Annotated in this window: 42 protein-coding genes (2 of these 42 only partly in view); 15 read left to right on the top strand and 27 right to left on the bottom strand. The window is 36.6% G+C overall.

Going from position 1 to position 57,671, the window contains the following annotated elements; genetic code table 11:
• Both B0X80_RS13785 and B0X80_RS13780 read right to left on the bottom strand, forming a co-directional pair.
• Positions 1–1,353: the 5' portion of a tetratricopeptide repeat-containing sulfotransferase family protein gene (locus B0X80_RS13785; protein ID WP_077341195.1), read on the bottom strand. 642 nt of this gene lie to the left of the window's left edge; 1,353 of the gene's 1,995 nt are visible here — the first part of the coding sequence; its start codon is at positions 1,351–1,353; its stop codon lies beyond the left edge, outside the window.
• A 135-nt stretch (positions 1,354–1,488) separates the two neighbouring features.
• Positions 1,489–4,176, bottom strand: a complete 2,688-nt coding sequence (locus tag B0X80_RS13780; protein WP_077341193.1) for a TonB-dependent receptor — start codon at positions 4,174–4,176, stop codon at positions 1,489–1,491.
• A 239-nt stretch (positions 4,177–4,415) separates the two neighbouring features.
• Here B0X80_RS13780 and B0X80_RS13775 point away from each other — a divergent pair, with 239 nt between their 5' ends.
• Entirely contained in the window at positions 4,416–6,365 is a 1,950-nt protein-coding gene (locus tag B0X80_RS13775) for a BCCT family transporter (protein ID WP_077341191.1), read from the top strand.
• An 86-nt stretch (positions 6,366–6,451) separates the two neighbouring features.
• Here the strand turns inward: B0X80_RS13775 and B0X80_RS13770 are convergent, their stop codons facing one another.
• From B0X80_RS13770 to B0X80_RS13760, 3 genes are read right to left on the bottom strand one after another with little or no spacing between them, the layout of a single operon-like run.
• Complete coding sequence (locus tag B0X80_RS13770) at positions 6,452–8,119, bottom strand: diguanylate cyclase (protein WP_077341189.1); 1,668 nt, start codon at positions 8,117–8,119, stop codon at positions 6,452–6,454.
• Entirely contained in the window at positions 8,109–8,507 is a 399-nt protein-coding gene (locus tag B0X80_RS13765; protein WP_077341187.1) for a response regulator, read from the bottom strand. Before B0X80_RS13765 ends, B0X80_RS13770 begins: the two co-directional genes overlap by 11 nt.
• 11 nt (positions 8,508–8,518) lie before the next feature.
• On the bottom strand, positions 8,519–11,599 hold the full coding sequence (locus B0X80_RS13760; RefSeq protein ID WP_077341185.1) for a response regulator: 3,081 nt from the start codon (positions 11,597–11,599) through the stop codon (positions 8,519–8,521).
• A gap of 396 nt (positions 11,600–11,995) precedes the next feature.
• Here B0X80_RS13760 and B0X80_RS13755 point away from each other — a divergent pair, with 396 nt between their 5' ends.
• Positions 11,996–12,268 carry a TMEM165/GDT1 family protein gene (locus B0X80_RS13755; protein ID WP_077341183.1) on the top strand — a complete coding sequence of 91 codons (273 nt, stop codon included), beginning with the start codon at positions 11,996–11,998 and terminating at the stop codon, positions 12,266–12,268.
• Positions 12,269–12,620: 352 nt separating this feature from the next.
• Here the strand turns inward: B0X80_RS13755 and B0X80_RS13750 are convergent, their stop codons facing one another.
• Together B0X80_RS13750 and B0X80_RS13745 are read right to left on the bottom strand one after the other, a co-directional pair.
• Positions 12,621–12,827, bottom strand: coding sequence for a cold-shock protein (locus B0X80_RS13750; protein WP_077341181.1), 207 nt, complete (start codon positions 12,825–12,827; stop codon positions 12,621–12,623).
• Positions 12,828–13,355: 528 nt separating this feature from the next.
• Complete coding sequence (locus tag B0X80_RS13745; protein ID WP_077341179.1) at positions 13,356–14,132, bottom strand: IclR family transcriptional regulator; 777 nt, start codon at positions 14,130–14,132, stop codon at positions 13,356–13,358.
• Positions 14,133–14,632: 500 nt separating this feature from the next.
• Here B0X80_RS13745 and B0X80_RS13740 point away from each other — a divergent pair, with 500 nt between their 5' ends.
• Positions 14,633–16,225 carry a sodium:solute symporter family protein gene (locus B0X80_RS13740; protein WP_245825465.1) on the top strand — a complete coding sequence of 531 codons (1,593 nt, stop codon included), beginning with the start codon at positions 14,633–14,635 and terminating at the stop codon, positions 16,223–16,225.
• Positions 16,226–16,244: 19 nt separating this feature from the next.
• Complete coding sequence (locus B0X80_RS13735; protein WP_077341177.1) at positions 16,245–18,524, top strand: FAD-dependent oxidoreductase; 2,280 nt, start codon at positions 16,245–16,247, stop codon at positions 18,522–18,524.
• Between the two features lie 429 nt (positions 18,525–18,953).
• Here the strand turns inward: B0X80_RS13735 and B0X80_RS20455 are convergent, their stop codons facing one another.
• Entirely contained in the window at positions 18,954–19,121 is a 168-nt protein-coding gene (locus tag B0X80_RS20455) for a hypothetical protein (RefSeq protein WP_089024884.1), read from the bottom strand.
• A 500-nt stretch (positions 19,122–19,621) separates the two neighbouring features.
• Here B0X80_RS20455 and B0X80_RS13730 point away from each other — a divergent pair, with 500 nt between their 5' ends.
• Positions 19,622–20,272 carry a class I SAM-dependent methyltransferase gene (locus B0X80_RS13730; protein WP_077341175.1) on the top strand — a complete coding sequence of 217 codons (651 nt, stop codon included), beginning with the start codon at positions 19,622–19,624 and terminating at the stop codon, positions 20,270–20,272.
• Between the two features lie 86 nt (positions 20,273–20,358).
• On the top strand, positions 20,359–20,811 hold the full coding sequence (locus B0X80_RS13725; RefSeq protein WP_077341173.1) for a hypothetical protein: 453 nt from the start codon (positions 20,359–20,361) through the stop codon (positions 20,809–20,811).
• Positions 20,812–20,845: 34 nt separating this feature from the next.
• On the opposite strand, the gene B0X80_RS13720 is transcribed toward B0X80_RS13725, so the two are convergent.
• The 15 genes from B0X80_RS13720 to B0X80_RS13650 all read right to left on the bottom strand — a co-directional run bounded on the left by B0X80_RS13720 (position 20,846) and on the right by B0X80_RS13650 (position 39,364).
• Positions 20,846–21,271: a response regulator gene (locus B0X80_RS13720; protein ID WP_077341171.1), complete on the bottom strand. Its 426-nt coding sequence runs from the start codon at positions 21,269–21,271 to the stop codon at positions 20,846–20,848.
• Positions 21,272–21,315: 44 nt separating this feature from the next.
• Positions 21,316–23,064, bottom strand: coding sequence for a CHASE domain-containing protein (locus tag B0X80_RS13715; RefSeq protein ID WP_077341169.1), 1,749 nt, complete (start codon positions 23,062–23,064; stop codon positions 21,316–21,318).
• A 147-nt stretch (positions 23,065–23,211) separates the two neighbouring features.
• Entirely contained in the window at positions 23,212–24,060 is an 849-nt protein-coding gene (gene mtnP / locus B0X80_RS13710) for an S-methyl-5'-thioadenosine phosphorylase (RefSeq protein ID WP_077341167.1), read from the bottom strand.
• 27 nt (positions 24,061–24,087) lie between these two features.
• The gene (locus tag B0X80_RS13705) at positions 24,088–24,528 is read right to left on the bottom strand and encodes an arsenate reductase ArsC (protein WP_077341165.1); all 441 of its coding nucleotides are present in this window, start codon (positions 24,526–24,528) and stop codon (positions 24,088–24,090) included.
• Positions 24,529–24,537: 9 nt separating this feature from the next.
• The gene (locus tag B0X80_RS13700; protein WP_077341163.1) at positions 24,538–25,452 is read right to left on the bottom strand and encodes a radical SAM protein; all 915 of its coding nucleotides are present in this window, start codon (positions 25,450–25,452) and stop codon (positions 24,538–24,540) included.
• Positions 25,452–26,540 carry a methyltransferase domain-containing protein gene (locus B0X80_RS13695; protein ID WP_077341161.1) on the bottom strand — a complete coding sequence of 363 codons (1,089 nt, stop codon included), beginning with the start codon at positions 26,538–26,540 and terminating at the stop codon, positions 25,452–25,454. The genes B0X80_RS13700 and B0X80_RS13695 overlap by 1 nt, the downstream gene beginning before the upstream one ends.
• A complete protein-coding gene (locus B0X80_RS13690) occupies positions 26,533–27,243 on the bottom strand; it encodes a TIGR04282 family arsenosugar biosynthesis glycosyltransferase (protein ID WP_077341159.1) in 711 nt (236 codons plus the stop codon). Before B0X80_RS13690 ends, B0X80_RS13695 begins: the two co-directional genes overlap by 8 nt.
• A 13-nt stretch (positions 27,244–27,256) precedes the next feature.
• Positions 27,257–28,126 (bottom strand): DUF547 domain-containing protein, encoded by an 870-nt coding sequence (locus B0X80_RS13685; protein WP_077341157.1) that lies wholly within the window; start codon positions 28,124–28,126, stop codon positions 27,257–27,259.
• Between the two features lies 1 nt (position 28,127).
• Positions 28,128–28,871 carry a glycosyltransferase family 2 protein gene (locus B0X80_RS13680; protein WP_077341155.1) on the bottom strand — a complete coding sequence of 248 codons (744 nt, stop codon included), beginning with the start codon at positions 28,869–28,871 and terminating at the stop codon, positions 28,128–28,130.
• Positions 28,864–31,218 carry an NAD(P)-binding domain-containing protein gene (locus B0X80_RS13675; RefSeq protein WP_077341153.1) on the bottom strand — a complete coding sequence of 785 codons (2,355 nt, stop codon included), beginning with the start codon at positions 31,216–31,218 and terminating at the stop codon, positions 28,864–28,866. The genes B0X80_RS13680 and B0X80_RS13675 overlap by 8 nt, the downstream gene beginning before the upstream one ends.
• A 16-nt stretch (positions 31,219–31,234) precedes the next feature.
• Positions 31,235–32,692, bottom strand: coding sequence for a glycosyltransferase family 87 protein (locus B0X80_RS13670; protein ID WP_077341151.1), 1,458 nt, complete (start codon positions 32,690–32,692; stop codon positions 31,235–31,237).
• 5 nt (positions 32,693–32,697) lie between these two features.
• Positions 32,698–34,200, bottom strand: coding sequence for a glycosyltransferase (locus tag B0X80_RS13665; RefSeq protein WP_077341149.1), 1,503 nt, complete (start codon positions 34,198–34,200; stop codon positions 32,698–32,700).
• A 3-nt stretch (positions 34,201–34,203) separates the two neighbouring features.
• Positions 34,204–35,067 (bottom strand): hypothetical protein, encoded by an 864-nt coding sequence (locus B0X80_RS13660; protein ID WP_077341147.1) that lies wholly within the window; start codon positions 35,065–35,067, stop codon positions 34,204–34,206.
• A gap of 674 nt (positions 35,068–35,741) precedes the next feature.
• Positions 35,742–38,303 (bottom strand): phosphoenolpyruvate carboxylase, encoded by a 2,562-nt coding sequence (ppc, locus tag B0X80_RS13655; protein WP_077341145.1) that lies wholly within the window; start codon positions 38,301–38,303, stop codon positions 35,742–35,744.
• Between the two features lie 128 nt (positions 38,304–38,431).
• Positions 38,432–39,364 carry a sodium-dependent bicarbonate transport family permease gene (locus B0X80_RS13650; RefSeq protein WP_077341143.1) on the bottom strand — a complete coding sequence of 311 codons (933 nt, stop codon included), beginning with the start codon at positions 39,362–39,364 and terminating at the stop codon, positions 38,432–38,434.
• Between the two features lie 191 nt (positions 39,365–39,555).
• Here B0X80_RS13650 and B0X80_RS13645 point away from each other — a divergent pair, with 191 nt between their 5' ends.
• Positions 39,556–40,515, top strand: coding sequence for a LysR family transcriptional regulator (locus B0X80_RS13645; RefSeq protein ID WP_077341141.1), 960 nt, complete (start codon positions 39,556–39,558; stop codon positions 40,513–40,515).
• 28 nt (positions 40,516–40,543) lie between these two features.
• On the opposite strand, the gene B0X80_RS13640 is transcribed toward B0X80_RS13645, so the two are convergent.
• Positions 40,544–41,119, bottom strand: a complete 576-nt coding sequence (locus B0X80_RS13640; protein WP_077341139.1) for a YdeI/OmpD-associated family protein — start codon at positions 41,117–41,119, stop codon at positions 40,544–40,546.
• Between the two features lie 356 nt (positions 41,120–41,475).
• Between B0X80_RS13640 and B0X80_RS13635 the strand changes: the two genes are divergently transcribed.
• On the top strand, positions 41,476–43,824 hold the full coding sequence (locus B0X80_RS13635) for a TonB-dependent receptor (protein WP_077341137.1): 2,349 nt from the start codon (positions 41,476–41,478) through the stop codon (positions 43,822–43,824).
• Between the two features lie 14 nt (positions 43,825–43,838).
• Positions 43,839–44,519, top strand: coding sequence for a Fe2+-dependent dioxygenase (locus B0X80_RS13630; RefSeq protein ID WP_077341135.1), 681 nt, complete (start codon positions 43,839–43,841; stop codon positions 44,517–44,519).
• 290 nt (positions 44,520–44,809) lie between these two features.
• Here the strand turns inward: B0X80_RS13630 and pulA are convergent, their stop codons facing one another.
• The gene (pulA, locus tag B0X80_RS13625) at positions 44,810–47,587 is read right to left on the bottom strand and encodes a pullulanase-type alpha-1,6-glucosidase (RefSeq protein WP_077341134.1); all 2,778 of its coding nucleotides are present in this window, start codon (positions 47,585–47,587) and stop codon (positions 44,810–44,812) included.
• Between the two features lie 481 nt (positions 47,588–48,068).
• On the opposite strand from pulA, the gene B0X80_RS13620 reads away from it, so the two are divergent.
• The 3 genes from B0X80_RS13620 (at position 48,069) to B0X80_RS13610 (ending at position 54,138) form a co-directional block, all read left to right on the top strand.
• Complete coding sequence (locus tag B0X80_RS13620) at positions 48,069–50,978, top strand: TonB-dependent receptor (protein ID WP_077341132.1); 2,910 nt, start codon at positions 48,069–48,071, stop codon at positions 50,976–50,978.
• A 124-nt stretch (positions 50,979–51,102) separates the two neighbouring features.
• Positions 51,103–52,593: a tryptophan halogenase family protein gene (locus B0X80_RS13615; RefSeq protein ID WP_077341130.1), complete on the top strand. Its 1,491-nt coding sequence runs from the start codon at positions 51,103–51,105 to the stop codon at positions 52,591–52,593.
• A gap of 42 nt (positions 52,594–52,635) precedes the next feature.
• Positions 52,636–54,138 carry a tryptophan halogenase family protein gene (locus B0X80_RS13610; protein ID WP_077341128.1) on the top strand — a complete coding sequence of 501 codons (1,503 nt, stop codon included), beginning with the start codon at positions 52,636–52,638 and terminating at the stop codon, positions 54,136–54,138.
• A gap of 277 nt (positions 54,139–54,415) precedes the next feature.
• Here the strand turns inward: B0X80_RS13610 and B0X80_RS13605 are convergent, their stop codons facing one another.
• On the bottom strand, positions 54,416–55,060 hold the full coding sequence (locus B0X80_RS13605) for a peroxiredoxin-like family protein (protein WP_077341126.1): 645 nt from the start codon (positions 55,058–55,060) through the stop codon (positions 54,416–54,418).
• A gap of 136 nt (positions 55,061–55,196) precedes the next feature.
• Here B0X80_RS13605 and B0X80_RS13600 point away from each other — a divergent pair, with 136 nt between their 5' ends.
• Both B0X80_RS13600 and B0X80_RS13595 read left to right on the top strand, forming a co-directional pair.
• On the top strand, positions 55,197–55,769 hold the full coding sequence (locus B0X80_RS13600) for a TetR/AcrR family transcriptional regulator (protein WP_077341124.1): 573 nt from the start codon (positions 55,197–55,199) through the stop codon (positions 55,767–55,769).
• Positions 55,770–55,843: 74 nt separating this feature from the next.
• Positions 55,844–56,167: a ribonuclease E inhibitor RraB gene (locus B0X80_RS13595; RefSeq protein ID WP_076417220.1), complete on the top strand. Its 324-nt coding sequence runs from the start codon at positions 55,844–55,846 to the stop codon at positions 56,165–56,167.
• A 7-nt stretch (positions 56,168–56,174) separates the two neighbouring features.
• On the opposite strand, the gene B0X80_RS13590 is transcribed toward B0X80_RS13595, so the two are convergent.
• On the bottom strand, positions 56,175–57,071 hold the full coding sequence (locus B0X80_RS13590; RefSeq protein WP_077341122.1) for a LysR family transcriptional regulator: 897 nt from the start codon (positions 57,069–57,071) through the stop codon (positions 56,175–56,177).
• A 127-nt stretch (positions 57,072–57,198) separates the two neighbouring features.
• Here B0X80_RS13590 and B0X80_RS13585 point away from each other — a divergent pair, with 127 nt between their 5' ends.
• A protein-coding gene (locus tag B0X80_RS13585) for a nitroreductase family protein (protein WP_077341120.1) crosses the window boundary here: on the top strand, positions 57,199–57,671 show its 5' portion. 133 nt of this gene lie beyond the right edge of the window; 473 of the gene's 606 nt are visible here — the first part of the coding sequence; it begins with the start codon at positions 57,199–57,201; the stop codon falls past the right edge of the window.

The raw sequence follows: 57,671 nt of genomic DNA, 5'->3' as shown, positions 1-57,671 counted from the left end.
CATGGTACCGTCTACTTGGCTATGCGATGCTAATATTTGTTCAAGTAAGGTAGAGCCTGCACGAGGTAAACCTACAATAAAAATAGGGTCGGGTGCTTCGAACCCTATATGAGCATATTTTTCAAAAAGCTCAGCAGTGCAATATTTAATTTGTTCATCTACTTGTTGTTCAATTTTATTGATGTCGAAGCCGTTGTTGGCTCGTTGTAATTGGTTGCCTTGCAGGTAAGCTTGAAATGCCTGTGGGAATTCTTTTTTGTCTTCAAAGGCTTTAGCTGTGGCAAAATGCAATTGTACTTTATCGATTATTGCTAAACTTTCATCTTCCCGTTTAGCCTGCATTTTCGCAATTTCTTCATCACTAAAACGATAGGTTTTAGTATTGGCTAAACTCCAATAAGCATCGCCGTAATCGGGGTTAATTTGATAAGCTTTTTGGTAAGATTGCACTGCTTTTTTAATATCGCCTTTGGCTTTAAGTGCATGGCCTAGTTGTAAATGTAAGCCAGCAATTTTATCGTCTTTATTTATAATTTTTTCAAATAAGGCGATGGCTTCTTCTATTTCCCCTAAACCCGTTAAAACACTTGCTTTAGCAATGTTATAACTTAAGTTATCTGGCTGCTCTGCAAGTAAGGTATTCGCTTGCTGTTCCGCCAATTTGTATTTACCTAAACGAATAAGTAAATTGAGGTATTGAGATCTAGCGTTAATATGAGTCGGCGCTAATTCAATCGCACTAGCGAGGAGGAACTCGGCATCGTCGTATATTTTAAGTTCAATGCCTATTTCAGCCAGCATACACATACCATCTACATGATGTTTGTTATTTTGTAAAAAATGTCGGCAAACTTGTTCTGCTTTTAGGAGTTTACCTTCATGCATAAACTCGGTTACTGCTAGTAGCGCTGGCGGCAAGCTTTTTAACTTAGCTAAATGATTAGCTGCTTTTTGTATATTTTGTGGCTGATTTATATCCCGATAAATTTCAATTAATTCTTGCCAACTAGCGACTAAGCTCGGGTTAAGTTCTACGGCTTTTTCAAATGAATTTTTTGCTTGTTCAGAATGATTTAATGCGAGCTGATTATAGCCTTGCTCTTGGTGCGCTCTGCTGTGTGTGTTGTTGCACTTTAGTAATTCAGTAATACTGATTAAGGCGTTGGAATAATCTTTACTATAACGTTGAGCTACAGCGAGTAAATACCACAGTTCAGCTTGTTCTTCCTGATTAGAGGTTTGTTCAAGCAATTGTTTACTTTGTTTGATGGCATCATTAAATTTTGCGGTTTGAATTAACTGTTGAATTGATTTTAACTGCGCTTCAAATGAGAGAGGTGATGTGTTGTTCAACGATTTAACTCCACGAAATATAATGAATAATGAAATACTTTGTTTATTTTACTTGTTATAACTTATTTTAGTAATAAAAAGCCGCTTGATAAGTAGATCAAGCGGCAATTTTTAACTTAACAAACTTTCTAAGATTTAATAAAAATCGTAAGAAAATCTAAAGCCGATGGTACGAGGTCTATTTGATAGCACTTTTGGCGTAAACTGCTGTGTATCAATATATAACGTAGCATGTTCATCTGTTACGTTATCGATAAAGAGCTCTGCTTTCCATTCGTCGTTGGTTACACCAAAGCTTAAGTTGGCTAATACGTAGCTTTCTTGTATGTAACGACCACCAGCAAAAGTGTTACCATTGCTGTCTTTGTAATTAACACCAGCATAAACATCGGCTTCTTTTTCAATCTTTAAGCCAGAACCTGTGCCGTAAATTTCTCGCGTGGCGTCCTCGTTTACATAGGCGTCCATTGTCATGCTGGCTAAGCGTTCGCCGGTATAATTAATTGAACCGTTAACATAACCTGTTAAGTCGCCTTTTAGTGGGTAAAAGTACTGTGCTTGTAAGTTACCTGAAAACTCAGCGGAGTAAGGTAATCTGCTACCTACTGCTGGCGCAATACCTGCAAGTTCATCATTTACTGAAGTTAACTCGGTATCAATAACACTAAATGCACCCGATATAATTAAGTTATCACTTGCTACCCAGCTAAAGTCACCGTCAATCCCTTTAATTTCAGCATCGCCTACGTTATCAGTAAATACCAAAAAGCTGATATTGGTTGGGTCGTATCGTGATGTTTGTAAATCAGATATTTTTGAATAATAGGCCGTTGCGTTAAATCGTAAGGCTTGGTCGAATAAGGTTGATTTAAAACCTAACTCATAATTATCTAAACTATCTGTTGTTGAATAAACCGGAATGTGAAATTTTTCAAAAGCTCCTTCTGGATTTTTAGCTTTGCCGCCACCTACACGGTTGGTAACTGGAGGTCTAAAGCCTTCAGAGTATGATGCAAAAATCATTACATCGTTTGATACTTTCCAATCAATTGAGGCTTTAATAATGATATCGTCTACCGTTAACGTACCATCAGCATCAAGTAGGTCAGTTTCTAATTGACCATTAGCAACCGCTGCTTTAATGGCTGCTACTTCGCTTGCTGATGTTGTGGTGGTTGCAAAGTATTCTGTTAATGCCGCGTCGCTACCATCACCAAAGGCTTTTAATCGACTGCTTACATCAACCGTTGAGGTTGCCCCTTTAAATGAATCTTCAATTTGGTACCATCGTGCACCTAAACCGGCTGTAACCGTGTCTGTTATATCAAACTCTAACTGACCAAATACTGCTACTTGGTCTATTGTATGAGTAACATCATTTACAAAGCTAATTTCAGATGAGAAAGGTGTATTAAAACCGTCACTGTTTATACCGTCATTACCTTTAAGCTTTGTTTGTAAATTAGTAAAATCGTAAGCACCGTCTAGGCTGGTATTGGCAATATTAAATTGGCCAACGGTTGATAATTCTTGTGAGTCGTAAAAAACACCCGCAGTAAGTCTCCAGCGGTTTTCAGCTGAAGTATTTAAACGCAGCTCATGAGTCGTTCGCGATGTGCTTGTTTGTTCTTTATAGAATTTAGTTGGATCAGCACATGATTGTTCGCCTGCAGGTACGCCAGCATAATTACACACATAATATGCCGAAAATGAACCACCGTTAGTGTAGCCGGTGTAATCGATAGTTGAGTTGATGTCTCTATCTAAATAGCCGCCAGTGTAAACAATATCAAGATGGTCAAGACGACCTTCTAATGTCCAGGTAGTTAAACCAAAATCATCATTGTTATTTTCTGGAATAAAGCGATTGGTTGACGTTTCACCTTCAAGGTTTGGATCGTAAGCAAACACACCTTCAGTATCTAAAGATTGTTGAGTATGCTGAACAAGTAGTTCCCATTCATTATTAATTAAATACGATAAACCAAAGCGTGCGCCTGCATAATTTGCTGTATTGAAGTTATCTTCAACTAAAGCGTCATTTTTTGGGGCTGTTACGGGGGTGTTTTCTGGATCAGCTAAAGCGCCGCCTGAAATTCTACTGATAACAACAGCACTGCCTTCATATCCACCTTGGCCAGGTACATTTAAAATGTTGTCGATCCAACCACCTTGGTGATCATTATAAGCGGCAACACGTACTGCAACGGAGTCGCTTAAAGACATATTAAAATATGCTTCAACCGAGTTGCTCATATCGCCACCTTTAGTAGAGCTAACGCCTGTATCAAAACCCGCAGCAAAACCGTCATGAGTAGGTTTGTTGGTAATTAAACGTACTGTGCCTGATTGAGAACTTGCACCAAAAAGTGTGCCTTGTGGCCCCGGTAAAACTTCTACTCGCTGAACATCGGTGGCGTAAACATCTAAGTTACGCCCTTGCATTGAAACGGGTTGCTCATCTAAATAAAAAGCGACAGAAGGCTGTAAGGCTTGAACCGAAGAAACGGCAATATTGGTTTGCGATGTTGCTGCACCACGAATGTATATTTCGTTTTGTCCAGGGCCTGTGCCCTGAAAAATTACATTAGGTAAAAACTCTACGTATTCGTCAAAGTTAGCCACACCTAATTTTTCTAAGCTATCTCCCGTTAATGCGGTCACGGTAACAGGAACGGCTTGAATAGATTCAGAGCGTTTTGTGGCAGTAACTTCAATTGTCTCTATTTGTGCTTTGGGTTGTTTTTTTGCTTCTTCTGCATAGATATTACCTGATGCTGCTAAAGCAGTTAAGACAGCGCAATGCAGCTTAGTAAGTTTCATATTGATTATCCCTTAATGTTTTTATGATGTTTTGAGCTGATATGATTAGAGTACTAATTATATTTGTGCTCTATTATAGCTTAACATGTAATAATTTATTTTTGATAAGTATATATTATTGACATTTTTACCTTGTTTTTATGGTTTTCTGTATTTTTAGGGCTTGCTATATGTGCTATTATTTACAGCTTAGTATTAATCAATATGATATCAATGCAAATTAAATTTAGGGGTAAGTATTGTCAACATCTGTTAAGAGCCAACTAAATAAAAAGGTATTTTTTAGTGCCTCATTCATTATTATTGCACTTTTGCTTTATACCGTTGCATTACCTAAAGAAGCACAAAACTTATTTGCCCTTATGCAAACGAGTATTGTTGATAATGGCAGCTGGTTTTATGTTTTTACTGTGGCCTTTATTTTCTTTTTTGTGATTTTTTTAGGTTTTTCTCGTTATGGTGATATCCGGTTAGGGCCAGATCATTCATTACCTGATTATTCACTAGTTACTTGGCTTTCTATGCTGTTTGCAGCAGGTATGGGAATAGGTTTAATGTTTTTTGGGGTCGCTGAACCCTTGATGCACTTTTTGTCTCCACCTACGGCTGAAGCGGGTACGGTTGAAGCTGTTCAAGAAGCTATGAAAATGACCTTTTTCCATTGGGGCCTTCATGCTTGGGCTATATATACCATTGTTGCTCTTGTATTAGCCTACTTTAGTTATCGCCATAATTTACCTTTAACTTTACGCTCAGCGTTATACCCATTAATAGGTGAACGAATTTATCAGTGGCCAGGTCATTTAGTGGATGTTTTTGCTGTAGTAAGTACGGTATTTGGTGTTGCAACTTCGCTTGGTTTAGGTGCGTCACAAGTGAATGCGGGTTTTAGTTATTTGTTTGATATTGATGTTTCAGTAACTAATCAAATTATTATTATGTGTGTCATCACTACACTTGCGGTGGCCTCGGTTGCTACAGGGTTAGATAAAGGTATTAAAATACTCTCTGAAACTAACATGGCTTTAGCTGTAGGTTTGTTAGTACTTATTTTTGTATTAGGTCCTACGGTATTTTTATTACAAGCTTATTTACAAAATGTGGGCGATTATTTATCGGATATTGTACATAACACTTTCAACCTTTTTGCTTACAAGAAAACCAATTGGATAGGTGGCTGGACAATATTTTATTGGGGCTGGTGGCTTGCATGGGCGCCTTTTGTAGGATTATTTATTGCCAGAATATCTCGCGGCCGTACGATTCGAGAATTTATTTTAGGGGTTATGTTTATACCCACATTGTTTACCTTATTATGGATGACTATTTTTGGAAATAGCGCTATTGATCTAGTGTATAACCAAGGCGTTGTCGCTTTAGGTGATATGGTCAGTAAAGACTCTTCGGTTGCGTTATTTGTTTTTCTTGAAAACTTCCCTTTTACCTCAGTATTGTCTTTTCTTAGTGTGTTAATGATCGTGATATTTTTTGTCACGTCATGTGATTCTGGCGCTATGGTTGTTGATATGCTGTGTTCATACGGTAAAAACGATACGCCATTATGGCAACGTGTTTATTGGGCGGTGGGGATTGGAGTGGTTGCGGCTATATTATTATTAGTAGGTGGCCTGAATGCACTGCAAACCATGACAATCGCGAGCGCTTTACCTTTTGCTATTGTATTAATACTTGCCATTATAGGTTTGATTAAAGCGTTGAGGGTGGAAGCTTTTAAGCAAGACAGCCAACTGGTAACAACGCTGCCTCACTCTAGTGGCGGAGGTGATGATAATTGGCGAATGCGATTAAAAAATATTGTTGATTTTCCAAATAAAGCTAATGCCAATAAGTTTATTAACCAAACCGTATTGCCAGCGTTTGAGTTAGTGACTAAAGAGCTACAAGAAAGCCATATTAATGTGGAAATTTCACATGAAAATGGTTTGAGTTTAATTGTTGATCACGGTGAAGAACAAGAGTTTATATATCGTGTTGTCGCCCGAAAATATTCACAACCCGATTTTGTTACTGAAGATGATGACGACGAACAAAGTTACTATCGTGTTGAAGTTCACTTAGTGGAAGGTGGGCAAGATTACGATATTATGGGGTGGTCGAAAACGGCAGTGATCGACAATATAATTGATCAATACCACAAGCATAGACATTTCTTACATTTAATACGTTAATTATAAAGATAAGCGCTAGCAGATTCACTTTGCTAGCGTAATTGCCGTTCAGATGTTAACTCATTTGAATGAGTGGAATTGATGGTTTACTTCTTTTTAGCTCTAACTACCTGGTTTCGTCCTATTTGTTTTGCTTGATAAAGGGCTTTGTCTGCTGCGTTACTAATAGATTTTTCGCTACCAAATTCAGGAAAAGCAGCAACACCTGCACTAAAAGTACATTGAAATTCTTTATCTTTACTGTAATGAGTCAATTCACTGAAACGTGTTCTTAAAGTATTAATAATAGCTTCTGCTGTTTCTGCGTCAGTATTAGGCAATATAACAATAAATTCTTCACCGCCATAACGGCCAACAATATCGTATTTACGTAAACGTTGTTTAAAGATATTTGCGATACTTTTTAACACTCGGTCACCTGCAGGATGCCCATAATTGTCATTAATTGTTTTAAAAAAATCTAAATCTAACATGGCAAAAGAAAGAGGAGTGTTATCGCGTTTTGCTCGATCTAACTCATTTTTTAAACATTCTTTACTTTTAGTATGATTGAGTAAGCCTGTAAGGCCATCGGTTTCAGCAAGCCTTCTCATTAATCGTGCGCGCAATGCGCGGTTAGAAACCGCCGAAACTAAATGCCAAGGTTTAACTGGTTTTGTTAAAAAATCATCACCCCCTATGCTTAACGCCCCGAGTTTTTTGCCTAAATTGTCTTCAGAAGAGACAAACATGATAGGCGTACTCATATAATTTTCCATTTGGCGGATCACTTGGCTTAATTCAATTCCCGTACATTTAGGCATGTATATATCCATGAGGATAATATCAGGTGAAAACTCATTTAATGCGTCTAATAATAGAAAGGGATCGTTTACTTCGCGAGTTTTCATGCCTGCTTGTTGCAATGTTAGCGCGGCGTATTCAGTTTGTGTTGGTGAATCATCAACGATTAATACTCGGTACGGGCTCTCTTGCACTTTATAACTGATCTTGTCGAGTGCACTCACTAATGATGTCATTAATACAGGTTTGGTAAAATAAGCAAAGCCATTGGCACGTACGGCACTTAAACGTGTTTTTAGATCATTACTCTCTGTAATAAAAATGGTTTGTAGAGGGATTTCACGCTCACTATTAATTTCAGTTATATAATCAATACCTGCTGTTTTAGTGTTGCCAAACATTGCGTCCATGACGACCGCTGTAGGGTCTTGATGTTTGAGTGCTTGCTTAAATAAATTTATACAGTTAAAAGTCTCTACTTGATAACCAAAAGCTTGTATTTGTAACTTTATGGTATGAGTGAAGTATTTGTCTTCATCAATAATATAAATAAGGTTATTATTGTTATTAGGAGTAACGTCTATTGGTTGGTCTTCTGCTGTAACATAAGCCGGTTGGCTGGATACTGCGTTTTTATCGATTAATGCTGAGGCATCACTGAGTTTTTTAAGTCCTATTTCTATTTCTTGCACGGGAAGTTTTGTAGCAGGAGGAGAAGAAAAATTTCGCAGTAATTGCTCTATTTCTCTAGCGGCTATAGCTAAGGGCTCTAGTTCAAATGTGGCTGCAGTACCCGTTAATGTATGAGCTAAACGGTGCAATAACTCAGCTTGTTCATGATTTTCTGGTGATAATTTTAATGAATGCCAAACATCTTTAATTTCAGTGACATGAGCAGGAACTTTATCTATAAATGATAATTTTAATTGTTCAAGTTCAGCTTGAATGTCTATTGTGTTGTTAGGTGTCATATGATTGTTGGTTCCGTTGCCATATTTCTTTAATTTGACTGGCAAGAGTCATAGGATCAAAAGGCTTTGCTATAACAGCAAGTGCGCCCATATCAAGATAGTTTTGTATTTCGTTACTTTGTACTTTCGCTGTCATAAAAATAGCTGGAATATTTTTATATTGATCAATTTCACGAATTTTTGCTAAAGCTGTTGGGCCATCCATATCGGGCATCATTACATCAAAAAGAAGTAACTGTGGTTCAAAAGGGTGAATAGCATCAACAGCTTCTAAACCCGTATTACATGTTTTTAGGGTTAAACCACCGACGGTTTCCAGTGCTAGCGTAGCCACTTGTTGGATATCCACTTGATCTTCAGCATAAAGAATTCGAATAAGTTTTTGCATAGTTACTAATCCTAGTTCAACTTTTCCGGTTTTTCATGTTTTCTATGAATAACAGCATGTATTTTTTCAATAAGCTTATTATTGTCTGTTTGAGACTTAGTTAATGTTGCGATTACCTGACGAGCAATATTTACTGGAATATCATGAGCAGAAAAAATAACCACAGGAATATTTTTATCATTATCGTTTAATTGGTGTAATAAGTCTAAACCTGAGCCGTCAGGTAAACCTATATCAAGTAAGATTAAATCGAATTGTTCTTGTGCGATTAATTGCTTTGCTTCAGTTAATGTTGATACTTGTTTTATGTGGTAATTATTGCTCAGTAATGAGCTGACAATTGTGATGATATCTGAGTCATCTTCAACATGTAAGATATGATGTTTTTGTTGTTTTTTCGTGGCTAAACTTGTTCTAATTGACTTAACCAATTGCTCTGGTTGTATTGGTTTTTCTAGCCAATCTACAAGTTCTATACTGTCGCTTGCTTTTACTTTATCGCTATCTTCATTAGGTGAGGCAACGACAATAACGGGTAGTTTTCTTGTTTCTTCTTTACTGCGTAGCTCTTTTAATAGGGTAAGTCCATCGCCACCGGGAATAATAAGATCTAAGGTGACTGCATCGTATTGATTGGTCGCGATGAGATCTTTTGCTTGCTGATAGTCATAAGCATGGTGGCAATTATAGCCTGCGTTTTTGATCATCATACTTAATAGGCGAGCAATATCAATATTGTCTTCAATAATCAAAATTAATGCTTTTTGATTTGTTTTTTCGTTGTTGTCAGTTACTAATGGTGTTTCAGTGTAAAGAGGAAGTGTGAACCTAAACGTTGTCCCATTACCCTTATCACAGCTAAAATCAATTCGTCCGTTATGTTCTTTAACAATAGCTTTAGTGATGTGTAGTCCTAGCCCTGTACCACCTTTTTGGCGAGTATCAGAGCTATCGGCTTGTGAAAATTTATCGAATATATGCGCTCTAAATGGTTTGGGTATGCCTTTTCCTTGATCATGTACTGAAATATGTACTTCATCGGCAAGAACTTCTAGCGTAATAGTGACCACTTCATGAGTCGGTGAATACTTGGCTGCATTTGAGAGTAAATTAGACATAACTTGCTCAATACGCTTTTCATCAATATTAACCATCAGTGGTGCTGTATGTGTTGAACTGAATGTAAATGATACATTCAGTTTTTCTCCGTAACCTTTATTCGCTTCAATTGCATTGAGAATTACGGGAGTTATATCGGTTACATTTAGATCAAATGACATTTTCCCTGCTGACATTTTTTCAATATCTAAAATATCGTTAATCAGGTGTATTAAACTTTCGCTATTATTATTAGCAATAACCAGTAGTTCTTTGGCTTTCTCAGGTAACTCACCCGTTACACCGCCAAGCATTAAGCCGAGAGAACCACTTATTGAGGTTAGTGGGGTGCGTAGTTCATGACTTACAGTAGAAATAAATTCTTTTTGCATAAGCTCAATGCGCTTACGTTCAGTGATATCTCGCACAATACCAACAAAGTACTTGGTATCATCTAATGAAACTTCACTAACTGCTAATTCCATAGGGAAAGTACTATTGTTTTTTCTTTTGCCTGTGACTTCACGACCAATACCTATGATTTTCTTTTCACCAGTTTTATTATGGTGTGCAAGATAACCGTCATGCTCTTTTTGATAGGGATCAGGCATAAGCATCTTTACATTTTTGCCTATTACTTCATCTTCAGAGTAACCAAAAATAGTTGTGGCTGCGCGATTAAATGATTCTATTTTTCCATAGGCATCAATGGTAATAATAGCATCTACTACATTATCAATAACCGCAGAGAGTCTTTTGTTTTGCGCGGCAATTTTTTGCTCTAATTTTAAGGTACTGTTTTGTTGGCTTTCAGCAAAGTTGTTCATTAAATAATATAGCAATCTAAATTCATCTTTTACTGACTTAGGATCAAGGCGTATTGATAAATCGCCGTGATGTAATTTTTTTGCGCTACTGGCTAAGGTTAATATAGGGTAGAGAATTCTTTTAGAAACGAACCAGAAAATTAGCATTACAGATAAAATAGCAATGAGTATATGAATAACTATCATGCGATCAAGCGCTTGCTTGATTTCAGAAAAAACAATCTCTTCAGGAATGTGTATTGCTAATAGCCAATAGCGTTTATGGTCGTGAGGGGCAAAAAATATTTTTTGAAAACCAAAAATTTCAGTTGAATTTTCATTTAGTTGCATTAATTCTTCATTGTTTTTTGTTCGTTCTGCCCATTGTGGTTCAATATCATAAAAGTTGTAATCAAGCCCTTGTTCTTTAGCAAATGATTTACTTTTATCTTTATGCTTAATGTAATTGCCTGATTGATCAACAATATAGCTACGTATGCCATGGTCAGTTGAAACCACATTACTAAACAATACGTCCGTAGAGAGGTTAATGATTACTAGAGCTTTAACTTCTCCTAAGGCATTATGTACAGGCGTGGCTATGCGTAACACAGGAACATGAGGAGTTTGAATTTTACCGTATTCTTTATTGAGGTTTACATCAGAATAATAAACCTGCCCAGGCCGCATTTTTGTGGTTTCCATAACGTATTTTTCAGCAGACTTGTTTTGTAATTCACTCTGACTTGCAATGTTAATGTGATTATTGGCTTTTCTTTCTACCCTCACTAACTCTTCTCCATTACTTTTGATATAACGAACTTGAAGATATTGTGAGTGGTTATTTAAAAAGGAATAAAATATGGTATTAAGACGCTGCTGCCATACGTTTAGAGATTCATTACTTTCAGAGTCAATACCGTTATTTTTTATGGCATCAATAATTGCTTGTATTGGTGGTGTGTCACGTAACGACATTAAAATATTTTGATGTTCGTTTAATGCTGATTTTATTTTAATTTTAAGCAGCTTTAATTGGCTTTGCTGTAGTTCAATGGCTTTATTTTCGGCAATTTGTTTTGACTGCTGGTAACTGGTGTAGCCCGTTGTAAATAAAGATAGAAACAATAACGCACTTAATGCAAAAGCTACTTTAAATCGTAAACCTAATTTGTATTTACCTAACACATTTAGTCCAAAACATTGTTTTTAATGATTGTTATGAGTGTAGTTTAGTATGGAGGATCATAAATAGCGATACACTTTATATAATATAAAAATCTATGACACTCACTTAACAGTGCGTTGATAACTCAGGTTATTTATTTTTTTTGAGTATAAATAACAGTAAAAATAAAATAATTTTTGGCAGTTTATTTAAGTGTTATGTATTATAGCGGCGTACTTACCTGTTGATTGTTTTCATTCATTTAAATCATATTTACTTTGTTATTGATTGAATTATTCGCTTATTTTTATAGGTTTAAATACCTTATATTAGGTTGTACTTCGTATTAAATAGCAAATGCTAAAAAGCATGATACAGACATGTTCACTGTTTTAATTTTATAGGATTTATATTGTATGGATTGGAAAATTTTCTTAACCATTTTTGCTTCTGTTCTGATTGCCGAACTTGGCGATAAAACTCAATTGGCCACTATGCTTTTTGCTGCAGATAAAGAAGTAAGTAAATATACGGTATTTTTTGCTGCATCAGCTGCATTAATTGTGGCTACAGCTATAGGTGTTTTGGCAGGAAGCTTGATGTCGGAATATATTAATGAAAAATATCTTCATTATGCCGCAGGTATTGGTTTTATTGTTATAGGGTTTTTTACATTATATAAAGCGTAGAGCGACTCAAGTTCTTATTTTCTTATGTAAAAAATATTTAAAAAGAAATGAACTTAATTGAATTGTTACGCTCTTACTATACGAGAGACTTTTATTTCCCCTTAGTATTTCATGTTTTTATAGTGCGTTTACTTTTTTAGGTAAACGCTTTTTTTTGCCTAAAATTTAGCAATCAAATTTATAGTGCGCTGAATCGATGATGATTTTAGAGTTGTAAGGTTTTAGTGATTTAAGCAGAATAAATGCAGGGAAAGTATTCTATGTGTGAATATTTTTATGGGAGGAATATTTGAGCTAAAGCTACTCTTTAATATAAAAAATAACCCGCTCAAATGAATAAGTTAGCTAGTAATTATACAGCGCTTACTTTGTTAGCACATGGTCCTTTTTGACCTTGTCCAACTTCAAATTCAACCGCTTGACCGTCAGCTAATGTTGCATATTCGCCACCCGATTGGATCTCTGAATGATGAACAAAAAGATCTTTACTGCCGTCTTCTGGTGTAATAAAACCGAAACCTTTATCGGCGTTGAACCACTTAACTATACCTTTACTCATATTATATTTTCTTTATCTTATGGTGAGTTTTAAAAAAGCGATTGTTGTTATCACCATTACGACAATCGCTTGAAATTTTTTAACCCTAAAATGTTAAATGGGTATTATTGTTAAAGGCTTTAATGTTTTATTTTAAATTTATAATTTGAAAATATATTTGGTTTAGAAAGTAAATTTAAATGGAATAAATATAACCAATAGAATCACAAGTTAAAACGACAAACAGCAAAGCTGCTTACCTTAAAAGAGAAGGGAAATAAAAATAAGCTTGTCAGTGTAACACCATCTATTCTTATTAGCTTGTATATATCATTAATATAAATATTGGGTAGAGTTTATGTGCTTATCTTTTTGATTTTTATGGGAGATTTATTGTTCTTCAATAATAAAATATAAATTATTTTCAAAAGAAGGGAACTTTACTGAAATTAAGTGCTCTGACTATATGATAGATTTTTACTCCCTTAGTGTTTCATGTTTTTATAATGCGTTTACTTTTTAGGTAAACGCTTTTTTTTGCCTAAAATATTATTTAGCCTGTTCAATTTCTTTTGCTTTCTCTTTTAAAACAGTAATAAGCTCTTCGGTAGATTCTTCGGGTAACCAGCCTGATAAAGCAATGGCGCTATATACAGGTTGCCCTAAATTTACTGCAAGGGTATAGGTTTTACTGGTTTTAAGAGAAGAACCTGTTGTTTCCACTCTTGCGTAACCCAGTGTTCTTATTTCGGTTATTTTTTCCATTAATGAATCAAAGTTATCATCGAAGCCATCAATGTTTTTACCTTGGTATAAATGAGATATCTCACTATCGTCTAATTCAGATAGCAAAGATAAGCCCACGCCACTTAATGTTGCAGGGTAATAACTAAGTCTACCCATAGCATCAACAGAATCCATACCGGGTAGAGCATGGTACAAATAGGTAACTTTGTCTTGCCATAAAACCCCCATAGCAACAATCACCCCTAATTCTTTTAATGACTCTAATGGCTTAATTGCATGCCTAACATAACCTGTAGCGTACAAGCTTTGCGCCGCCAGAACATGCATGCCAGGACCTGATGTATATTTTCTATCAGGAGTTTGTCTTACTAAGCCTAGGTAGGCCAGGGTTCTGAGCATACGGTTAACTTTAGTAATATCTAATCCTAAAATTCTTGATAATTCTCGGCTGCCAAGTGGATGATCACTAGAGGCTATCCCTTGCAATGCTTCTATACCATGAATAAGGCCTTGGTTTAGCTGACTACCGTATTTACCAAGTTTTTCATTATTAACGACTGAGGGTACAGAGCGTGTCATGCAAAATCCTTATTTAATATGTGAATAGAATTGGAAAGATATACGTCGAATTATCTGTATTTTATATCTAATAAAGCCATGATTCAATTGATAGTAAAGGGTTTTAGATTTTAGTACTTACAACATTTTTTATAAATTTCTGGCTCCACTGTCCTTTAATCGTTTTAAAAATAATTTTTCTATTTTTAGATTTTTTATTTTATGTAAAGAGAGTTCCCTCTTATTTAATTATTTCTATGTATTTAAAGCTTGAGTGATATCTATTATAGATACATAATGTATTTGTTATTTTAACGCTTAATTGAATGTTTATCGTTTTAATCGAGTGGCAACAATACTCGCTCAATGCGTTTTCGAGATTGGTACAAGGCTTATTTAAGAATAGGCCATTCTAACTACAAATGAGGTTTAACTTGAATAGCTTTGATTTATACGTAGCGCTTATCTTTACCATTTTTGTTATTGGGCTAGGAATGACTTTGGCTCGAACAGGTAAAAGCATGAATTCATTTTTTGCTGCTGGCGGTGAGGTTCCTTGGTGGATAAGTGGTTTATCACTGTTTATGAGTTTTTTCTCGGTAGGAACTTTTGTTGTTTGGGGAGCTATTGCTTATTCGGATGGTTTTGTTTCTGTTTCAATTCAAACAACCATGGCGTTGTCTGGCTTTGTAATTGCTTTTTTTATTGCCCCTGCGTGGAATAAAACAGGCGCACTCACTGTAGCTGATTATATAAAATCAAGGCTAGGTCAGGTTGCTCAAAAGTTTTATTCGATTATTTTTCTCTTTATCAGTTTATTTACTGCCGGAGCGTTTTTATATCCGGTAGGTAAAATTATAGAGGTATCAACAGGTTTATCTTTAGAAAGTGCCATTCTTATTTTAGGGTTATTAATTATAGCTTATACCGCATTAGGTGGGTTATGGGCTGTATTGGTAACTGATGTTTTACAATTTGTTGTATTAACCGCTGCTGTTATTTTAGTTATCCCCATGGCCTTTGGAGAAGTGGGAGGTGTTACTACCTTTTTAACTAAATTACCTGAAGGTTTCGATGCTTTGTATAACGATGAGTATGGCCTTGTTTTCTTGTTTGCTTTCTTTATTTATAACACCGTATTTATTGGTGGAAATTGGGCTTATGTTCAGCGTTTTACTAGTGTGTCAGGCCCATCTAACGCTAAAAAAGTCGCTTATTTATTTGGTGCTTTGTATCTAATTGCTCCATTAATTTGGATGATCCCTCCTATGATTTACCGTGTTATTGAACCGGGTCTAACGGGAGGAGATACAGAAAATGCTTATCTACTTATTAGCCAACTGGTTTTACCTAATGGTTTATTAGGTTTAGTGCTTGGCGCTATGGTGTTTGCAACAGCGAGCTCTGTAAATACTACGTTAAATATTGCTTCTGGTGTAATAACTAACGACATATATAAACCATTAAAAACCCAAGTAACTGAAAAGCAGTTGATGAAAGTTGCTCGCCTTTCAACGTTATTATTTGGCATTTTAGCCATAATTATCGCTTTATCTATTCAAGGAATGGGTGGGATTATTGAAGTCGTTATGAGTATTGCTGCTTTAACTGGAGCACCTATTTATTTGCCACCTATTTGGACATTATTTTCGAAAAAACAAACAGGCTTTTCAGTTGTTACAACAACAGCCGCTAGTTTAGCTATTAATTTATTTTTTAAGTTTTTAGCACCAAGTTTACTTGGTATTGAGTTAACTCGAAGCGAAGAAATGTTACTTGGTGTCATGGTGCCTATTGTTATCTTGGCTATTTTTGAATTGACCTTAAAACCTCACTTAATCGAAACACCACAAAAAGTTAATGCGAATGAATTACCAGAAACTAAGGTAGATACTGAAGAAGAGAGTTCATCAGATTCAAATTTTGGTCGTAACATTATTTTATTAGGTATTACAGGTATTGGATTTTTGATCATCATATTAGGTTTATTAGCAGATAAGGGGACTAACATTACACTTGTTGTAGGAGCCATTATTATCATTCCACCGATGCTTATTCTTAAGCCCGTTACTTATATGAAAACGCTTTTTATTCAATTACCCAAAAAATTATAAATATTAGGAATTTATCACTATGTTAAGAATGGCTTTAGAGTCTGGTTCGCGTGAAAATAAACTTGTTTCTTTGCAAAGCGAGTTAGTTGTTGTTGGCGGAGGAATGGCGGGTGTTTGTTGTGCTATAAATGCAGCGCGTTCAGGTATTAAGGTATGTTTAGTTCAAGATCGCCCTGTATTAGGCGGATGTGCATCAAGCGAAATTAGAGTGTGGATTTTAGGCGCAACTTCTCATTTAGGTAACAACAACCGTTGGTCGAGAGAAGGCGGTATTATTGATGAGCTTTTAATTGAAAACCTTTATAAAAATAAAGAAGGCAATACGGTTATTTTTGACACTATTTTACTTGATAAAGTTAAAGCAGAAAAAAACATAACCCTGTTACTTAATACTGCCGTTTATGATGCAACTAAATCAAGTGCGAATAAAATAAAATCGGTTAAGGCTTTTTGTTCACAAAATGGCACCGAATATTCAATAGAAGCGCCATTGTTTTGTGATGCTTCAGGTGACGGTATTTTAGGTTTTATGTCAGGTGCTCCATTTGTTATTGGCGCTGAATCTAAAAATGAATTTGATGAAAAAATGGCTCCTGATGAAGAACAAACTGAGCTATTGGGTCACACCTTGTTTTTCTACAGTAAAGACGTAGGAAAGCCTGTCGACTTTATACCACCTGAATACGCGAAAAATACCAAAATTTCTGAAGAACGTTTATCACGTGTTAATAAAGGTGAAGACGGTATTCGTTTATGGTGGATAGAATACGGTGGTACGGAAGACACTATCCATGGAACCGAAGAAATAAAATGGGCTTTATGGTCTGTTGTTTACATGATTTGGGATCACATAAAAAACAGCGGTAAATTTGATGGTGTAGAAAACTTATCACTAGAGTGGGTCGGTACAATTCCAGGTAAACGTGAAAGTAGACGTTTTATCGGTCATAAAATGCTAACCCAAAAAGATATAGTTGAACAAAAATCTCATGAAGACGCTATTTCTTATGGCGGCTGGGCGATTGACCTTCACCCAAGTGGAGGTGTATTTAGTGATGAAAGCCCTTGTGAGCAATACCATGCTAAAGGTATTTATCAAATACCATTAGGTTGTTTTATTAGCCAAGGTATTGATAACTTATTTATCGCTGGTCGTATTATAAGTGCTTCACATATTGCTTTTGGTTCAACGCGCGTTATGGCAACTTCTGCTCATGGCGGACAAGCCGTAGGTACAGCCGCAGCCTTATGTATTAAAGATAATTTATTACCACAAGACTTATTAGTGCAGCCTAGTTTAGGAAAGCTACAGCAAGAGCTAAATGAGGGCGGTCACTTTATTCCTCATATACCTTTAGCGGCAAGTAGTAATATAGCGAGTTCAGCTGAAATATCAGCAAGTAGTGAGTTGCCTTTAACTCACATAAAATCAAATGGCGAATTTAAACCCTTAGTCATTAGTGCCGCACAATTATTGCCGCTTGCAGCCAATGTTAAATATACCTTTACGATTAATGTTAAAGCGAAATGTAATACAACCTTAGTTAGCCAATTACGAGTGAGCGATAAACAAGAAAACTACACGCCTAATGTGACTTTAGCCGAAAAGGAAATAACGCTGACAGAAGGTGAACATAGAGTGACGCTTCATTTTGATGCAACACTTCTTGATTCGCACTATGCATTTATGTGCCTACTGAAAAACGAAAATATAGAAGTTGAATACTCAAATGAAAGAATAACGGGTGTTGTTTCAGTATTTAATGGTACTAACAAAGCGGTATCTAATAACGGTAAACAAACGGTAGATAAAGATCTAGGTGTAGACGAGTTTGAATTTTGGATCCCTGAAAGACGTCCAGGTGGAAAAAATCTTGCGCTAGAAATCACGCCAGCAATAAAAGACTTTTCAGCCGCTAATATTATTAATGGCTACACAAGACCTTGGTTTAGCAGCAATGCTTGGGTTGCTGATATAGCAGATAGTACTCCAACATTGACACTTAACTGGGCAGAAGAAAAAGAGATTAACTCAGTTGTTATTCATTTTGATAGCGATTTTGATCACCCACTTGAATCTTCTTTAATGGGACATCCTGAAAAACGAATACCGTTTTGTGTTGCAAACTATAAAATATTAAAAGAAGACGGAACTTTACTTCACGAGGTGATTGGAAATTATCAAACAGTTAATAAAATAACTTTTGAACAGCCAATTAGTACACAAAAACTAATTTTTCAATTTGAAAAAACAGAGGTTGATGTCCCTGTATCTGTATTTTCTGTCATTGTAAGTTAGCCAATATTGTTAATCTGAGTTTGAGGTAGGCGTTTATTTCAAACTCAGGTTGGTTATTGTTTAAACCGTTATTATTTTTTAAAGGTAAAAAGAAACCTTTTTTAATACAACTAAACTGCAGAGAAACTCACCGAACTTTCATGCACGATCTTAAAAAACAATAGACTCTGATGAATTTAAGGTGCTGTTTTAAAAGATCCTAGAATGGTCGCTAAGCCTTGATAAAGACACTTAGGTATTCTACCAACAAAAATGATTTTGAGAGGGTTAACAAGTGACTCTAGCCATCAAGAGGATTTAAATGGGTGAGATAAACACTTAAAAGAATTCGGTAAGTAATTTTTAGTTTATCAGTTACTCATATATTCAATAGTAAAAGTCATTTGTAGCTATCGGATCCATAAACTCGATGGGTATAGCGCTTTAATATTAACTTTGAGCTAACCAAGAAAGAAACTGTTTAAAGTCAGATGAACTTGAAAAAGTAACGTAGCTTAATCCGTGATCATCTTTGATCGCAACTCGGTTTTGATTAACAGAAATTGAATGCACTGGTTGCATTACACGGATCTGTTGTCCGTTATATGTATAAGACATAATAAAACTCTAATATAAGATACCAATCTTATTCATAAATTGATCATTTCTAAGGTTAGAAGAGATAAGTTTAATAATGAAGTTGGTATAAAGGTTTATCTTGGGTAAACGTACCCATATAAACTAAGTGTTATTATTGTTTTTGGTTCAAATATAAAGATTTACAGGAAATAATTCGTTGAAGGTAAAACAATAACTAAGTAAAAAAATCTAAAGATAACTGACGTGGTCAAGGAAAGGCAGAGCAATAAGATATTCATTTAATTCGAGTGAAGCTTTCATTATTATGATAATGCAACACTTGAACGGAAGTCAGTCTATAGCACGAACAAATAATAAACAAGCATTATTAGTAAATAACCTAAAATAGCGCTTATAGTTTTATAATTATGCAAATATATTGTCTTTATTGTTCACTGCTGTAATCTAGCAGAATATATTCCCCCGTTTTGTCATTATCCTTGATAATTGGCTCAGCGCTCAATTATTGAGGCAAGCTAATTACAAACCTACGCTTATGCTACCAAACCGTTGAATTTGGTGAAACAGATATTCACTTGTGTACTTTACGCGATAAACAAGAGTTTCATGACCCTGTTGGTGTTGCTGAAAAATTAGGTATCTCGTCTGCTTCATGGCCTATTTTCGGTGTTATTTGGCCATCGAGTTTAGTACTTGCACATTACATTGTTGATTACAAAACAGAATCAAAACGTATATTAGAGATAGGCTGTGGTATGGCTTTATCTAGCTTGTTATTGAATAAGCAATGTGCAGATATTACAGCAACAGATTACCACCCTGAAGTTAAAAATTTCTTACAAAGAAATACCTTACTTAATGGCGATAATGATATTTCGTTTGAGCAAGTTGATTGGACAAGCAAAATAGACAAATTGGGTCTTTTTGATTTGATAATTGGTAGTGATTTACTTTATGAAGATAGTCATATTGACTTACTAGCAAATTTCATTGAAAAGCACTCAAAACCCAAATGTGAAGTTATTCTGGTTGATCCGGGTAGAGGTAGAAAAAGCAAATTAAGCAGTAAAATGATTGAGTTTGGCTTTACCTCTTCTCATAAAAAACCGATTCATACCGACTATTTAGAACAAGAGTTTAAAGGGCATATTTTAACATTTGAACGTTAAACTATTTTATATTTATTGGGCAAGTTAGTTTTTATACCAAACGTATTAATGAATTGGTTATTGTGACAGGTATTAAGGGAGCATACATGTATTCCATCAATGATTTAAATGAAATTAATGAAACATTAAAGCCTCTTAAAGCCTTGGCTATTCGAGAGCAACAATCTATTTATGGCTTGTCTGGTATGGTATATACCCCTCACATAGATGCTCACAACGATATTTGTATAAAAAAAGCGGCCATTTTAAGTGATTTAAAAAGCAAAGGATTAATCGCTTTCACTGAAGCAGAAATTATTAGCGCTAAGTTAATGGCTTTATATCGACGAACTAAAAATCATCAAATGGTTGAATATAACGGCAGTACATATGAATGCCGATTCTCTCCATTAAAGTTAAGTAAATCAGGTAAAAGTGTAAGTAAATGGGCTAAGTATTGGTTAAGAAAATTACCAACGGGTGAAAATGATAAAACTTGGGAAAGCCAAGTAAGAGAAACCTGGCCTGAAAACTTTATTATTAAAAATGTTGATTTTTAACCTTTAAGTGAATGATTAAAAATCAACGTGTCGTTTACTCAGGAAGATGTACTATCTTCCAATAACTATCTAATGTATTAACAACGCCTAGTAATTTCTCTCCTACTTCACCTTTTGTAAAATAACCTGCTATATGTTGATAATAACTTTGTTCTATATCGGTTTCAGATTGAGATGTTGTTAAAACAAATACAACAAGATCAGACAGTGCTTCGTCGGCACGTAATTCTTTTAAAAACTCTATTCCGCCCATACGTGGCATTTGTAAATCAAGTAATATCACCATAGGTCGAGGCACTTTATTATTTCTTAGTAATTCTAAAGCTTCGACACCGTCATATGCTCTTACGATAGGATTAGCAATACGCTGTTTAATAAAACTTCTTTCTATTGTCATTGCATCAATATCATCATCTTCAATTAAAAATAATGTTACGTCACTCGGTTTTTTTGATGTCATTGGTGCTCCTTAATATTTCATTATCGTTTTAGATGAAAATGGTATTATTTTTTCCATTTTATGATGAATTTTGTTCCGCGCGTACCATTAGAAGCTATAGCAACACTACCACCATAGTGTTCTACTATTTGTTTGACCATAGCAAGGCCCATACCGCTACCTTCAACTTTATCTCTAGGCTTTAAAGTTTGAAACATATGCATAACTTTATCATGAAATTCCTGAGGAATACCTGGGCCATCATCTTCTACGGTAATAATATGAAAATCTTTATTAGCATTATACAATATACTGATTTTTCCGCATTCTTTGTCGTGATGCTTGATCGAGTTAGAAACTAAGTTTCTCAGTACGATTTCTAAAGGGGATGCAGGCACATCAATTTCAACATTCGGAGCCGTACAAGTAAATCCTATAGGAATGTCGATTAAAGAAATAATATCTTGATTCATATCATATAAATTAACGCGTTCTTTTTTAAACTCTGTTTTATCAATACGAGCGTAAGCAAGTAAATCATTGAGTAGCTTCATCATGCGCTCGCAACGACGCATTAATATATCTAAATGATTTTGTGACTCTTTGGGTAAGACATTTTCGCAATCTTCATGGATCCAATTAGCCAGTTGTTTAATAGAATTAAGAGGTGATTTCAGATCATGTGAAGCAATGTAAGAAAATTTTTCTAAATCACGATTAGATTTCTCTAAATCTTTAGTTTTGTCTTGTAATACAGCCGTCATTTTATCCGCATAAGCTAAGGCTTTTCTATTTGCTCTTGTAAGAAAAATAAACAGCGCCAGTAAAAATGCATCAATTGTTAAACCACCAATTAGAATGAAAAAAGATTGGTCGGCAGCGGCTTCTTTTCTAAAGTCAGTATTTGATTGGATCTCAAATGTCCAAACCCGACCATAAAAATAAACATCTACTTTTTTTGAAAATAATGGATTAGGATCAAAACTGCTAGAAACCCCTTCAGTGTTATCATCAAAGAGTAATTTACCACTATCACTTATTTTAATGCTTACATGTCTATTTTGTTTCGCTAAAGTCCCCAGCATAAGCTTTTTCATAATAAAAGGGGCGTAAACAACACCAATAATTAATGCTTGCCTTTGGGCTATACTTTCAGGTTTTTTACCATTTTTGTAAAAAGGTGTATAGAACAAAAAACCGGGTGTTTGTTTAGCGTCTTGAACAAGGGTAATAGGGCCTGTTAAGTTTGCTTCACCCGAATCTCTAGCCTTTTTGATAGCGGTATATCGATTAACCTCAAAAGCCATATCAAGCCCAATAGCTTTTTGGTTATTAATAGCTGGCTCTACATAGGTGATTGGCCAATACTCCGGTTCATTATGAGCTGGATGAATAGTATAGTTAGGTCTAAGAGCTAGCTGATCTTCCATATAATGACTAAGCTGGCTGGCTTTTACATTGTATATAATACCAATACCATTGATTCCTGGATAAGTCGTATCAATTTTCAAGCTATTGGCATAGGCTAACCAGTCGGTATGCTTAATATCTATATTTGCAGCATCAATATAGGCTACACCTCCCCAAAGGGCATTGGCGTATAAGCCCATACGTTCTTGTACTAAACTGATAGTTTGTTCAGCATAGCGTTGAAATTTTAATTCAAGTTTTTCATTGAGTTGTGATTTTGTGTAGTGCCAAGCAGTGAAGGTTAAAGCGACAGAAATTACAACAATTAACCAATGAAAAAAATTCATTTTGCCAGCATTAACTAATTTTGTTCGTTGTTCACCATTTATTGGTGTTTGATCCATTGTGTATTCTCTAAAAAAACAATATTACTTCAATTGAATATAGTACATTTACTGAGGGAATGGAGAAAACTTTAATTGAGGCCTATTTGATTTTTCAAACTTAAATATCAAATAAAGGTATTTGAAAGTACAACATGCTCTACCTGCTTACGCAGATAAAACATTATATAGTGCTTCTTTACTTTCAGACATTGCTTCAACTGGCGTTAGCATGGCGCTTTTTAAGGCGTGATTACAGTTGCTAGTGCATTGGGCTGGAGTTGCTTTTAAATACGCTTCTAGTACTAACTTGGCTTTAGTAATACTGCTTCCATAACGACTAATCACTTGTTCTACTGTTACATGATGTTTTGGATCATCTTGCCAACAGTCATAATCGGTTGCTATTGCAATGGTGCAGTAACAAATTTGCGCTTCTCGAGCTAAAAACACTTCAGGTACATTTGTCATACCCACTAAATCGCATTGTGCAGCGTTTTTTAAAAATAAACTTTCGGCTTTTGTTCCTAAGCGTGGTCCGTCAACACAGGCATAGGTTTTATTTCTGTGAATATTAATTGAATATGTTTTAGCGGCGTCTGAAATAGCATCTGCAAGAGCTAAACAAGTAGGTTCTGCTGTTGACACATGCGCAACAAGACCTTCGCCAAAAAAGGTTTTTTCTCGACTACTTTTTACAAAGTCAAAATACTGATCTGCAATGGCTAGGTCACCGGGTTTTATCTCTTGTTGTAAACTACCTACGGCAGATAAACCAATGATTTGTGTAACAGATAAGCTTTTTAGTGCCCAAATGTTAGCGCGATAATTCACCTCTGAGGGGAGCAGCGAATGGTTATTACCGTGGCGAGGTAAAAATAAAACTTCTTTATTTTGATACATGCCTCTAATTATTTCAGCTGAAGGCTTACCGTAAGGTGTATCTATATCGTGCTTTTCAATAATACTTAGGCCATCAATACTATAAATACCGGTGCCACCAATAATTGCTAACATGTGTTTTCCTATTTGATCTGTTTGTTTTTACGCTGCGGTATTGGATACGCTAACTTGCTCTGGAAGGGTTGTGATCCAGCTTTTTATTTGATCGCGTACTCTACGGTAATGCGCAAGTGCTTCCTCGGGAGTATTTGCTTGTTTTGCTAACTTTGGTGGATCATCAAACTGATGCACTATTACATTCGTTTGGTCTGGAAATACCGGACAGTTACTTGCCGCATGTTCGCAAACCGCAACAACATAATCGAATTTTTTAGTGTCAAATTCGTCTAATGTTTGTGATTGATATTGGCTAATATCAATGCCAATTTCTTGCATTACTTTTACTGCTGAAGGGTTAAGGCCATGAGACTCTATACCCGCAGAATAGCTTTCAAACTTATCACTAAGTAATGAGTTAGCTAAGCCATGAGCCATCTGGCTTCGGCATGAGTTTCCGGTACATAAAAAAAGAATAGATTTCATAAATTATCCTTATATTTCACTGCAGCTAGCGCCATGAGCAAAGCAGCTATAACAGCGGTGGTGTTTTAAATTAATTTTTTTGGTCATACTTTGCGTTAACGAAGTTGATAAAAAATAATCTTCGTTGTCGTCAACCAAGGTGCAGGCGTATACTTGCATTTGCTTATTTTTTTTGATGATCATTTTTGAATTTGCACACATGTAATTTTTACGTTGTGCTTCATCTTGATAAGTGGTCATGCAATGGGTGGTAATATGCGGAACATTAGGTAACGAACCTGGCGGTAAAAAGTCAGGAAAAGCGACAATGTTCATGTTTTTAGGTAAACCATTTAGCTCAAATAGCGCTTGGTATTGTTGATCAACCAATGCAGTATCTTCACCATTAGCAATATGGCGAGCAAGCGATACGTTAAAACCATGATTATGCAGCATGCGCATACCAATAAATGCTTTAGCAAAATTACCTTCGCCACGGGCTAAGTCGTGTGTTTTTTCTATTGGCGAGTCAATACTAATACGTAGCGAAATAGGGTGTTGATTTTTAGCTTGTAAAGCACATAAAGCGTCAAACCTTTTTATTAAAGGGTCGGTACCATTAGTTAGCACTAAGCAAGGCTTAAACTGAGAGGCATACGCTAAAATATCGATAATATCTTTAGCAAGAAAAGGTTCGCCACCAGTAAATGAAAACTGCTCAACACCTAAGGTTAAGGCTTCGTCAATATAGGGTTTTATTTCAGCTAATTTAGGTGTGCCTAAACGTTTGTCTGAAGGGCTAGAGCCCTCCAAGCAAAAGTCGCATGCCAAGTTACATTTAGTTCCGGTATGAAACCAAAGCTCAGTCAGGGCATGAGGTTGAATATAACCACGGCTTTCGCCTTCTGGTGTATATAACCAATTATCGTGCTCTACAATCTCCACTAGCAACAACTCGATTTTTTTTCTGTTGTTTCAGGTTTAGGTGCACAACAGCTTGATGAACTACTGCTGGCTTTTGTGCTTGAAAAGTCGAAGGCAGCATCGCTGATATCAAATAGTCCTAAATGTTTTTCAAAATCTCCTTCAAAAATAAAGTGCTGATTAAAACGTGATTGTTGAAGTGTGCGCCATGTATTACCGCTAACTTGGGTAGGTTGTTGTGCTACAAATGTTGTGTTTTGGTCTAAAGTGAATTCTGCTTCGTGCTCTGGTATTGAACCCTTGTACGTTACTTTTTGTCCGTAGTCTTGAGGGTCTTGCTCTAAGTCTGCAGCTTTAAATAAACGATAGGTTGCAGAGGTAAAATTAATGTCTTCTAAACGCCCAGCAAGCTCGTCGTTGTCGATAGTAATTACACGGCTTGATACTAAGCGAGGTTCAGCAAAACCTACTGATTTAGCAAGGTTTTCAAAGTCGTTCCAATAAAGAGCACCACTTAAACATTCACCGTATAATAACGGATCATCTTTTAAATGTGCGGGTACGCGTTTGTCGGCATAAACATCTGAAAAATATATTTCTCCACCGGGTTTTAAAATACGAAAAATTTCTTTTAAAACGGCGTGTTTATCAGGGCTTAAGTTAATAACACAGTTAGATACAACAAGATCTACACTATTATCAGCTATATCTAATTCGTTTAGCTTTTCAATGTAACCTTTTAAAAAGGTAGTATTTGCTTTAGCGTAACCAAATTTTTCTCTGTGGTATTCAATATGCTTGTTGGCTACGGCTAATTGTTCGTCGGTCATGTCTACGCCAGTAACTGAACCTGATTCTCCCACCATTTGCGCAATGGCGTAACAATCGCGGCCTGCACCACAACCTAAATCTAATACATGGCAACCTTTAAGTAATTCAGGCGTTACTAAGCCACAACCGTAATAGCGTGTTAGCACCTCATCATGAATGTTCGATAATATTGCTTTTAGTGAATTAGATAAGTTGTCATCTGTACAACAAGCGTTGGTTTGTAGGTCGTCTGAACCGCTAAGTACATTGCCGTAGTAGTCTTTTACAATATCATGCATGAGTAGTTACCTTAGGTAATAATGTTAAATCGTTAAATGTTTGTTCTAACGTTAGTAATAATGCTTGTCGAGCAGGGCGGAGATCAGTTTGTAAATCAATTAATAACTTTTTAATGTCAGCCATATAATCAATGTCGTAGCCCGATAGGGTGTATGTAACACTTAGTTTTTTTTCTCTACATAGTTGCGACAAGCTTAGTGATAATTTTTCAGTGCTCCATGGCAAATCAGTTAAATTGGGCCAAGGCGCTTTATTTGCCATAATCACTACACCGCCATCGTCTGCATGGCTTAGCGCTATGTCGTTATCTTTTAAAGCTAATTCTATTTCTTGGTAATGATTTTCAGTCAACATTGGAGCATCGGTACCAATAAAAACAAGTTGTTGGTGGCCTTGTTTACGCAATTCAGTGTCAATAAAATTAAGGCGTTCACCTAAGTTGCCTGACTGATTTAAAGGCAGTTGATAAATAACGTGGGCATTAAGGTTTAAAGACTTAGCCCATTCCATATCGTCATTATTCGAACAGGCAAGCACAACAGCGCCTTGCCAATTTCTCGCATCTTCAAGCGCGCAATCTAACAAAGCTTTTGCGATAGTAAGGGCGCTTTCTGCACTACTATCTTCAGCAAGGCGTTGCTTGCCTTGATTCAGTTTTGGTCGTTTGCAAAATATAACGAGTGATGGTTTTTTTTGGTTCATATTTTTTATGTACTTAGTGATTCTTGTTTGTATTGGGATTATTTAAACGACCCGATAATGTCTTATTTAATTTCCAGTTATATTGATATTCGATGTCGCCAGAAAACTGTTTTAATTGTTCTTTTAAAGGTGTGTTGGCGTAATCGCTAATATGTGTGATTATTTCTTGTGTATTTGTACCAAAATCATCTGAAAACCAATGATATATACTTGATAAAACGAGTTTGTTTCCAGATAAATACACGCCTTTGTTTTGATTAATAAAACGTATTGCTGCTTCATCTAGTTGTTTGTTAATTTCTTTACTATTAAAAGGCTTAGGTAACAAATCAGGGCAGCCGATGCTTGCACAATTAATTACGTAGTGAATACGTTTTTCTTGCCACAAGGCTCTTAAAATTCCGTGTTCAATTTGATTTAACGACACATTAATGCCCGCTATCGTTATAAGTTCTTGATTCCACGGACCTGTAAAACCGTCACCAATATTTTTAATTGATTCAATTGGGTAGTGCTTTAAAACAACATTAATGGTTAACGCGTTGTACAGGTTTATCCAATAAGCGAGTTGTTCGTTTTTATTGAATTGCCTAGGATCAATATTACTAAGTCGCTCTAAGTAGTTTTTGAGCTTACTTTTGTCGTTTATTGATACTTGGCTATAGGCAAATTCACGCGCTGATGTTTCAGGGTTTACTATTAAATATAATGATAAAAACTCTGCCCATAGTTCATGACTTATTTGTTGATTATTGCTCTCGTTACTTACGTCCCAATAGCTTATTGGATTTGGACTCACTGCTTGATATAAGGTGTAGCCTTTAATAGCAACACCAACAAAAACTATAAAAATAAACGCAAAAAGGTATTGGATTTTGGTCATGTTAAACCGTCTTATCTTGTAAGGTTTTTTTGAGCTTAGATTGGGATAAATAAAGCTTACCAATCATCGACAAAATACCGATACCCGCTTTAACTGAGCCTGAAACTGTACCGCTTATTTTTGATTCACCAATACGTACTTTTGAGTCAACAGGATATTCACGTACGTCCATACCATGAATAATCGCCTTTACTTGCATTTCTACCGTCCAACCAAAGGTTTTATCTGCCATTTGTAATGACTTGAGAGACGAATATCGAATAGCACGAAAAGGGCCTAAGTCAGTGATTTTTTGTCCCCAAAATAAAGTGATTAAATAACTAGAAAGCCAGTTGCCAAAAACTTGTGGGCCAGTTAATGCGCCTACTTCAATTTTACCTAAGGTGCGAGAACCTATGGTTAAGTCGGCACCTCTAGAGATTCCTTCAAGTAAGGGGATAGCTTGAGAAATAATACAAGAGTCATCACCATCTACAAAAAGCACAATATCGCAAAGAGGTAAGTGAGCCATAGCGGTTAAACAAGCAATGCCGTAACCTGGAGTATTTTGTTTAACTACTTGAGCACCAGCTGCTGCTGCTGCATTTTCGGTATTGTCGGTAGAGCCGTTATCGCAAACGACCACGTGGTCAATTACTGCTTGTTTATCAAGTTTTAAGCCAACAAGAGCGCGAACAACAATGTCGATTGCTTGTTCTTCATTTAAGGCAGGGATAACGACACATACCTTATGACCTTTATACATTTTTAACCTCAATAAATTGTGCGCCTTTGGCAAACTTTTCAGCCATTTGAACAGGGCTTGCAGCGAGCTTGTCTTTGCGGATAACTTCAGACGTTTTACGGTTTATTTCAGCAAAAGATAAAGTACCAGTAGGGCAAGTTTGTACACAGGCAGAACAACGAACACATTGTGGATCTGTCATAGGCTCACCTTTGCTAGCAAAAGCCATTACATCAATACCTTGATGACAAACACTCGTACATTGGTTACAGCTAATACATTTTGACTTTTCGCTTACGATAGCGAATCGACCAAAACGGCTATATATGTGCATTAATGCAGAAAGAGGACAGGCAAAACGACACCAAGTTCTTCCTGAGTATTTAAAGTAAAGGCCGAAACCTAAAATACCGGCTAGAAATATATCAACTACCCATTTATAGCTGAAGGCATTAACCAGTTGGTAGTCTTTGTTTTCACCTTTTAAGAATAGGCTAAATAGTTGATTCATCCATGTGTCAGGGTAAATCCAACCGAGTATACGAATAACTAACAAGGCTGCAGCCACTAATAAAATAAACTGGCCTAACATGTTGAGCTTGTTCCATTTACTGCCATGAGGCATTTTATGGCGATGTTGGTCGCCCATGGTTTCTGCCATAGCACCACATGAACATATCCAGCTACAGTAAGCGCCTTTACCCCATTTCATTACAATAAGTGGAATAATTACAAATGTTTGAATGGCACCAATAACTAACCAAGCCACTTGCGGCGTGTCGGTAAATACAGTGTAAACACCTAATGGCCAAGCAAAAATAAAGCTGTAAGCGTGCCAGTAAGCGCGAGGGTGTCCCCATTCAGGCCAAGTATGAGCCGCCAGTTCTTGTGCGGATATATAACTAGGAAATAATGCGTCAGCAAAGCTTTTACCCATGCCGGCGTCAAACACGCCGTTATAACCTAATAGCGGTAAAATAATTTCGGGTAATAAAAATAACGGAAATAACTGTATTAAAAACAATACCGTTGTTTGTACTGTTACATAAGGTGTTTTACGGCGTTGTATACGTTGCCAGCCAAATACAGCAATTAGTAGGGTGTAGAGAACGGTATAATAAAAAGAACGACTTTTAAGTGATACGGCAATGGTACCAATAAGTGTACTGCGATCGTTAACTTGTTGTTGCCACCATTCACCCATGCCGCCAATCAGTGCTGGCATTTGATCTGGGTAAGAAAAACTTCCCCAAAAGCTGTTCAAAAAGCCGTAGCCTTTCCAATCGTACAGGGCGGTTAAAGCGATAAAAAATAAAATAAAGGCTGCCCAGCCGATAGCTGTGCTTTCACCACTAATGGCCATTTTTGAGCGACGGAAAAAATCTAACGGTGCTTCTCGTCCAGTTGCCAGTAGTACGTGGTTGTTTTCTATTACTTTAGTTTCGCCTGAAGCTGTTTTTAATACCACTTCATCGGAAGTGATTTTAGTAACGTTAGTCGACATGGCTAAGTTGATTTTACCCTTATCGACGAGTGAATTAACCTGCTCGATGTTCTCAGATTTAGCTCGAGAAAATTCACCCTTTCGATACGACAAGGTTACGTTCGCATCTTCATTGGCCGTAGCTATTGCAGCTTCAAGCGCGCTATCGCCACCACCTACAATAAGCAGTTTAGTATTGGCATATACTTTGGGATCAATTAAACGGTTTGTTACTTTATCAAGGCTTTCGCCTTCAACGTTTAATTTACGGTAATTACCTGATCGACCAATCGCAATAATAACGCGGTGTGCCTGTAAGGTTTCACCGTTTTCTAAATGTACTTTTATTATCGAACCTTTTCTTTCAACATGGCTTGCTTGCGCAATGTCGGTTGTTATACCTTGCTCAGAAATTTGTTGTTTAAGTTCTTCTAATAAGCTTTCTTTATGAGTAACCTTGCTCGAAAACTGTAAATCGCCTTCAGGTCTCATTTGCGTAGGGTAAGTATAAATAGGCTTTTTATTAGGAAAGTTTTCGATAGTAGAAAATGGCTGATTGGCTTCTAATATTTTAAAGTTTAAGCCATGTTTTTTTGCTTCAATAGCCGCAGCATAACCACTTACACCACCACCAATAATAACTAAGTCGTGAACAGCGGCAGTTTTAGTTCTCGCATTAAAGTCTATGTCTTCAACAATCGTTTTAACGGCTTTAGTTCCTGTGTCTGAAGAAAACTTTAGTAATGGAACACCTGTTAAATCACCAACAACATAGGTGCCTTTTACATTGGTTGTGCCATTAGCATTAACTAAAGGCTGTTTTTCTACAGCACGGTCAGGCCAGCGACCATGTAACCAATGATAATAATTTTGAATAATGTTCATAATATTTTCCTACGACTTAATTTGATGAAACATGAACTGTATTGTTGGAATTCTTGTTTGATTTTTGAAAATGTTTAACCATGTACAGGCACATATTGGCTAAAGTAAAAAGATAAAAGATACCGAGTATTACAATGGGCCATTGAGCCGGATGCCATTGTTGATAAGCTAAAAAATCACCTAAAACTTCATACGTTAGCGGCATAATTAGCATCCAAGCGATAAGGTATTTATTTGGCCATAACGCTAACAAAGGCACTAAAGGCATTAAATACCAAGGAAATAACACGGGTGAAACCAGCAGGGGCAACGCGACAGATAGCTGTAAACAAGCATAAATAATAGTGTTGTTTTGTGGCGAAGATCTTTGTTCAGTTTTTTGTTTGTTAACAAAGTTAGAAGCTAAGTTAAAAGCAAAACCGTAAACATAACAAAGATAAGCAATTGAGCTGGTAAATATAATCACTATACTTAAGAGTAAAACCATCATTTGGCTACTTGTTAATACATCACCCAATAGACTAAATAAGGGAGAGGCAGAGCGCCATTTTTCGAAAAACACACCGATACTTCCTATCGGATAATAGCCTAGGGCATACGTAGTACCGTAAACAAGAGCAAGCGTTACAGCACAGTTAATAACTAAGGTGCTTGCGTCTTTGAAGGTTTTTTGTATAAAAAACAATGGCAGTAATAACATTACCGGTAGAATTTTTATCGAAATACCCAAACCAATTATTGCGCCACACCAAGCGATATTTTTGTGTTGCCATAAATATATGGCACTAATAACGGCTAATGTTGAAAAAGCGTCAATGTGTAAACCAATACCCGTTTCTAAAATGAGCAAAGGCGACAAAGCAACTAAAGCAAAATGTTTTAGTTTGTTAGCTTTTTTAAGCACTAATCCTGTTATAAAAACCGTAAGTAAACCTGCAATAAGTAATAGAGCTTTCCATGCTAGTTGGGCTTTTTCTACTCCAAACGATGCTGAAAAGGTAAATAACGCAAGAGATACTGGCGGATAAAGGGTTACGTACTTTGCATGTTCTTGTGGTGGTTGCCATGCGGCTCTTAATTCAGTGAGTCGAGTGTCGTTATGACTTACTTGGTAAGGATCGTATCCTTCGTAAGCTATACGCCCATCAAACAAATAACGGTCTACGTCGTTAGAGCTATAAGGTGCTATATCTATAAGTACTACTCGGGCGATTATTGCGATAAATAATAACGCTCTATAATGCCTAATATGTAAAGAATTCGGCGAGCAATACCAAGCCAATAACATAAAAAAGGCCATTAAACTGTACTGAGCTATAACATAATAACTAACATAATGAGTCGGTTGCGATGTGTGTCCTTGAGCTAAGTTAGCAATAAAGTAGCTAAAAAAGCTCAGTAACAAAACAGCGAATAAACTCCAGTAATAAATCCAAGATTTAATACAAGGACTTAGTTCGCTGCTACATCGCATAAAATTCACTTAGACAGCCTATAATGGCTGTAAAAGCTATTAACGGCAGACATAACAAAACCCAGTGTTAGTAACGCAATAAACGGCAACATAAACCAATGCTGATGCTGAATAGCCCATAACAATACTAACGCGTAAATCACCGCAATAATAAATTCAAATATAGCTCCTTTGGGGGCTAAAGGTTTATACAAACGTTTTGTTTCTGCTGTTGGCTTATTTAATTCAGTGGTTATTACGGCTTTGTCACTTTGCTGTAACTCGCCAGTTTTTGGGGTGCGAACAAATTCACTTTCTCTGCCTAATAATGCTTCAAAACCTGCTTTAGAATTGTTGATGGCCAGCTGAATACTTAACATTACTAGGTTAGGTATTTTTAGAAACGCACGGCTTTTTGAGCGACCTAAAACAATCTGACCAAAATATAAGTAAGCAATATGTCCACCAGACGACATAAGTAATAAAGGAATATCTATCCACCATATATTAATAAAGTCGAATTTATCTCTTAGATACAAACTAGGTACTAAAAAGAATAACGTATCTATTAGCATTACAAAGTAAGCGAGATTATTCGAAAGGTGAAAAGTAGATTCTACTTTTTTACTAAAAGGAAGTTTGGTTTTCCAAACGGTTTTTAGCATTTTTATCATGACTTGAACACCGCCTTTAGCCCAACGATATTGTTGAGTTTTAAAGGCATTCATGTCGGCAGGTAATTCGCCTGGGCAAGTAATGTCATTTAAATACAACATTTTCCAACCGGCTATTTGCGCTCGATAGCTTAGATCTAAATCTTCAGTTAATGTATCTGCACTCCAATGACCCGCATCAATAATGGCTGAAGTACGCCAAATTCCGGCTGTGCCATTAAAATTGAATAACATGTTACTTGCGCATCTTACGTGTTGCTCAAGCGCAAAATGTGCGTCAAGCATAATGGCTTGAGTTTTAGTTAATAAACTACTGCGTCTGTTTAAATGCTCCCAACGTAATTGCACCATGGCAATGTCTGGTTTCGTAAAGTAGTTAATGCTTTTAAGCAAAGTATCGGGAGTAGGAATAAAGTCAGCATCAAAAATTGCAATAAATTCACCACTGGCTGAGTTCATTGCTTCTTTGAGTGCACCTGCTTTAAAACCTTGTCGATTGGTTCTTTGCACATGTTCAATATTAACACCTTGTTGCTGATAGTGCTTTACACGCTCAGCAATAAGGTCGCTTGTATCGTCGTTTGAGTCGTCAACAATTTGTATTTGTAAACGATTTGACGGGTAATTAAGTAGCACAATAGAATCAACGATCCTTTTGGCGACTAATCGCTCGTTATACAAAGGGATTTGTACAGTTACTTTAGGTAATACATCGAAATTTTCAGGTGTGGCAGGTTTATACTTTCTGTATTTAAACCACCTTAAAACCATAGATAAACGATGTAAGCCGAATAAGCTTAAAATCACTAATAATAAAAAGTGAACAACTACAATTATTACGCTAAATAAAGACATTGCTTAAAAAACCTTTGTAATGCCTAGCTGAATAGAGTCACCTTCAAGAATATTTTTTCCGTAAATTTCGGTGGTGTACGTTAGTTCAAGACCAAAGCCTTTTAATGCAGTATTTTTATTGAAATTATAACCAGTAGTTAGCTCAAGCTTACCTGCGTCATATTCTAAAGGATTAGATAAGTTACCTGTGTTTAATGTAATGTCGTCGCTAGCGTTTTTTACACTTAACGTACCGTCTAATTTAGTACGAAAATAAACATTTGGTGTAATGTTGAAGCCGTATTCTAATAAATATCTGTATTCGTCAGACGGATCTCCTGAACGTAAACGGTAACCTAGTTCAACACCAAAGTACCCGTATTCGTCTAACCCTTTACCTATTAATACTTTAGCTTCGTAATCTTCTTGGTGATTACCTAAGCCATCGTCTTCGTCGTAAAGAAAGGGAGTTTTAACTAAAAAAGAAGTAGAAAGAACAAAAGGGTCAGCTTGCCATTGGTAACGAATACCTATTTCAGTATCAGCAAAACCGCTTGCGCCGCTTTTACCTGTAACCGAATCTTCTTGATCGTATGATTGATGTAATAAAGAACCATATAAAGCAAAGTTATTACCTAAACCGTATTCAGCATATAAAGACGTATTATTACCTTCAAAATCTTCAAACGTAGGGTTGTTGCCTCTGTAGGTGTCTGAAGTAAAGTTTGCATAACCTAGTTTTATATAGCCGCTACCTTTAGTGCCAACCCAGGCACCTGCTGATGCATTTGTTGATAATGCTAGTACAGAAAATACAGCAGTGGAAATAGTTAATAATTTTAAGGTATGGTTTAGTTTACTTTGGGTGTTTTTTATATTCTGGTACATAGTTTTCACTCGGTTAGTAGAAGTAAATGTGTATATTCAAATTTAATAATGTCTATAAGTTATAGAGAAGATTTATGATAAACAACCGAGTTTTAAAGGCTTTGAGGAAATGTTATCTTTTTGTGATACTTTCGTTATTTAATTTACAGAAACATGATCAGATCAAGACCAAGGGTTAAAGAATTTTATTTCAAATAGTTTTTTTGCACCGTTATAGAACAAAAAAGAGGGGACATAACAAAGGTGTTAGAGTGACGTGGTATGGGATAAAAAGGTTTATATCCGTAACTATTCAAAATACAGGTTTCAGTGGGAACTAAAAATAATTTAGGTACAGATTTTACGTTCCAAACAGAAATAAGGTCTACATTTATGTATACAGGGCATTACGTTTACGTCGTGGTTATTCTCGGTAACTGCTCCTGGGTTAGCTTAATGTCCTGCATCTCTATAGGAATCTGACTAAAGTTAATAAGCTCCATAAATTGTTTTTAGATCCATCGTAGAAGCGTTTGAGCAACATCACTTCTTCATTAATGCTTTTTATAAGGGACGACCATTATTATAAAGCACTGCCTTGAATTGATAACGGGTATATGCGCTTTTTGTAAAGGTATAAAACGAAACAAGGGCGATAAGTCGCCCTTGTTTTAATTTACGAGTTAATGGGTTTGTTATCCCGTATTTCTCATGCCTGTTGCTATACCTGCCATAGTTACCATAAGTAATTGTTCATTGTCAGGATGCTCAGGTTGTTGGCGTAAACGCTTTAATGCTTCTATTTGTATTAAATGTAATGGTGCTAAATAACCTCTACGTAATTCAAAGGAGCTGAAATTCCATTGATCGTTTTGCAGTAACGTATCTTGTGCTAATAAGTCCAATAATGTTTTTTTATCGGCAGCAAGTTGTTCGCGCAACTCTACACCCATGTATTTTAAATCTTCGTCAACGAGTGCATCATCATACAAGGCTGAAACTTGTTCGTCAGACTTGGTATAAAGCATTTCGGTAAGCGAAATACGTGATTTAAAGTAAGGCCAGCTTTCTAGCATGTCGTGAATTACGCTTGCATTATCTTTATAGGCTTTTTCTATAGCACCACCTAAACCTAACCAGCTTGGCACAACAAGACGGTTTTGACTCCATGCAAATATCCAAGGAATTGCGCGAAGTGACTCTATGCCGCCGTCTGACTTACGCTTACTAGGACGTGAACCTAAAGGCAATGACGCAAGTTCTTGTTCAGGTGTTGCTTGTCTGAAATATTTAACAAAGTTCTTATTGGTTTGCACATAAGAACGATAAATATCACAACTATCTTTCGCCATTTCGTCCATTAATGTTCTCCACTCTACCGTTGGAACAGGTGGTGGAGTTACTAAACATTCTAAAATAGCTGATGCATACAAATGTAAGCTACGAGTTGCTAGATTAGGTAAACCAAACTTATAACGTATGGTTTCACCTTGTTCCGTAACACGTAAACCACCATCTAAAGAACCTGGAGGTTGCGAGGCAATAGCTGCATGTGCAGGTCCGCCGCCACGGCCAATTGTGCCGCCACGGCCATGAAATAGTTTTAATTTAATGTCTTTTTCTGCAAACACTTCAACCAATTTTTCTTGGCATTGGTATTGCCCCCAAGTGGCAGCAAGTACACCCGCATCCTTAGCTGAATCACTGTAACCTATCATTACATGATGTTGCTGATCACAATATTCTTTATAGCTCTCTAATGTAAATAGCTCGGCCATTACTGCTGGTGCATTATTTAAATCTTCTAGCGTTTCAAATAATGGTGCTATTGGCATTTTCCAGCTTACGCCAGACGCTTTTAGTAATAAATTTACCGTTAAAATATCGCTGACTTGGCTCGCCATTGAAATAATATAAATACCAAATAATTCAGCAGGTTGCTCTGCAATCATCGCGTAAGTATCTAATACTTCTTGTGTATCGGCAGACCATTGTTTTTTAGGTAGTAATGGACGAGGGTTTTGTAATTCATCAACTAAAAATGCTTGACGTTTTTTCTCATCCCATGATGCAAAGTCGCCCATGTTTAATGCTTGAGTTATTTCTGCAACGGCACCTTCATGGCGCTCGCTGTGTTGACGAATATCAAGCTTAACCAATGAAATACCAAAACAATTTACTTTACGTATCATGTCTACTACTAAAGAGTTGGCAATGTTTTTTAAGCCAACAGATAATAAGCTATCGCGACAAGCAATGAGAGGCAATCTAAGTTGATCAGAGCTATTTAAAATACCTTTAGTTTCGCCTTTGTTTAGCTGCTCGATACTCAGTTTTAATAATTCGATAACGTGTTTTAACTGAGTACGGTATGGGCCTACGCCATCTACGTCTGCTTCAAGTAATTCTTCTGATGCTTTACGCATTGAAAGCTCTAAATATAAGCGTTCAAAATCAATAAGGTAAAGTTTTGCAGCCGTTAGCCTAGCATTCAGTAAAGCTTGCTCACTTAATTTAGCGGTAACAAATGGGTTGCCGTCTCTGTCACCCGCCATCCAACTCGCCATAGTGATTGGGTTGTAATCAATAGGTAAGTCTTTTTGGGTTAAGTCTTGGCTTAATTGGTTCAACTCTTTTAAAAACTGAGGTACCGCAAACCAAAAACTATTAGCAATAGTGTTTAAACCCCAGCGCGATTCATCTAACGGAGTAGGGCGTTGCTGGCGAATTTCATCTGTGTACCAAGCTTGTTCTACTAATTCAGCAATACGTGAAGACGAGGCATCGTTGTTATCATCTAGTTCATGTGCAATTTGGTTATATTTATGAATAAACGTTCTACGGTTAACTTCAGTTGGGTGAGCCGTTAACACAAGTTCTATGTGTAGTTTTTCGAGGGCTTGACTAAACTTGTCAGCTGAAACGTTACCTAGTTTTTCTTTTAAATCTTCTAACGGATGCGCAAGATCTAGCTCGTCTAATCCTTGTGGACTCGTTGTATATTGCTGTTCAGCCACATTTGCTAAATTTAAAAATTGGCTAAAAGCTCGGGCATAAATTAATAAGTCAGCTTCTGAACAGTTAGATATGGTTTGTTGTAGTTGCTCAACTATACTGGCATCACCAGCGGTTATGTCTCGACCTTGCAGTCGCATTTTTTCAATGTTTTCAAGCCACTGAGCGCCTTGCTCGTCAGCTATGGTTTGTCCTAGTAATGTACCTAATTCACGCACATTTTGTTGAATATTTTCTAGCATGTGACCTCTCTAAGTGTTTAAAAATGTATAAATATGGAAGAACATTAATCTACCAATAACGAGATAATTTATATTGGTTAAAACAGATTAGTTCATCAATGTTACGACGATAAAATCTTGTTTATATTTTAAGGGGTTGTAATGTATTGCGCTGCTTTTGTATACCATTCGATACCCCAAATTACGTTAAAACTAAAGCTAATCGCGAGCGAGGCAAACAAAGCCTGCGCTACATTTGCTTTAGGATGTGCTTGTTCAAAAACAGCTGGTACGGCAATGTAAGATGCACTAGCACCTAATACGGCAAGTAGTGCGGCACCGCCGTGGCTTAAGTTAATGAGCCAAGCAACGAGTAAAGCGATGCTCGCGCCAATCATTGGCATAACAACACCAAACGCGATAATAAAAAATTTGTTTGGGCCAATATCTGAAATTTTGTTGCCAGCTAATGCGCCCATGTGTACCAAATATAAAGCTAACATTACACTAAACATGGGTTTTAAGTTATTGGTCATAGGAGTAGATTTTTCGCCATATAAAGCGCCAATTAGCATACCAATTACAATTAACGCCAAACTTTTATGAGCTAAAATTGTTTTCACATTAAGCTTATGTTGTTTATCGCTTAATAAATATAATCCTAAAATTATGGCGGGTAATTCGAGGAGTGCAACAAATAGGTTTAATGTTAGTTCGTAATCAATGTTGTTTACTTCTAAAAAACTCACCGCTACGGCAAATGTACCGACACTTACTGATCCATAATGGGCTGCTAATGTAACTGAATCAGTTTTATTTAATGTTGATCCACATTTAATTAACACAAGAGCAACTGCGGTAATTACTAATCCCATGAAAATAACTAAACTGCTTTGCCCTATTAACGTTAGGCTGGCATTAGCAGCAATAGCTTGGCCACCTTTTAAACCAATAGTAATTAACAATATATACGTAATAAGTTGGTAAGCCGCATCGGGCAACTTTAAGTCAACGGAAAAACGTTGTGCAATTAATGCTGTTATAAAAAAGAAGGCAAGTATGTCAGGGATAAATTGAGTCATAACCGTAAAAACTATTCCTTAATATAAATGTAGGCGCATCATAATTTGCTTTATCAATAATAAAAAATATATAATTTTTATTTAAAGTATATACATATGTCTATACTTTTGAATATACCCGTTATCATTCAAGCACTCTGAAATACGTATCTTGATTGGTAACGGGTATATAACATTTTTTAAGGAATATCATGTCGAATAGAATGCCCACATTGCGCCAACTGCAAATATTTTTAGCGTTAGCTGAGCATAAAAATATTTCTAAAGTTGCTGAAGCCTTGCATATATCTCAGCCTTCGGTATCTATCCAATTAAAAAACTTAACTGAAGTGCTTGAGTTGCAGTTGTATCACGTTAATGGCCGAAGTATTGAGTTGACCGAAGCGGGCGAAGCAGCCTTGAGCACAGCACGCGAAATGTTTTTTGGCTTGAATAAGCTACAAATTGAATTAGATAACTTAAAAGGAATAAAATCAGGTGTTTTAAAGTTGGGGGTGGTGTCTACCGCTAAATACTTTTTACCTATTTTACTGGGGCAATTTTGTAAGCGTTATCCGCTAATTGATGTTGAATTAAATGTAGGCAATCGTCAAAAAATTATTCAACGCTTTAATCAAAATAAAGATGATTATTACGTATTTAGCCAATGCCCAGATTCAGACAATTTAATAGCCGAACCTTTTCTAGATAATCCGCTAGTGGTTGTTGCGCCAGTTAATCACGAATTAACGCAAAAAATGCCCATTAGTTTAAATAGGTTGTCGCATTACCCTTTTTTATTACGGGAATTAGGATCAAGTACGCGACGCTGTATTGATGACTTTTGCAAACTCCATAAGTTAAAGTTAAAAGCTAAAATGACCATTGAAAGCAACGAAGCTATTAAACATTCTGTGGCTTCTGATTTAGGGTTGTCTATTTTAAGTAGCCATACTTTAGACTATATGCAAGAGGTGAGTTTAGCTCGGTTAGATGTTGAGCATTTTCCAATACAAAGCCATTGGTATTTAGCGCGCACCAAAAACAGAAACCAAACAGTACTGGCTGAGCTGTTTTATCAGTATTTACAAGAAGAAGGCTTAACCATTTTACAAAAGAAAATAGCGGCTAACAGGAAAAATGGAGCAAGTATTGGTAAAGGAGTTAGGTAAGTACATTCGTTCGATAATAACCATCACTTTATTTAGGTTTTTCTTCATTAATAAGCATGTTTATGAATTTTGTAAACCGTCTTAGTCTGGTTTCAGGTTTCTTCGCACTTATTAACCCATACGCGATAACATAACGACTCGACTTATTGAGGGTTTCAAAAAACGCTTTAACATTTGGTTGGCTCTCAAGCGCAGCTAAAAAGTCTGAAGGTACTTCCATTTCACTGACAACATAAGCGTTTTCCCAACGGCCATCTTCTTTCGCCGCTTGAATATGTACGAGCCCTGATTCCGTCATCCTGCCTTCATTTATCAAACGTTCAGCATGCTTTGTATTTCTTTTAGACCAATTGCTTAGCCGCTTTCTGGGAGTAATACGCTGAAGATAGGCTTGCTCATCTAGTGACTTTTTAATACCGTCGATCCAACCCCAACAAAGCGCTTCGATAACCACATCATTCCAAGACACACTCTGAATTTCAGAGTTTTTCTTGTATATCTTCACCCAAAGTTCGCTTTCACAGGCATGATTCAACTTGAGCCACTGACCGAGATCTTTTGGTGTTGCAAATGTTTTTGTTTTCAATGGTTCAGGCTTCTTCATTAAATTAGATTCTCTTGGGGATAACTGTTTGTAATCATAAACGTATTAGTAATAACGTATATATTAATCGTTAATAACTTAACAGAAAGCACAATATATTCAATTTGTTAAGTCAGCAAGTCATTGCTTTGTTATGTAAAATATGTCGTTTCTGATAGCCATCAATAACAATTCACTGAAATCTGCATCTGAATGGCAACGGGTATATATAGCCTGTTTGAGAGTCATTTTATTTAGTCTTTTAATAACTCTTGTTAATCTAAATGATATTTGTTTGTATTTAGATTGGTATTGCTTTAATATGCGCGCAATAAAAACATATTAAACATTAAATTACTTACAGGATCTCTCAAATCATGAAGGCAAACCAAGCTAATAAGTTAACGTTAGGCGCTCAGGCAATTACTGCTGCCCTTGTTTTTTCAAGTGGTACTTTATATGCAGAAGATATTAAAGATAATTGTAAAGACGATACTTCAGCTAAGTGTGAATTAAATCAGTCAAAAAAAGCGATTGAATTAATGGAAGTGCATGGTGTTAGAACTTCAGTTTATTTACACGATGAGTCAGGCGATTTACGTCGTACCATGCCACTTGTAGATACACCGCAAATGATCACAGTATTAACACAAGATCAACTTTTAGAAGCGGGTAAAACCGACCTTAAAGATATCTTATCAGCACAAGCTGGTATTACGTTAGGTACAGGTGAAAACGGTAACGCTTTTGGTGATCGCTACATTATTCGTGGTCACGAAGCACGTAGCGATGTGTTTGTTGATGGTTTACGTGATCCAGGTATGAGCACGCGTGAAAGTTTTGCAACTGAACGTGTTGAAATTACTAAAGGCCCAAGCTCAACATTTGCAGGTCGTGGTTCTTCGGGTGGTGCTGTAAACAGTGTTACTAAAAAAGCGTCTGTAAACTATAACTTTGGTCGTGTAGACGCTGGTTTAGGTACAGATGAATACCAACGTGTAACACTCGATTACAACTTACCACTTTCTGAAAACTCTGCTGTTCGTATTAATGCATTAACCTCAGATAAAGATAAGCCAGGTCGTGAAGGTGCATCAAGCGAACGCAACGGCGTTCAATTATCAGGCGTATACTTACCAACAAGTAACTTATCGTTTATTGCTGATGGTTATTATTTAGATGCAGAAGATGTTTCTGACTTAGGTAGCTACTTTAACCGTGACACGCGTGAACCTGTTGAAGATATTCCTGTTTATGCTCAAGACGAAGATTTCTTAAAATCTAAAGTAAAAACTTTTACTTTAAGAACTGAATATGAAGTAAACGATAACGTTTCAATCTACAATGCAACACGTTATGGCGAAACAAGTAATGGTTACATTACTACAGGTGCTAGTGGTACTGCGCGTGCTGACTCTGATCCAACGGCTCCGGGTGAAGCTACCGTATCGTTAAGTTCTCATAATGGTTATCAAGATGTTCACTATGCAAGTACTCAGTTCAACTTATTTTTAAACACAGAGCTATTTGGTTTAGAGAATAACTTTGTTTTTGGTTTTGAATATACTGACGAAACTGTTAAAAACGGTACTTATAAGCTTGGTTATGCAAACCCAACAAACTGCGTAACAAATGGTCGTCGTGGTGCATCGGATAGTTTCTGTATTGTTGATGGCACAGGAAATTATATTGATAACATTGATCAAGTAATGGGTAGAACATATGAAGATAACGGTCTAGATTCAATTAACGATATTGAAACGATTTCTTTTTATATGATTGATACACTACATGTAACTGACAAACTAGATGTTTATTACGGATTTAGAGCTGATAGCTTTGATTTTGACGGTGAAACAATTCGTAACGGTGTTTCAACGCCTTATATTTATTCAGACACTATGTACAATGGTAACATCGGCGTAATTTACGACTTCTCTGAAGATGTTAACGTTTATGCAAACTATAGTACTGCAACTAACATTAACGGTGGTGAGTCAGATTTAGGTGCAAACTGTGGTTACGGTGGTATCTGTGGCGACCCTTCACAAGTAAAAGATTCAAAACCAGAACGTGTTGAAAACATTGAGATTGGTACTAAAGTCATGATTGATGACAATTACTTACTTTCAGCATCAATTTTCCAAATTACTAAATCTGACGTAATGGAAAGTTTAGGTGAAGATGACTATTCTGCTCTAGGTTCATTAAATACGGGTGAAAACGAAGTCAAAGGTATTGAAGTCGGTTTAGTTGGTAACATTACTGATGCATTAAGCGTACAATTTTCTGCAACAATTATGGATTCTGAAGTAACAGACTCTTATACTGAATACCCAGAAATTGCGGATCCTACAGCTAACAGTAATATTGGTTTAGCGTTAAGTAACTTTGCTGAAAAGAGTGTTTACTTACAGTTACGTTATGAAATCAACGATTCATTCGTAGTGGGTGGTGATTACGCTTACCAAAGTGAAATGTACGCTGGTCAACCTGATACCGCTGCTGGTTACGACTTTACGAATAACAGATACAGCATTGTTGTTCCTAGCTACCAAGTAGTTAACTTATTTGCTAACTACTACGCAACTGAAGCGTTAACGTTTAGACTAAATGTTGGTAATGCATTCGACGAAACATACTACACAGCAGCATATCGCTCTGGTTCGTTTATGTATCTTGGTAATGCTGCTAATACTAAACTAACAGCAACATACGAATTTTAATTTAGAGAAAATAAATGATTGTTATTGATAAAATTTTATCAGCTGAAGAAGTAAATACTTATAGAGAAATACTTGCCAACGCTCCTTGGAACGACGGTAGTAAAACAGCTATGGGAATGGCTGCTTCAGTAAAAAATAACAATCAAGCTGATGCCAGTAATACGCATGTGCGTCAATTAGCTAACCAGCTATTGGCGCGCATTGGAGAAACACCAAAATTGGTATCAGCGGCTTTACCGCACAAAATATTTCCACCTTGTTTTAATCGTTACAGTGAAACTGAAGAGTATGGCTATCATGTAGATGCCGCAGTTATGCGAATTCCAGATACTAATGAAGTAATACGTAGCGACATATCAATGACCACTTTTTTAAGTGAGCCAGAAGAATACGAAGGCGGAGAACTCATTATCTCTACCGAATTTGGGCAACAAGCAATCAAGCTTCCAGCAGGTTATGCTGTTGTTTATCCGTCAAGCAGTTTACATAAAGTAACCGCTGTAACTAAAGGTCAGCGCGTAGCAGCGATTACTTGGATGCAAAGTATGATCTCAGAATCGAGCATACGCCAAAACTTGTATCAGCTAGACCAAACTATTCAAACGCTTATTCAAGAGGGCAAAACCTCAAGAACCGAGTTAGATAACCTACATAACGTTTATCACAACTTAATACGCCAGTTTACTCAGCTGTAAAGTATCCCTTTAGTGTTGAAAAAAATAAAGTTACCCATTTCATATTAAAACCTACAGTTAATTAACCTCAACTCGGGTTAATGAATGTTAGATAATGAATTAAAAATCTTATTTAACAAAACCTTAATCTGTATCGTTGTTTTCCTAAGTTATATTAGTCTCTCAACATTGATATTTTTGTGTATAACAAGGCGAATTTTTCTATCTAATAGCTGGCTATTAGTAATAAATTCAACGAAGTTAGGCATAAAAGTAACTTGTTGAGTAACTTTGCTTATCCCGAGCTGAGGTTAATTAATAAACACAGCGGTTGTTAATGCTGGTACATAAAAACCATTGGTATTTGAACGACTTTGTTTCACAGCTTTGTCAGCGCCATTTTGTTGAATAGGGTGAAGTTGATAGGTATTTGCTGCTTCAAAAGGAACGAATTGCTCAGTTGAGTTTGTATTGAAAACTACCACAAGATTATTAATGTTTTCGTCTAGCTGAGCATGGTTGTCGTTATCTGAAATTTGCATAATCACTAAGCCAATTTTTTGATCTTTACCGGTATTATGAAAAGTTAATCTATCGATAATTTCGTTTTCAGAAGTTAATCTAAATAGTGGCGTGCTCATTCTGATTTTAATAAAATCCATAAATACATTAGCACTAAATTTAATATGCTTAGCTGATACGTGATCTTTACCATCGTTTTGTTTTAGTAGCTCGGTGATCATGCTCCAATTTTCTTCATCTTTGTCTTTTGGTGGCAGTCCAACATTATAAAAGTTTGTTTCTTTGCTGAAATCTACACGGTTAAACCAGTCACTATAATCGTAACTATCACGTAAAAATGATTTGGATCTGAGTAACTCACTGCCCATATGCAAAAAGGGTATGCCTTGCGCTAATATAGGAAATGAAAGGCTTTGTAGTTGCATACGAACGCGATCATCAGTTGAAACGTGATAGGCGATACGATATTGGTTGTTGTCCCATAAGGCTTGATTATCATGTTTAGAAACATAATTAATGGTGTCGGCAGGATCTAAAGCGTAGCCTGTGGGCTGATCTCCGTAAGGAATGTCTTTACCTGTAACTTTATCTCCATTGCGATTAATAAGAGGATAGTTTGCTAAGTTACCTGCTAAACCTACTCTAAGTTGGTCCATCATGACATAGTATTGTGAAAGATCGTCGGTTTGTAATTCGTTAGGAATGCTACCAAGGCCGTTGCCAATACCTTGGCTTTTTCTGTGTCCTTCACCAACGGCGTTAAAAGCGCCACCGCGAACAGCATCACGTAATCTATCGGTAAAAGTACCTATTTCAGTGCCAGCTAGTTCAAGTTGGCTGGCTTGTACAAATTGTTGATTATTCGCAACTTCACCAAAATTCCAACCTTCACCATAAAAATAAGTATCAGGGTCAACCGCTTTAACGGCTTCTCTTGCGGCTAGCATTAAAGCTTTGGGTTGATGCGCCATTAAATCAAATCGAAAGCCATCTATTTTATAGTCTCTTGCCCATACAACTAACGAATCTGTCATCAACTTTGCCATCATTGTTCGTTCAGTTGCGGTATTGTCGCAACAGGTAGACTGCTCTATTTCACCAGTATACGGATGTAAACGTTGATAGTAGTTAGGTACTATTTTGTCGAGTACGGAAGTAGGCGCTAATCCTGCTTTATGTGTATGGTTATAAACTACGTCCATAATCACTCTAAAGCCAAGGTTGTGAATGCTTTGCACCATTTCTCTAAATTCAATAATACGGCTAACACCATCAGGATTTAAGGCGTAACTTCCTTCTGGAACCGTGTAGTGAAATGGGTCGTAGCCCCAGTTGTAATTGTCGTGCTCTCTAAGTGCTGAAACAATAGCTTGGGCTTTATCGCTGGAAGCTGACAGTGTTGTTAAATAGCTGCCAATACTCATGCTTTTATTGGCATCAATTTCACAAATAGCCATTATTGATGTTTTTTTACAAGCATCCGCTAGGCTGTTATCTAAACTGATCACTTCGTTAGTGTTTTCGTTTACGGTGCCAATATCAAACGTTGGCAGTAAATGAATGTTATTAATACCAGCGGCGTTTAGGGCTTTTAAATGCTGAATACCAAAAGAGTCATCAAGGGTAAATGCTTTGTACTTACCTCTAATCGCTTTATCTGTAATGGCTGTATCAGAAGCACTAAAATCGCGAATATGAGTTTCATAAAAAATATTATTTTCAGGAGCGCCAATAACAACATCTTGCTGTGACTCCCAATGTGTAGGTTTAGTATTAGCGGCATTTAAGTCAACCACTTGAGAATATTCGCTATTTGTTGAAAGGCTTAAAGAATACGGATCTGTTGTGGTAATTTGCTCTTGTTTATTAGTTTCTGGGTGGAATACATTTAGGGCATATTGATAAAACTTTTCTGTTAAGTCTTCATTTACGGTAGCAAACCATATACCTGAATTTTTATCTTCGGTTAAGCTAATTTTTGCGGTTTTATAAGGTGATTTATCATCATTAAATAGCCGTACTTCTACAGTTTTGGCTGTAGGCGCCCAAATTTTGAATGTGGTTTTTGTGTGTGAAACCGTTGCACCTAAGTCATTCACTTCATTAGCATCGTTTTCTGATGAGGTATATAAAACATCAAGTAACACGCCGGTTTGTACATAAGTCTTATGCACAGGTTTTGATTTTGAGTCAAAAGCCAATACAGCAAGCGGTGCCTTTAACCACTGCTTTATTTTTGCTTGGTTTATATTGGCTTTATTAACAAACGAAAGGCCTTGAAAAGACGCTAAATGGGGATGTTTTGCTATTACCGACTCTGGTACTGCAACCTGATTTAAAGGGATATATTCTATTTTTTCATCATTTAAAACACCGAGTTTGTAACTAAATAACGCGTTAATTTTAGGTATTAAAATAAGATTAGATGTTATCCAGTGGCTTGAATAGTCTGATGGTATCGTCGAAACCTCTTCAAGTGGAATATTAACTGTGGCAGATATGTTGTTATTTTTTTGGCAAGATAATATTAGCAACAAGCACAATACCGTGGTGATCAATTTAACCATTATTCATCCGTATACCCAATTCAGGTAGTTACATTATAGATGAGCTAAATTTACTTGTTTTTGGGTTTTTAAACACATCAATACATACGTATTCAACACTGGGATTTATAAGTAAAGATGGATTAAGCTTTTTAAATTCACAGTTTAAAAACTTATAAATTATTAACAATATTTTAAATGTTAATTATATTTTTAGTTGTTGTTTTTAAAAGAAAAATAAACACTGTTAGTTAGTGGTTTTTTTGTATGTAATTACCTAAGCTAGTATGGTCTATACATCATTTTTTGTATAGATAAGCTATACAAAAAACAAAATTCTCTCCGTGTATGAATACGTATGCAGCATATGTTCATCGGTAAAACAGCACTCTATATTAGTTTCATCCGAAGAAATGCGCGGATCATGAACATACACTTAATGCATCAGTGAAGGAATACTGACAATAATTAAAGCAGGGACGAATGGGGGAGATAAATAATTATGTTAAATTTTAAACCAAGTAAAGTTGCGTTAGCTATATTGTCAACGGGACTTGTTGCACTAAGCAGCCCTACATATGCGGCTGAAACAGAAAAAGCAGCAGAAAAAGAAGTAGAAGTTATTCAAGTTACCGGTATTAGAGGCAGCTTAATAAAGTCTCAAGCAATTAAAATGAGCTCTAGCTCTATCGTAGAAGCTATTTCAGCAGAAGATATTGGTAAGTTACCTGACTCTTCAATTGCTGAGTCACTAGCACGTTTACCTGGCTTAGCTGGTGAACGTAGCAACGGTCGCACTTCTGGCATTTCTATTCGTGGCTTTAAAGAAGATTTTATTGGTACTTCTTTAAATGGTCGTGAGTTAATTGGTATTGGCGACAACCGTGGTGTTGAATACGATTTATACCCATCTGAAATTATGACGGGTGCAACCATTTATAAATCTACTCAAGCCGATTTAATGGTTCAAGGTATTGGTGGAACAGTAGATTTACAAACAGTTCGTCCTCTACAAGCAGAAGAAACTATTACACTCAACGGTAGTTATGAGCTTGGCGAGCAAGAGTCTGATAACCCAGAACTTGACAATAATGGACATCGTTTAGCCCTTTCTTTTGTTAATAAATTTGCCGACGACACGATTGGCGTTGCATTATCATTAGCAAAAACTGAAACGCCAAATAACCAACGTAGATATGGCGTATGGGGTTATGCAACAAATGACGACGGACAAATTTTACCTACAGGCTTAGATTCACATTCAGTAAGTACAAAACTTGAGCGTGAAACTATTTCAGCCGTGGTTCAATACCAACCAAACGATGATTTAAACGTTGTTTTTGATATTTTAGATATCGATTATTCTGATTCTGGTATTTCACGCGGAATTATCCAGCCTTTCTCAGCGGCTAATGTAACAGGAACTGGCGTTAACTCGACAGGAACAGAAGTTGGCGCTAACCCAGTATTTCGTACCGATCCAAGAGAGAAAGAAGGCGAACTACAAGCTGTAGGTTTAAATGTTGAATACTTTGTAAATGACGACTGGTCAATTGAAGTAGACATTGCCAACAGCGAATCTAAAAAACATGATCTACGTGGCGAATCTTATGCAGGCCTTGGCCGCTCTGACTCTTTAACCTCATCACAGTTAGGTTCACGCGAATTTGTAATGAGCAACTCAGGTGTGTTTTTTACCGGTTCAACAGGGCTGGGAGCATTATCTGATCCTGCATTATTACAACTAGCCGGCCCTCAAGCATGGGGCGGAGGTCTTGCAAGTTTAGAAAGCCAATTTCAAACAACTGAATTACGCGCTAACGGCACACCTTTTAATTATTTAAATGCTCAAGATGGTTTCTTAAATTTTGCTGACTTTACAGAAGAGTTAACTACTGCAAAATTTGAAGTGAATGGTAATGTAGACAGTAAATTTATCAACCGTGTTACGTTGGGTGTTAACTACTCTGACCGCACTAAAGAAAAAGTAAACAAAGGCTTTTTTGCTACAGCAGCTTCATACCCATTATCAACTGGCATACCTGCTGAATATGTTTATAGCGGCACTGCTGATTTAACGTGGGCAGGTTTAGGCAATGTTGTTGCTTATGACGGACTTGCTCCATTCCGTGATGGCACTTATACCTTAAATGACGCTGGTTTACTTGAACCCGATCGTATTGGTGACAGCTTCGAAGTTGAAGAAAAAGTATTTACATTATATGTAAAGGCTGATTTTGAAACTGATATTGGCGATATGCTTTTATCAGGTAACATTGGTTTACAGTATGTTGATACAGACCAATCATCAACTGGTTTTATTGGTGTGGTAGGCTCCAACTTTAAAGTATGTGACGACAATAACGATGATATTGTGGATAACGTTTGTTTAACCTCTGGCGGTGCTGATTATAGCCATGTATTACCAAGCTTAAACTTAAGTTTAGAAGTTGCTGAAAACCAGTTAGTTCGCTTTACTGCAAACAAAACCATCAGCCGCGCTCGAATAGATCAAATGAAAGCTTCTGGCTTTATTAACTATGCGCAAAACATAGATCAAATTGCTATTCCAAATACTTTAGAGGCTGTAGATACTTATGGCTCACCGTGGTCTAAATCTGCGGGTAACCCTGAACTACGTCCTCTTGAAGCCAATAATATTGATATTGCCTATGAAAACTATTTTAGTGATGAAGGTTACTTCTCATTAACCTATTTTTATAAAGATATCGAAAACTGGACACGTGATGGCGACCAAACCATTAATTTCCGTAATGATGAAACCAATGGCGGCGCAGACTACTTTATTGCTGGTTACCATGATCGTGTAGCTTCTGAAGATGGTCTTTATGGACCAGCTAACCTTCCTTTCTCGGCAGGAGATATTATTACACCTCCAGATTCAGGAACGTTCACCTTCTTTGAAGACGGCCTAAAAGGTACCGTAAAAGGTTATGAAATTACGGCTAACATTCCATTTAATATGTTTTCTGAAACGTTAGACGGCTTAGGTGTTGCGGCATCTAAAACCTATGTTGACGCAGAGTTAGAAGACGGGACAGCTATTCCGGGTCAATCAGACCATTCATACTCGGTTACGGCTTATTACCAAGTTAATGGTTTTGAATTCCGTATAGCGACAACAAAACGTTCAGCTTACCTAACTTATGAACGTGGTGGTTCTAACAAAATTTCTGATGCGACTCGCGACGAAATTAGATTAGTAGATGCGCAAATTAGTTATAACTTTGATGAGTCAGGTATTGATGCACTTAAAGGGCTAACTATGTCGTTATCGGGTACTAATTTAACGGATGAAGACGAAGAAACTATTGATGACGATACAGGCATTGTTTCATCGCGTCGTCAGTTTGGACCGACTTACTTATTAAATCTTAACTATTCATTTTAACTAATCTGAAATGAATAAAAGCCTCATAGTTTTTCGACTTGGGGCTTTTTTACATTTAATCACCTATAGTTGTGTAAACTGAAATCAGTTGCTGAATTTAAAAATAATAAATAATGAGCAATTCATGAACAACATTATTAAAAAAGTCGTTATATTAGGTGGTGGCACAGCGGGTTGGATGTCAGCTGCTATGATCAAAAAACTGATTGGTTCAGCTGTTGAAATTGAGCTGATTGAGTCAGAACAAATAGGTACGGTAGGCGTTGGCGAAGCGACTATTCCACCCATTAAACTTTTTAATAGCGTTTTAGGCATTGATGAGGCTGAGTTTCTACGCGAAACCAAAGCCACCATCAAGCTTGCCATTAAATTTGAAAACTGGAAAAACCAAGGCGACAGCTATTACCATACCTTTGGCGCTGCTGGTCGCAGTTTAGCTTTTTGTCAATTTCATCATTTATTAAAGCGCGCTAATCAATTAGAAAACGACCAACATCTTTGGCAATACGATTTAAATTACCTGTGCGCTGAAGCAGGAAAGTTTGCGAAAATAAACAGCCAAGATCCTATTTACGATATGCCATACGCGTATCACTTTGACGCAGGATTATATGCTCAGTTTTTAAGAAAATTTAGCGAAAAAATAGGCGTAAAAAGAACCGAAGGCATGGTGCAGCATGTGCAACAATGCCAAGAATCAGGCTATATTCAAGCATTACAGCTAACTGACGGCCGTCAAATAGCAGGCGACTTATTTATAGATTGTTCAGGCTTTAAAGGTTTATTGATTCAAGAAAAACTCGCCACCGGTTACGAAGATTGGAGCCATTGGTTACAGTGCGATCGCGCTATTGCTGTTCCGTCAGAACGTTTAGAAAAAACCTTACCTTACACTCGCTCAATTGCGCATTCTGCCGGCTGGCAATGGCGCATACCTTTGCAGCATCGTAACGGTAATGGCTTAGTGTATAGCAGCCGTTATTATAGCGACCAACAGGCGCAAGACTTATTGCTTGCTAATTTAGACACTAAACCTTTAGCTGAACCTAAACTTCTACGTTTTAACACCGGGCGCAGACGCCAACAATGGAATAAAAACGTAGTCGCCATTGGTTTATCAAGTGGCTTTTTAGAGCCGCTTGAATCAACCAGTATTCACCTTATTCAATCAGCTATTACGCGTTTAGTGCACTTGTTTCCGCATCAAGGAATTAACGATGTTTTAGTAAGTGAGTACAACAAGCAATCAAAAATAGAGTTTGAACAAGTTCGAGACTTTATTATTTTGCATTACCACGTTAACCAACGTACCGACAGTCGTTTTTGGCAAGACATGAGAACACTGAATGTACCTGACAGCCTAGCTCATAAAATTGAATTGTTTGCAGAAAGTGGCCGATTATTTAAAGAGCAAGACGATCTTTTTCAAGACAGCTCTTGGTTACAAGTTATGGTAGGGCAGGGCATAATACCTAAAGATTATCACCCTATAGCAAACAGTGTTTCAGAAGCCGCGTTAAACGAAATGTTAGCTAAAGTTAAACACGCAAAGCATGAACCCGTATCGTCTTTACCTAGTCACGATGAATTCTTAAAAGCAGCGCTTAAACAATAAAGCCATTTGAATCTAGGTTAAATAACAAGGTAAAGGCAGAATATGAATTCAGAAAACCAAAGCTCAAATACCCAAAGTAATAAACCACTACACCTTGTTATTTTAGGCGGCGGCACTGCAGGTTGGATGGCGGCTAACTTATTTGCTAAAAAATGGTCTAATCACAATATAAAAATCACCTTAGTTGAAGCGCCTGAAATAGGCATTATTGGTGTAGGTGAAGGTTCTACGCCGAGCTTAAAGCGTTTTTTTGAAATGATTGAAGTGGAAGAATCGCTATGGATGCCACATTGTAACGCCACTTATAAAGTGAATATTCGCTTCGACGGCTGGAGTCCTGCATCAGGCGTAAAAAGCTATAGTCACCCCTTCTTCTCACAAGTGGATACCTTTACCGCAAAACCTTTTACCGTAAATTGTCGTACTCGTCGTTTAGGGTTAGACACTCATACCCAGCCTGACGATTTCATCCTTAATGGTTTATTAGCCAAACAAGGTAAAAGCCCAATAGCGCCTGCAAACTTCCCGTTTCAAATGGAATACGGCTATCACTTTGACTCACACCTACTGGGCGAATTTTTAGCTGAGCATGCCATTACCTTAGGTGTAACTCATCTTAAAGAAAAAATAATAGCGGTTGAACAACACCCAAATAGAGATATTTCAGCTCTTAGAACAAGCTCAGAAGAAAAAATTACAGGCGACTTTTTTATAGACTGTTCAGGCTTTGCTGCCGTATTAATGCAAAAAACACTTGGCGTAAAATTTAACAGTTATAAAGAAAACCTATTTAACGATTCGGCGATTGTCATGCCTACGCCTATCAGCGAAACCATTCCCGTTGAAACTGTTTCTACTGCACTATCCGCTGGCTGGTGTTGGAAAATACCCTTAAAAAATCGCTTCGGCAATGGCTATGTTTATAGCGCAGACTTTATTACCCCAAACGAAGCCGAAACAGAGCTACGCAGGCACTTAAATTGCCTTGATAGCCCAGAGCAAGCGCGCCATTTAAAAATGAAAATAGGGCGCTTAGAAACACATTGGGCAAATAACTGTATTGGTTTAGGTTTGTCGCAAGGCTTTATTGAACCACTTGAAGCAACCGCTCTACATTTAGTACAAATTAGCCTTGAGATTTTTATCGACCAATTCGAACAAGGCGGTTTTACTAACAAAAATAGAAACGAGTTTAATATCGAACTTGCCAAAAGATTTGATGGCGTAAGAGATTACATAGTTGCCCATTATAAACTAAACACCCGAGACGATAGCGACTACTGGCGTGCCAATCGCGACAACACGCATTTATCAGACTCGTTATATCAACTACTTAATATTTGGTACACATGCGAAGACCTAGGCAAAGAGATTGAAAGACAACAAATAGGCGCTTATTTCGATTCAATGTCTTGGCATTGTTTATTAGCAGGCTATGGTGCATTTCCTCCTCTTGCTCAAAACCAGCCCAATAAAGGCGACCTTTATAAAGAGAAAAAGATTCAGCAGTTTTTACAAGGGTGTGCGTTGAATTTTGGGCCGTAGAAATAATCAATTAATTATTGGGATTAAACACTAGAAGTTATTCAACTTTTGTAATTTATTATCCTGAAAAGCATGAAGAATTTAAGGCTGATAAGTATTTAAAGAAGTAAGTCAGTTTCATGGTTAACTTTTATGTATGAAGTCGAACTAAGTGTATTAGTTCTGACTCATCGACTTGAAAAATTGAGAGTTACCCATTTTAATATAGGTGTCGAATATTTGATCAAAACTAAACAAGGCGCTATTGCAGCGCCTTGTTTAACTTTAGCCAGTAAGCTTACAAACTTTTTAACGTGTTTATTACGTCGCTAGGTTCTTGCCTTGCTGTGTAATCGGCATCAACAAAAGCGCTGGCGATTGTGCCGTCTTTTGCTATTACAAAAGTTGCAGCCAGTGGTAAATCGAATTGACCTTCACCATTGTGTGCTTCTACATCAATACCAAATGATAAATAAATAGGCCTTAATGCTTCAGGTAAAGAGAACACTAAGCCTAAGCTTTTCGCGTATTCTGCATTTACATCTGTTAGTACTTCAAACTCTAGTTCATTTTTTTCAGAGGTTGAAAGCGACGCATCAGGTAGTTCAGGAGTAATCGCAACTAAGGTTGCGCCTAATGCTTTTATTTCTGCTAATGATTTTTGATATTCACGTAATTCAAAGTTGCAGTACGGACACCAGCCACCACGATAAAAAGTAACAACTACAGGACCACTTTCTAATAAACTTGATAATGAAACGTTATCGCCTTGAGCATTAGGTAAAGTAAATGCTGGCATAGTGTCGTTTGTTTTAGGTGATTTTAAAGTAATACCTGAGTCAGCAAGTGCTTGTGTAGCTTGTTGCATAAGTTCTTGTACATTTTGTGGTGCTTTTTCTTTAAAGCCCGCTTTATATTCGTTAATTGTTTCAGTTAAAGACATAGTTGATCCTAAGCGTTAATTTATCTTGAATGCTCATTCAATCATCTTTTGAATGAACGTTCAAGTTATTTTTTGAACAAACATTCAATTTATTGTAATATGCTCTCCATAGTACAAAGTGTGAGTAACTTGGAATATGGCAAAAGTACAATTTGATCGACAAACTGTTTTAGATAAAGCTACATCACTTTTTTGGCGGGTAGGTTACAGTGCTACGTCGATGCAGGCTTTGTTTGAAGTAACTGGCTTAAAACCGGGAAGTGTTTATTTAGCTTTTGGCAATAAAGAAGGTTTATTCAAAGAGTCTATCGATTTTTATGCCCAAAGTTCAATCACTAACTTAAAGAATAAATTTAATCAAAAACAAGGTGTTGAACAAACCATTTGTGAGATCTTACTTTCGTTTGTAGAAGAATCAGCACAAGCAGGTTATTGCAGTTGTTTTTTACTAAAAAGCCAACTTGAGCTAGATGAGCAAAGCGATTTGAGAGAATATATATCAAGCTATTTAGCAACTATTGAAGGTATATATACAGAGCAGCTTTCAACCCTTTATAGCGAAGACGAAGCTAAGCAAAAAGCCGCAAGTATTATGCTTCATATTTTTGGATTGCGTGTTTACGGATATCATTCAAACAGCGAAGCACAAATAGTCAATGGCTTACGTTTAGGTTTACATTGGTTACCGTGGAGTAACTTTGATCATTAATTGATGAGTTTTATATCCATTTAAAATATTGGCGTTTATAATAGAAGACATTATTTTATAGAGCTTTGTAGCACATGACTTTTCCAAACGATGAAACAGGCCAAGTATTGGCAGAAATGCAGGAAGCAGGTATTGATTTAACGATTGTTCATAACGTTGTTTTTTTTCAACTATTTGCACAAAAAGAAGATGCAGAAGCGATGGCTGCTCATCTTGCTGAAGTAGCACCAGACATTGCGTGCGATATTCACCCTGATGAAACACCTAATGTTTGGGATTTAGATTGTTCAATAAAACTAACACCTATCTATGATGCTATTGTGGCTCAAGAAGCGCAGTTTGAACAAATAGCCACTAAGTTTAACGGCTATAACGACGGTTGGGGTATTGAAGCTTAGTGTGAGCTTACATTCCTGATAACTCTTCTACAATATAATCAATAAATATTCTTAATGCGGGTTTCATGTATTTATTACTTTTGAAAACCGCATAAATACTCCCACTGCCATTTTCATATAAAGACGCTTGCCAGTCGGTGAGTACTTCAGTTAGTTCATTTTTTTCTAACTCACTTTTTACCATCCAATATGACAATAATAAAACGCCTGCGTTTTGCTTTCCGGCTATTAATAACGGAGCGCCACCTTGCGATACTAAGTTACCGCTAATAGGCACTTTTAAACATTGGTTGGCTTTTTTGAAATACCAAAACCCCCCATAGTTATTGTTTTTTACGGTTAAGCAATTATGGTTGGTTAAGTCGTTAGGAGACTTAGGTAGGGTATGCGCTTCAAAATATTTTGGAGTGCCACAAACAACCACGCGGTTATTTACCAGCTTTTTCATGACTAAACTTGAATCTTCTGGTTCGCCAATGCGTATGGCTAAATCAATTTCATCGCGGTACAAATTGGTCATTTGATTTTCTAACGCAATGTCTATGTTGATTTTTGGGTACTTAGCTAAAAATTTTGGTAAGAGCGGGCATATACACAGTCGACCAAAACTTTCGAATACCGATATTTTTAAATACCCTTCAGGTTCGTTTGTTGTGGGCTTAATCATATTGATGGTGTCGTCAAAGTCAGCAATAAGCTTTTTTGACCTATCCAATAGCTTTTCACCTGCTTCGGTTAATTCTATATGGCGAGTGCTACGGTTTAACAATTTAATCTCTAGTTCGCGCTCTAATGCATCGATATGGCGAGACACGGAAGATGTTGTGGTATTAAGAGCCTTTGCTGCTTTTGAGAAGTTTCCACATTCAATAACCTTGGTAAATATTTTTAATTTGTTAAACATGAGAATGAGCTACTTAGGTTGAATTTTTATTGTTGCAGTTTATGCAAAAGATATTGTTGTATTTTAGTTATTATCGTAAAGGTTGCAATAGTAGATAATAAGCTCAACTTAGTATGAGGATTTTATTATGAATACATTAGAAGCAATTAATTCACGACGTTCAATTAAACATTATCAAAAAGATTACCAAATACCCGAGCAGGAATTAGAGCAGTTACTGTCGTTAGCTGTTTTGTCGCCAACCGCTTATAACATACAAAATTGGCGATTTGTGGTGGTAAAAGATAAAGCATTGCGTGAACAGTTAAGAGTTGCGGCTTGGGATCAAGCTCAAATAACTGATGCGTCGGTACTTATTGTGCTTTGCGCTGATTTAAATGCTTGGAAAAAGCAACCTGAACGTTATTGGGCAAATGCACCTGTAGAAACACAGCAATTTTTATTACCTATGATCGAGCAATATTATCAAGGTAAAGACAGTGTTCAGCGTGACGAAGCTATGAGGTCTTGTGGCATGGCAGCACAAACCTTAATGCTGAGTGCAAAAGCCATGGGGTATGACTCTGTTCCTATGGATGGCTTTGATTTTAATAAGGTCGC

The sequence above is a fragment of the Pseudocolwellia agarivorans genome (genome assembly GCF_002000085.1).
In the GTDB taxonomy this organism is placed as follows: Bacteria; Pseudomonadota; Gammaproteobacteria; order Enterobacterales; family Alteromonadaceae; genus Pseudocolwellia; species Pseudocolwellia agarivorans.
Note: the sequence above shows the minus strand (reverse complement) of the source record. Positions and strands in the feature narration are given on the sequence as shown.

Coding starts and splice junctions, on each gene's coding strand:
- B0X80_RS13605 (WP_077341126.1), bottom strand. CDS start 55,060: ATGTCTTTAACTGAAACAATTAACGAATATAAAGCGGGCTTTAAAGAA.
- B0X80_RS13590 (WP_077341122.1), bottom strand. CDS start 57,071: ATGTTTAACAAATTAAAAATATTTACCAAGGTTATTGAATGTGGAAAC.
- B0X80_RS13630 (WP_077341135.1), top strand. CDS start 43,839: ATGATTGTTATTGATAAAATTTTATCAGCTGAAGAAGTAAATACTTAT.
- B0X80_RS13620 (WP_077341132.1), top strand. CDS start 48,069: ATGTTAAATTTTAAACCAAGTAAAGTTGCGTTAGCTATATTGTCAACG.
- B0X80_RS13615 (WP_077341130.1), top strand. CDS start 51,103: ATGAACAACATTATTAAAAAAGTCGTTATATTAGGTGGTGGCACAGCG.
- pulA (WP_077341134.1), bottom strand. CDS start 47,587: ATGGTTAAATTGATCACCACGGTATTGTGCTTGTTGCTAATATTATCT.
- B0X80_RS13715 (WP_077341169.1), bottom strand. CDS start 23,064: ATGGATCAAACACCAATAAATGGTGAACAACGAACAAAATTAGTTAAT.
- B0X80_RS13670 (WP_077341151.1), bottom strand. CDS start 32,692: ATGCGATGTAGCAGCGAACTAAGTCCTTGTATTAAATCTTGGATTTAT.
- B0X80_RS13665 (WP_077341149.1), bottom strand. CDS start 34,200: ATGTCTTTATTTAGCGTAATAATTGTAGTTGTTCACTTTTTATTATTA.
- B0X80_RS20455 (WP_089024884.1), bottom strand. CDS start 19,121: ATGTCTTATACATATAACGGACAACAGATCCGTGTAATGCAACCAGTG.
- ppc (WP_077341145.1), bottom strand. CDS start 38,303: ATGCTAGAAAATATTCAACAAAATGTGCGTGAATTAGGTACATTACTA.
- B0X80_RS13705 (WP_077341165.1), bottom strand. CDS start 24,528: ATGAAATCTATTCTTTTTTTATGTACCGGAAACTCATGCCGAAGCCAG.
- B0X80_RS13765 (WP_077341187.1), bottom strand. CDS start 8,507: ATGCAAAAACTTATTCGAATTCTTTATGCTGAAGATCAAGTGGATATC.
- B0X80_RS13600 (WP_077341124.1), top strand. CDS start 55,197: ATGGCAAAAGTACAATTTGATCGACAAACTGTTTTAGATAAAGCTACA.
- B0X80_RS13740 (WP_245825465.1), top strand. CDS start 14,633: ATGAATTCATTTTTTGCTGCTGGCGGTGAGGTTCCTTGGTGGATAAGT.
- B0X80_RS13735 (WP_077341177.1), top strand. CDS start 16,245: ATGTTAAGAATGGCTTTAGAGTCTGGTTCGCGTGAAAATAAACTTGTT.
- B0X80_RS13660 (WP_077341147.1), bottom strand. CDS start 35,067: ATGTACCAGAATATAAAAAACACCCAAAGTAAACTAAACCATACCTTA.
- B0X80_RS13720 (WP_077341171.1), bottom strand. CDS start 21,271: ATGACATCAAAAAAACCGAGTGACGTAACATTATTTTTAATTGAAGAT.
- mtnP (WP_077341167.1), bottom strand. CDS start 24,060: ATGTTAGCAATTATTGGTGGCACCGGTATTTATAGTATTGATGGCCTA.
- B0X80_RS13680 (WP_077341155.1), bottom strand. CDS start 28,871: ATGTATAAAGGTCATAAGGTATGTGTCGTTATCCCTGCCTTAAATGAA.
- B0X80_RS13685 (WP_077341157.1), bottom strand. CDS start 28,126: ATGACCAAAATCCAATACCTTTTTGCGTTTATTTTTATAGTTTTTGTT.
- B0X80_RS13745 (WP_077341179.1), bottom strand. CDS start 14,132: ATGACACGCTCTGTACCCTCAGTCGTTAATAATGAAAAACTTGGTAAA.
- B0X80_RS13650 (WP_077341143.1), bottom strand. CDS start 39,364: ATGACTCAATTTATCCCTGACATACTTGCCTTCTTTTTTATAACAGCA.
- B0X80_RS13645 (WP_077341141.1), top strand. CDS start 39,556: ATGTCGAATAGAATGCCCACATTGCGCCAACTGCAAATATTTTTAGCG.
- B0X80_RS13690 (WP_077341159.1), bottom strand. CDS start 27,243: ATGAACCAAAAAAAACCATCACTCGTTATATTTTGCAAACGACCAAAA.
- B0X80_RS13675 (WP_077341153.1), bottom strand. CDS start 31,218: ATGAACATTATTCAAAATTATTATCATTGGTTACATGGTCGCTGGCCT.
- B0X80_RS13755 (WP_077341183.1), top strand. CDS start 11,996: ATGGATTGGAAAATTTTCTTAACCATTTTTGCTTCTGTTCTGATTGCC.
- B0X80_RS13780 (WP_077341193.1), bottom strand. CDS start 4,176: ATGAAACTTACTAAGCTGCATTGCGCTGTCTTAACTGCTTTAGCAGCA.
- B0X80_RS13750 (WP_077341181.1), bottom strand. CDS start 12,827: ATGAGTAAAGGTATAGTTAAGTGGTTCAACGCCGATAAAGGTTTCGGT.
- B0X80_RS13695 (WP_077341161.1), bottom strand. CDS start 26,540: ATGCATGATATTGTAAAAGACTACTACGGCAATGTACTTAGCGGTTCA.
- B0X80_RS13770 (WP_077341189.1), bottom strand. CDS start 8,119: ATGACACCTAACAACACAATAGACATTCAAGCTGAACTTGAACAATTA.
- B0X80_RS13595 (WP_076417220.1), top strand. CDS start 55,844: ATGACTTTTCCAAACGATGAAACAGGCCAAGTATTGGCAGAAATGCAG.
- B0X80_RS13610 (WP_077341128.1), top strand. CDS start 52,636: ATGAATTCAGAAAACCAAAGCTCAAATACCCAAAGTAATAAACCACTA.
- B0X80_RS13725 (WP_077341173.1), top strand. CDS start 20,359: ATGTATTCCATCAATGATTTAAATGAAATTAATGAAACATTAAAGCCT.
- B0X80_RS13635 (WP_077341137.1), top strand. CDS start 41,476: ATGAAGGCAAACCAAGCTAATAAGTTAACGTTAGGCGCTCAGGCAATT.
- B0X80_RS13640 (WP_077341139.1), bottom strand. CDS start 41,119: ATGAAGAAGCCTGAACCATTGAAAACAAAAACATTTGCAACACCAAAA.